49 protein-coding genes and 3 pseudogenes (1 of these 52 only partly in view) are annotated in these 57,318 nt (G+C 61.2%); 21 read left to right on the forward strand and 31 right to left on the reverse strand.

Annotation, left to right across the window (positions count from 1 at the left end; genetic code table 11):
• Positions 1–1,071 precede the first annotated feature (1,071 nt).
• Positions 1,072–3,255 carry an NADP-dependent isocitrate dehydrogenase gene (locus tag FME68_RS12025; RefSeq protein ID WP_158397697.1) on the reverse strand — a complete coding sequence of 728 codons (2,184 nt, stop codon included), beginning with the start codon at positions 3,253–3,255 and terminating at the stop codon, positions 1,072–1,074.
• A gap of 182 nt (positions 3,256–3,437) precedes the next feature.
• On the opposite strand from FME68_RS12025, the gene FME68_RS12030 reads away from it, so the two are divergent.
• The 6 genes from FME68_RS12030 (at position 3,438) to FME68_RS12055 (ending at position 8,828) form a co-directional block, all read left to right on the forward strand.
• On the forward strand, positions 3,438–4,673 hold the full coding sequence (locus FME68_RS12030; RefSeq protein WP_158397726.1) for an MFS transporter: 1,236 nt from the start codon (positions 3,438–3,440) through the stop codon (positions 4,671–4,673).
• A gap of 10 nt (positions 4,674–4,683) precedes the next feature.
• Positions 4,684–5,583 carry an exodeoxyribonuclease III gene (locus FME68_RS12035; protein WP_158397698.1) on the forward strand — a complete coding sequence of 300 codons (900 nt, stop codon included), beginning with the start codon at positions 4,684–4,686 and terminating at the stop codon, positions 5,581–5,583.
• A 65-nt stretch (positions 5,584–5,648) separates the two neighbouring features.
• On the forward strand, positions 5,649–5,840 hold the full coding sequence (locus FME68_RS12040; RefSeq protein WP_049157254.1) for a hypothetical protein: 192 nt from the start codon (positions 5,649–5,651) through the stop codon (positions 5,838–5,840).
• Between the two features lie 48 nt (positions 5,841–5,888).
• Positions 5,889–6,923: a tryptophan--tRNA ligase gene (gene trpS, locus FME68_RS12045; protein WP_158397699.1), complete on the forward strand. Its 1,035-nt coding sequence runs from the start codon at positions 5,889–5,891 to the stop codon at positions 6,921–6,923.
• Positions 6,924–6,997: 74 nt separating this feature from the next.
• Positions 6,998–8,080 carry a YhjD/YihY/BrkB family envelope integrity protein gene (locus FME68_RS12050; RefSeq protein WP_049157256.1) on the forward strand — a complete coding sequence of 361 codons (1,083 nt, stop codon included), beginning with the start codon at positions 6,998–7,000 and terminating at the stop codon, positions 8,078–8,080.
• 7 nt (positions 8,081–8,087) lie between these two features.
• Positions 8,088–8,828, forward strand: a complete 741-nt coding sequence (locus FME68_RS12055) for an RDD family protein (protein WP_158397700.1) — start codon at positions 8,088–8,090, stop codon at positions 8,826–8,828.
• Here FME68_RS12055 and FME68_RS12060 read toward each other — a convergent pair.
• A complete protein-coding gene (locus FME68_RS12060) occupies positions 8,803–10,023 on the reverse strand; it encodes a D-alanyl-D-alanine carboxypeptidase family protein (RefSeq protein WP_158397701.1) in 1,221 nt (406 codons plus the stop codon). The two genes, FME68_RS12055 and FME68_RS12060, sit on opposite strands and share 26 nt — an antisense overlap.
• A gap of 39 nt (positions 10,024–10,062) precedes the next feature.
• Between FME68_RS12060 and FME68_RS12065 the strand changes: the two genes are divergently transcribed.
• Positions 10,063–10,929, forward strand: a complete 867-nt coding sequence (locus FME68_RS12065; RefSeq protein WP_195914119.1) for an amidohydrolase family protein — start codon at positions 10,063–10,065, stop codon at positions 10,927–10,929.
• A 3-nt stretch (positions 10,930–10,932) separates the two neighbouring features.
• On the opposite strand, the gene FME68_RS12070 is transcribed toward FME68_RS12065, so the two are convergent.
• Genes FME68_RS12070 through FME68_RS12080 form a run of 3 tightly spaced genes read right to left on the reverse strand, consistent with a single transcriptional unit; the run spans position 10,933 to position 13,330 of the window.
• Positions 10,933–12,171, reverse strand: coding sequence for a SatS C-terminal domain-containing protein (locus FME68_RS12070; RefSeq protein ID WP_049157259.1), 1,239 nt, complete (start codon positions 12,169–12,171; stop codon positions 10,933–10,935).
• 11 nt (positions 12,172–12,182) lie between these two features.
• Positions 12,183–13,046: a C40 family peptidase gene (locus tag FME68_RS12075; RefSeq protein WP_158397703.1), complete on the reverse strand. Its 864-nt coding sequence runs from the start codon at positions 13,044–13,046 to the stop codon at positions 12,183–12,185.
• Positions 13,046–13,330 (reverse strand): hypothetical protein, encoded by a 285-nt coding sequence (locus tag FME68_RS12080; RefSeq protein WP_070680438.1) that lies wholly within the window; start codon positions 13,328–13,330, stop codon positions 13,046–13,048. The genes FME68_RS12075 and FME68_RS12080 overlap by 1 nt, the downstream gene beginning before the upstream one ends.
• A 61-nt stretch (positions 13,331–13,391) precedes the next feature.
• Between FME68_RS12080 and upp the strand changes: the two genes are divergently transcribed.
• The 3 genes from upp to FME68_RS12095 all read left to right on the forward strand — a co-directional run bounded on the left by upp (position 13,392) and on the right by FME68_RS12095 (position 16,824).
• A complete protein-coding gene (gene upp / locus FME68_RS12085) occupies positions 13,392–14,027 on the forward strand; it encodes a uracil phosphoribosyltransferase (RefSeq protein WP_046648363.1) in 636 nt (211 codons plus the stop codon).
• 118 nt (positions 14,028–14,145) lie between these two features.
• Positions 14,146–15,327 carry a M20 family metallopeptidase gene (locus FME68_RS12090; RefSeq protein WP_070754603.1) on the forward strand — a complete coding sequence of 394 codons (1,182 nt, stop codon included), beginning with the start codon at positions 14,146–14,148 and terminating at the stop codon, positions 15,325–15,327.
• Between the two features lie 72 nt (positions 15,328–15,399).
• Positions 15,400–16,824, forward strand: coding sequence for an NAD(P)H-quinone dehydrogenase (locus tag FME68_RS12095; protein WP_328287847.1), 1,425 nt, complete (start codon positions 15,400–15,402; stop codon positions 16,822–16,824).
• 48 nt (positions 16,825–16,872) lie between these two features.
• Here FME68_RS12095 and FME68_RS12100 read toward each other — a convergent pair whose 3' ends face one another.
• Together FME68_RS12100 and FME68_RS12105 are read right to left on the reverse strand one after the other, a co-directional pair.
• Positions 16,873–17,610, reverse strand: a complete 738-nt coding sequence (locus FME68_RS12100; RefSeq protein ID WP_158397704.1) for an Ltp family lipoprotein — start codon at positions 17,608–17,610, stop codon at positions 16,873–16,875.
• Between the two features lie 124 nt (positions 17,611–17,734).
• Positions 17,735–19,041: pseudogene (locus FME68_RS12105) on the reverse strand (short-chain fatty acyl-CoA regulator family protein).
• Between the two features lie 169 nt (positions 19,042–19,210).
• Between FME68_RS12105 and prpD the strand changes: the two are divergent.
• The 4 genes from prpD (at position 19,211) to FME68_RS12125 (ending at position 26,474) form a co-directional block, all read left to right on the forward strand.
• A complete protein-coding gene (prpD, locus tag FME68_RS12110) occupies positions 19,211–20,722 on the forward strand; it encodes a 2-methylcitrate dehydratase PrpD (RefSeq protein WP_158397705.1) in 1,512 nt (503 codons plus the stop codon).
• On the forward strand, positions 20,723–21,655 hold the full coding sequence (prpB, locus tag FME68_RS12115; RefSeq protein WP_158397706.1) for a methylisocitrate lyase: 933 nt from the start codon (positions 20,723–20,725) through the stop codon (positions 21,653–21,655).
• A 51-nt stretch (positions 21,656–21,706) separates the two neighbouring features.
• Entirely contained in the window at positions 21,707–22,855 is a 1,149-nt protein-coding gene (locus FME68_RS12120) for a bifunctional 2-methylcitrate synthase/citrate synthase (protein ID WP_158397707.1), read from the forward strand.
• Positions 22,856–23,042: 187 nt separating this feature from the next.
• A complete protein-coding gene (locus FME68_RS12125; RefSeq protein WP_328287848.1) occupies positions 23,043–26,474 on the forward strand; it encodes a pyruvate carboxylase in 3,432 nt (1,143 codons plus the stop codon).
• A gap of 501 nt (positions 26,475–26,975) precedes the next feature.
• Here the strand turns inward: FME68_RS12125 and FME68_RS12130 are convergent.
• The 3 genes from FME68_RS12130 to FME68_RS12140 all read right to left on the reverse strand — a co-directional run bounded on the left by FME68_RS12130 (position 26,976) and on the right by FME68_RS12140 (position 30,569).
• Positions 26,976–27,533 (reverse strand): GNAT family N-acetyltransferase, encoded by a 558-nt coding sequence (locus FME68_RS12130; RefSeq protein ID WP_158397708.1) that lies wholly within the window; start codon positions 27,531–27,533, stop codon positions 26,976–26,978.
• Positions 27,534–27,794: 261 nt separating this feature from the next.
• Positions 27,795–29,567 (reverse strand): ATP-binding protein, encoded by a 1,773-nt coding sequence (locus FME68_RS12135; RefSeq protein WP_328287849.1) that lies wholly within the window; start codon positions 29,565–29,567, stop codon positions 27,795–27,797.
• Positions 29,568–29,708: 141 nt separating this feature from the next.
• Positions 29,709–30,569, reverse strand: a complete 861-nt coding sequence (locus FME68_RS12140) for a sulfurtransferase (RefSeq protein WP_046648352.1) — start codon at positions 30,567–30,569, stop codon at positions 29,709–29,711.
• Between the two features lie 289 nt (positions 30,570–30,858).
• On the opposite strand from FME68_RS12140, the gene FME68_RS12145 reads away from it, so the two are divergent.
• Positions 30,859–31,917: a Cj0069 family protein gene (locus FME68_RS12145; RefSeq protein WP_049154356.1), complete on the forward strand. Its 1,059-nt coding sequence runs from the start codon at positions 30,859–30,861 to the stop codon at positions 31,915–31,917.
• Between the two features lie 208 nt (positions 31,918–32,125).
• Complete coding sequence (locus tag FME68_RS12150; protein ID WP_158397711.1) at positions 32,126–33,427, forward strand: DUF4282 domain-containing protein; 1,302 nt, start codon at positions 32,126–32,128, stop codon at positions 33,425–33,427.
• A gap of 250 nt (positions 33,428–33,677) precedes the next feature.
• Here FME68_RS12150 and FME68_RS12155 read toward each other — a convergent pair whose 3' ends face one another.
• From FME68_RS12155 to FME68_RS12215, 13 genes and pseudogenes are all read right to left on the reverse strand, one after another.
• A complete protein-coding gene (locus FME68_RS12155) occupies positions 33,678–34,094 on the reverse strand; it encodes a DUF3151 domain-containing protein (RefSeq protein ID WP_070511468.1) in 417 nt (138 codons plus the stop codon).
• Between the two features lie 130 nt (positions 34,095–34,224).
• Complete coding sequence (locus tag FME68_RS12160) at positions 34,225–35,499, reverse strand: MFS transporter (RefSeq protein WP_070702110.1); 1,275 nt, start codon at positions 35,497–35,499, stop codon at positions 34,225–34,227.
• A 314-nt stretch (positions 35,500–35,813) separates the two neighbouring features.
• Positions 35,814–36,404 carry a Maf family protein gene (locus tag FME68_RS12165; protein WP_158397712.1) on the reverse strand — a complete coding sequence of 197 codons (591 nt, stop codon included), beginning with the start codon at positions 36,402–36,404 and terminating at the stop codon, positions 35,814–35,816.
• A gap of 4 nt (positions 36,405–36,408) precedes the next feature.
• Positions 36,409–36,603, reverse strand: coding sequence for an acyl-CoA carboxylase subunit epsilon (locus tag FME68_RS12170; RefSeq protein ID WP_046647024.1), 195 nt, complete (start codon positions 36,601–36,603; stop codon positions 36,409–36,411).
• A 9-nt stretch (positions 36,604–36,612) separates the two neighbouring features.
• Positions 36,613–37,943, reverse strand: a pseudogene (locus FME68_RS12175) (carboxyl transferase domain-containing protein).
• 59 nt (positions 37,944–38,002) lie between these two features.
• Complete coding sequence (locus FME68_RS12180) at positions 38,003–39,616, reverse strand: acyl-CoA carboxylase subunit beta (protein ID WP_046647022.1); 1,614 nt, start codon at positions 39,614–39,616, stop codon at positions 38,003–38,005.
• Positions 39,617–39,850: 234 nt separating this feature from the next.
• Entirely contained in the window at positions 39,851–40,114 is a 264-nt protein-coding gene (locus tag FME68_RS12185) for a hypothetical protein (protein WP_046647021.1), read from the reverse strand.
• Positions 40,115–40,275: 161 nt separating this feature from the next.
• Positions 40,276–41,778 carry a maltose alpha-D-glucosyltransferase gene (gene treS / locus FME68_RS12190; protein ID WP_158397713.1) on the reverse strand — a complete coding sequence of 501 codons (1,503 nt, stop codon included), beginning with the start codon at positions 41,776–41,778 and terminating at the stop codon, positions 40,276–40,278.
• Positions 41,775–41,960, reverse strand: a complete 186-nt coding sequence (locus FME68_RS12195) for a hypothetical protein (RefSeq protein WP_049156366.1) — start codon at positions 41,958–41,960, stop codon at positions 41,775–41,777. The genes treS and FME68_RS12195 overlap by 4 nt, the downstream gene beginning before the upstream one ends.
• Complete coding sequence (locus tag FME68_RS12200; RefSeq protein ID WP_049156365.1) at positions 41,960–42,781, reverse strand: carbohydrate ABC transporter permease; 822 nt, start codon at positions 42,779–42,781, stop codon at positions 41,960–41,962. The genes FME68_RS12195 and FME68_RS12200 overlap by 1 nt, the downstream gene beginning before the upstream one ends.
• Positions 42,778–43,755 (reverse strand): carbohydrate ABC transporter permease, encoded by a 978-nt coding sequence (locus FME68_RS12205; protein ID WP_070509492.1) that lies wholly within the window; start codon positions 43,753–43,755, stop codon positions 42,778–42,780. Before FME68_RS12205 ends, FME68_RS12200 begins: the two co-directional genes overlap by 4 nt.
• Before the next feature lie 165 nt (positions 43,756–43,920).
• A complete protein-coding gene (locus tag FME68_RS12210; RefSeq protein ID WP_071410192.1) occupies positions 43,921–45,210 on the reverse strand; it encodes an ABC transporter substrate-binding protein in 1,290 nt (429 codons plus the stop codon).
• Between the two features lie 119 nt (positions 45,211–45,329).
• Positions 45,330–46,318, reverse strand: a pseudogene (locus FME68_RS12215) (ABC transporter ATP-binding protein).
• A gap of 71 nt (positions 46,319–46,389) precedes the next feature.
• Here FME68_RS12215 and FME68_RS12220 point away from each other — a divergent pair.
• Positions 46,390–47,295 (forward strand): biotin--[acetyl-CoA-carboxylase] ligase, encoded by a 906-nt coding sequence (locus FME68_RS12220; protein WP_158397714.1) that lies wholly within the window; start codon positions 46,390–46,392, stop codon positions 47,293–47,295.
• Between the two features lie 42 nt (positions 47,296–47,337).
• Here the strand turns inward: FME68_RS12220 and rbsD are convergent, their stop codons facing one another.
• The 6 genes from rbsD to FME68_RS12250 are packed head-to-tail and all read right to left on the reverse strand — an operon-like array spanning position 47,338 to position 53,003.
• A complete protein-coding gene (gene rbsD, locus FME68_RS12225; protein ID WP_158397715.1) occupies positions 47,338–47,712 on the reverse strand; it encodes a D-ribose pyranase in 375 nt (124 codons plus the stop codon).
• A complete protein-coding gene (locus tag FME68_RS12230; protein WP_049156354.1) occupies positions 47,705–48,613 on the reverse strand; it encodes a ribokinase in 909 nt (302 codons plus the stop codon). Before FME68_RS12230 ends, rbsD begins: the two co-directional genes overlap by 8 nt.
• Positions 48,610–49,524, reverse strand: a complete 915-nt coding sequence (locus FME68_RS12235; protein WP_046647013.1) for a D-ribose ABC transporter substrate-binding protein — start codon at positions 49,522–49,524, stop codon at positions 48,610–48,612. Before FME68_RS12235 ends, FME68_RS12230 begins: the two co-directional genes overlap by 4 nt.
• Before the next feature lie 10 nt (positions 49,525–49,534).
• Positions 49,535–50,476, reverse strand: coding sequence for an ABC transporter permease (locus FME68_RS12240; protein ID WP_046647012.1), 942 nt, complete (start codon positions 50,474–50,476; stop codon positions 49,535–49,537).
• A 2-nt stretch (positions 50,477–50,478) separates the two neighbouring features.
• Positions 50,479–52,017: a sugar ABC transporter ATP-binding protein gene (locus FME68_RS12245; RefSeq protein ID WP_158397716.1), complete on the reverse strand. Its 1,539-nt coding sequence runs from the start codon at positions 52,015–52,017 to the stop codon at positions 50,479–50,481.
• Complete coding sequence (locus FME68_RS12250; protein ID WP_158397717.1) at positions 52,014–53,003, reverse strand: LacI family DNA-binding transcriptional regulator; 990 nt, start codon at positions 53,001–53,003, stop codon at positions 52,014–52,016. Before FME68_RS12250 ends, FME68_RS12245 begins: the two co-directional genes overlap by 4 nt.
• Before the next feature lie 458 nt (positions 53,004–53,461).
• Here FME68_RS12250 and FME68_RS12255 point away from each other — a divergent pair, with 458 nt between their 5' ends.
• Positions 53,462–53,905 (forward strand): hypothetical protein, encoded by a 444-nt coding sequence (locus FME68_RS12255; protein WP_158397718.1) that lies wholly within the window; start codon positions 53,462–53,464, stop codon positions 53,903–53,905.
• On the opposite strand, the gene budA is transcribed toward FME68_RS12255, so the two are convergent.
• The gene (gene budA, locus FME68_RS12260; RefSeq protein WP_158397719.1) at positions 53,902–54,621 is read right to left on the reverse strand and encodes an acetolactate decarboxylase; all 720 of its coding nucleotides are present in this window, start codon (positions 54,619–54,621) and stop codon (positions 53,902–53,904) included. The genes FME68_RS12255 and budA overlap by 4 nt on opposite strands.
• Between budA and FME68_RS12265 the strand changes: the two genes are divergently transcribed.
• The 3 genes from FME68_RS12265 (at position 54,607) to FME68_RS12275 (ending at position 56,969) form a co-directional block, all read left to right on the forward strand.
• Positions 54,607–55,869 carry a 5-(carboxyamino)imidazole ribonucleotide synthase gene (locus FME68_RS12265; protein WP_158397720.1) on the forward strand — a complete coding sequence of 421 codons (1,263 nt, stop codon included), beginning with the start codon at positions 54,607–54,609 and terminating at the stop codon, positions 55,867–55,869. The two genes, budA and FME68_RS12265, sit on opposite strands and share 15 nt — an antisense overlap.
• A 42-nt stretch (positions 55,870–55,911) precedes the next feature.
• Entirely contained in the window at positions 55,912–56,412 is a 501-nt protein-coding gene (purE, locus tag FME68_RS12270) for a 5-(carboxyamino)imidazole ribonucleotide mutase (RefSeq protein ID WP_158397721.1), read from the forward strand.
• A gap of 86 nt (positions 56,413–56,498) precedes the next feature.
• Positions 56,499–56,969, forward strand: a complete 471-nt coding sequence (locus tag FME68_RS12275; protein WP_046647236.1) for a YdcF family protein — start codon at positions 56,499–56,501, stop codon at positions 56,967–56,969.
• On the opposite strand, the gene FME68_RS12280 is transcribed toward FME68_RS12275, so the two are convergent.
• A protein-coding gene (locus FME68_RS12280) for a hypothetical protein (RefSeq protein WP_071406895.1) crosses the window boundary here: on the reverse strand, positions 56,950–57,318 show its 3' portion. Its footprint extends 93 nt past the window's final position; the window shows 369 of its 462 coding nt (coding positions 94–462); its start codon lies off the right edge, out of view; the stop codon is at positions 56,950–56,952. The genes FME68_RS12275 and FME68_RS12280 overlap by 20 nt on opposite strands.

Here is a 57,318-nt window from a genome sequence, read left to right on the forward strand (position 1 = left end):
CGCAGCTTTCAACTCGTCGTTGGCGGCGAAACCATCCACGCCGCAGTACCACTACCCCCGGAAATCCAAACCCTCGTCAACACCATCACCACCCCAACCCTTCGGCACTAATTTGAGCCAAGTCAGGCTTTGATGAGGTTAGGGGTTTGCATAAGCCGTTGTCGGACTTCAATTGATGGTCGGCTACAGAGATCTGCCAATAGGGATAGCGAGGCTAATCTCATATTGATAGCCTGAGCACATGAGCATTATGAAGATCTGCCCCCCCTGCACGACAACATAAGACTACCGCGGTAGTCATTGCTGGCGTAATGCTGGCAGGCTTTGTGAAGATTCCAACTGCGCATGCGCAAAACTACAACAACCCGTTTCCCACTGAACCCTCCGACTCTTACATCCAAGACTGTGCGAACAATCCGGCTACGTGCAAATTGCCAGAAGGAGTGGCAACTGGTGCATCTCCCGAGAAGCAGGAGGCATGGAACAGATGCTTAGTGGCGATGACCGTTGCTGGTGTTCCTGCGGGCCGGGCGGTGCAAGGAATGCTTAAGGCAATTGCGACCGGAGTTGTAGCGGGTGGCCTAAACGGTTACGCCAGTTGCGACTGGGATGCAATTCTCGCTAAGTAGAGGTGTTGAGAGCATGAAATCATTTTTGGCTGGTTGGATTTTGTCGATAGGCGCGGTACTTATGGTGGGGTATTCCTCTACTGACTTGATGTGGGTAGTCCGGACGGCCCTACTTACGACGATTCTCTGGGTATCAGCCCATTTCATTTCTAAGAAGCGCCAGATTCAAAAAGTGGATGGCATCGACCGTAGCTGATGCTCCCATGGTTGTACGGGACGCTAGTCACCTGATTTAGGCAGCGGAGAAATTGCCCAATGGCATCGGAGGAGGAGGGGGTGTTACACCGCCGGTAGAGCGTGAGGTGGGACCATGTCTCGCGTCACGCAGCGGCGTCGAAGGTGACTTGGTGGTTAAGGACGTCTTCGTAGGAAAACGACGGCGCCGCGCGCTCCACTACGGAGGGGATACGCGCGGCGGTCGGAAACATGACGGGAGAAAGAGTTACTTCTTCAGGCCATCAATGATGTCGTTGAAGGCAGCAACCGGGCGCATGGTCTGGTTGAGCTTCTCCTCGTTCGGGGCGTAGTAGCCGCCGAGGTCGACGGGGGAGCCCTGGACGTCGAGAAGCGCCTGCTCAATCTCGCCTGCCTTGGCCTCGAGGGCCTCAGCAACCGGCTTGAAGGCCTCGGCCAGCTCGGCGTCGTCAGTCTGCGCAGCCAGCTCCTTGGCCCAGTTGAGGGTCAGGAAGAAGTGGGAGCCGCGGTTGTCGTTCTCGCCCACCTTGCGGGACGGGGACTTGCCCTCATCCAGCAGGGTCTCGGTGGCCTTGTCCAGCGCAGCGGCCAGCACACCAGCCTTGGCGTTGCCGTTGGTGTTGTGCTCGTGGCGGAAAGACTCAGCCAGGGCCAGGAACTCACCGAGGGAGTCCCAGCGCAGGTGGTTCTCCTCCTGAACCTGCTGGACGTGCTTCGGAGCGGAGCCGCCGGCACCGGTCTCGAACAGGCCGCCGCCAGCCATGAGCGGAACCACGGACAGCATCTTTGCGGAAGTGCCCAGCTCGAGGATGGGGAAGAGGTCGGTGTTGTAGTCACGCAGGACGTTACCGGTCACGGAGATGGTGTCCTCGCCCTTGCGGATGCGCTCGACGGAGATCTTGGTCGCGGTGACCGGATCCTCGATGGAGATGTCGAGGCCCTCGGTGTCGTGATCCTGCAGGTACTTCTTGACCAGCTCGATGAGGTTGGCGTCGTGGCCGCGCTCCGGGTCGAGCCAGAAGATAGCCTTCATGCCGGACAGGCGAGCACGGTTGACGGCCAGCTTGACCCAGTCCTGGATCGGGGCGTCCTTGGTCTGGCAGGCGCGCCAGATATCGCCAGCTTCCACGTCGTGGGAGATGAGAGCCTCACCCTTGGAGTTGCGAACCTCAACGGTGCCCGCAGCCGGGATCTTGAAGGTCTTGTTGTGGGAGCCGTACTCCTCAGCCTTCTGTGCCATGAGGCCGACGTTCGGGACGGTACCCATGGTGGTCGGGTCGTAAGCGCCGTTGGCCTTGCAGTCCTCGATCACGGCCTGGTAGACGCCGGCGTAGGAGGAATCCGGGATGACGGCGAGAGTGTCCTGCTCCTCGTCGTTCTTGTTCCACATGTGGCCGGAGGTGCGGATCATGGCCGGCATGGAGGCGTCAATGATGACGTCGGACGGAACGTGCAGGTTCGTAATGCCCTTGTGGGAGTTGACCATGGCGAGGTCCGGACCCGCGGCCAGCGCGGCGTCGAAAGCGGCCTTGATCTCAGCGCCGTTCTCCAGCTTGTCCAGGCCCTCGTAGATAGCGCCCAGGCCGTTCTCGCCGTTGAGGCCAGCGGCCTCGAGCTCCTCGCCGTACTTCTCAAAGACGTCAGCGAAGAAAGCACGGACGACGTGGCCGAAGATGATCGGGTCAGAAACCTTCATCATGGTGGCCTTGAGGTGAGCGGAGAAGAGCACGCCCTCCTCCTTGGCGCGGGCAACCTGTGCCTTGAGGAACTCGTCGAGTGCCTTGGCGGACATGAAGGTGCCGTCGATGACCTCACCCTTGAGGACCGGCAGCTTCTCCAGCAGGGTCTGCTCGCCCTCGGCGGTCTTCAGAACGATGGAGAGGGTGTCCTCCTCCGGCATGATGACGGACTTCTCGTTGTGGCGGAAGTCGTTAGCGTCCATGGTGGCCACGTTGGTCTTGGAATCAGCGGACCACGCGCCCATCTTGTGCGGGTTCTTCTTAGCGAAGTTCTTGACCGCAATCGGGGCGCGGCGGTCGGAGTTGCCCTCACGCAGAACCGGGTTGACGGCGGAGCCCTTGACGGCGTCGTACTTCTCCTGAGCCTCTTCGTATTCCGGAAGGTCGTAGCCGGCGGCCTGCAGCTCAGCGATGGCCTTCTTCAGCTGCACCAGGGAAGCGGAGATGTTCGGCAGCTTAATGATGTTAGCTTCCGGGGTCTTGGCCAGCTCGCCGAGCTCAGCCAGGGCGTCGGAGACCTTCTTGTCACCAAGGCGCTCCGGGAACTGGGCCAGGATGCGGCCGGCCAGGGAAATGTCGCGGGTTTCTACCTCGATGCCCGCGGTGGAAGCGAAGGCCTCCACGACCGGCTTGAAGGAGTAGGTCGCCAGCAGCGGCGCCTCGTCGGTACGGGTCCAGATAATCTTTGCCATGGTTCTCCTAAAGAAGTTGAAAACTGTTCAACCTCACAGGATACCTGTCTTATTTTCTCGCGGTGCCGGTCCCCCTGTGACTCGCGCCACCAGCGGGGGAAGTCTGTGTACTTGGCACAACCTTTCCGGCTGGACTTACGAGCTCGGGAGGGGAAGTACTAAGGTCTGCCCACGTGAAACCGATGAATACCCGTATCCAACGCCGCCCCGTCCCACGCCAGACGGAAATCTCCGCGACGCGCCGCACCATCGTCATGATTGCCATGGCGCTGGGTGCTTTCGCCATCGGTACCACGGAGTTCACCTCCATGGGCCTGCTGCCGCTCATCGCGGATGATTTCGGCATTACGGAAGACACGGCGTCGGTAGTCATCTCCGTCTACGCGCTCGGTGTCGTCGTGGGCGCCCCAGTCATCGCCGCACTTACAGGCAAGCTCCCACGCCGCCGCCTCATCATCCTGCTCATCGCCTTCTTGCTCGTGGGTAACCTGCTGACAGCCCTGGCCCCGAACTACGGCGTCCTGCTGGTGGCGCGCTTCATCGCGGGTCTGCCGCATGGTGCATACTTTTCCGTAGCTAATCTGGCTGCGGCCTCGATGGCGCCACCGGGCAAGCAAGGTTTTGCCATGTCGATGGTGGGCATGGGCCTCTCCGTTGCCACCGTGATCGGTGTACCAGCAGCCCAAGCGTTGGGTCAGGGATTGGGCTGGCATGCGGCGTACTTTGTGGTCGTGGCCATTGCGGGGCTCACGATGGTCCTGCTCTTTTTCCTCTTCCCGCACATGACGCGCATGCCGGAAACGGATATGTTCACCGAGCTCGGCGCGCTGAAAAACAGCCAGGTCCTGCTCACCGTATTCCTCGGCACTGTTGGTTTCGGTGGCATGTTTGCCGTCTACACCTACATCACGTGGACCATGACGGAGGTCGCCGGCATGGACCCGAGCCACACGTGGATTGTGCTCATGGCCTATGGCATCGGTATGACTGTTGGCAATGTCGCCGGTGGTGCGCTGGCGGACCGAAACCTGGAATTCGGCATCATCTTTGCTCTCGTCTGCATGGTCGGAGTGTCAGTGACCTTCTACTTCGTGGCTCACAACGCATGGGCGGGCACGATCGCCTTTGGTGTCTTGGCCTTCTTTGGCTCCATCCTTGTGCCCTCCCTGCAGCTGCGCCTGGTCAACGTGGCGGGGGATGCGCAGACCCTCGCGGCGGCGTTGAATCAGTCCGCCCTCAACATCGCCAATGCGGCGGGCGCGGCCATCGGCGGTGCGGTCGTGGGCGCTGGGTATTCCTATAATTCCACCGCGCTGGCAGGTGCAGGCCTGGCGGTGGCCGGCTGCATCACCTGGGTCGTCACCATGTGGGACAAGCGCCGCCGGGGCCCTTCCGTGAAGATTATTGAACAGAGTTAGACTGACCGGCATGAGTTTCACCATCGCCTCCGTCAACGTCAACGGCATCCGCGCGGCCTGCAAACAGCGCAATGAGAACAACCCGGGGATGAACGCGTGGTTGGAAACCACGCCGGCCGACGTCGTCCTCATGCAGGAGGTGCGAGCCAACCCCGAGCAGACCCAGAAGGCCCTGGCCCCGGCTCTGGAGGCCGGATGGAACCTGGTGCAGGCCGAATCCGCCGCCAAGGGCCGCGCGGGCGTGGGCATCTTATCGAAGCATGCGCTTGGCGACGTCTCCGTGGGCTTCGGCTCCTTCGCCGAATCCGGCCGCTTCATTGCCGCCACCGTGGAAGGCGTGCGCGTGGCCTCTTTGTATCTGCCCTCCGGCGACGTGGATTCGCCGAAGCAGGATGAGAAGTACCTCTTCTTGGATGAATTCTCTGAAGTTCTAGATGAGATGGCTGCGGCCTACCCGGAGGCCGTTATCGGCGGCGACTGGAATATTTGCCACCGCGCCCAGGACTTGAAGAACAACAAGCCCAACGAGAAGAAGTCCGGCCACCTGCCGGAGGAGCGCGCTTTCATGGATCGCGTCTTTGGCTCCTTCCCGGATGCGCAGCCGCAGGAGAAGAAGGGGCTCGGGGATTGGCTCGGCGTGGTGGATTATGAGACCAAGACCGCCTGGGAGGCGGCCGCGGACCCGCAGTGGTTTGACGTCGCCAGGCGCCTGCACCCGGAGGCTGAGGGGCCCTATACCTGGTGGACCTACCGCGGCCAGGCTTTCAATAACGACGCTGGGTGGCGCATCGATTATCAAGCGGCCACGAAGTCTATGCTGGACCGCGCGCAGCGCACATGGGTGGAGAAGGCGCCGACGGTGGAGGAGCGCTGGTCCGATCACTCTCCTCTTCTGGTGGAGTACAAGTAGCCGAATTCAAGTAGTGGTACGATAATCCCGTCTTAACGTCCTTTTCTATTTCGCAGGAGATGCTCATGACCCGCGCAATCATCTACTTTGTCCTCGGCGCTATTCTGCTTGCCCTGGGTATCTGGTGGTGGACCATCGTCGGACCGTCCTTTGCCTTCCTTGGCCCGATCGTCCTCCAGGGTGTTGGCGGCGCGTTCATGGTGGCCGGTTTCGCCGTCATGATGGACGTTATTAGCCCGACCTCCCGCAAGATTTAATCGACGCACCGCCTCCCCGCGGGAGGCGGCAGAGTAGAGTAGTCAACCATGATTGACTCCACTTCTGCATCGACCTCCGCTTCTCGAGTCCTCTCTGGTATTCAGCCCACGGCGGACTCCTACCACCTCGGTAACTACCTCGGTGCGCTCAAGCAGTGGATTGACCTGCAAGACTCGCACGAGGCCTTTTACTTCATCCCGGACCTGCACGCCATCACGGTGGAGCAGAACCCGGAGGAGCTGCGCCACCGCACCGTGGCGGGCGCCGCGCAGCTCATCGCATTGGGCATCGATCCGGCGAAATCGACCCTCTTCGTGCAATCCCACGTCCCCGCGCACGCGGAGCTGACGTGGGTTTTGCAGTGCCTGACGGGCTTCGGTGAGGCCTCCCGCATGACCCAGTTCAAGGACAAGTCCCTCAAGCAAGGCCAGGACCGCACGTCCGTGGGCCTGTTTACCTACCCCGTTTTGATGGCCGCGGATATCCTCCTGTATTCCCCGCACTATGTGCCGGTGGGGGAGGACCAGCGCCAGCACCTCGAGCTCACTCGCAACCTGGCGGAGCGCTTCAACAACAAATACGGCGAGGTCTTCCGCGTGCCAGAGGCCTTCATTCCGGAGGGCTCAGCCAAGATTTATGACCTGCAGGAGCCGACGTCCAAGATGTCGAAGTCGGGGGCAAACCCGAAGGGCATCGTGAACCTGCTCGATGCTCCTAAGACCTCCGCTAAGCGCATTAAGTCCGCGGTGACCGATGACCTCGGCGTGGTGGCCTTCGACCGCGAGAAGCAGCCCGGCGTGTCCAACCTGCTGGCTATCCAGTCTGCGCTGACCGGTGAGAGCATCCCGAACCTCGTGGACAAGTACGCGGGCCAGGGCTATGGCCACCTGAAGGTGGACACAGCAGAAGCGCTGGAGGCCTTCACCACTCCGCTGAAGGCACGCTACGACGAGCTCATGGAAGACCGCGGCGAGCTCGAGCGCATCTTGGCCCAGGGTGCCGAGCGCGCTACAGAGATCGCCTCCCCGCTCGTGGACAAGGTCTACGAGGCGGTGGGCTTCCTCCCCGCGCGCCGTGGCTGAGTTGGTTAGCATGATGAAGACTGTGTAGAGGACTCTGTAACTTATTTCTGTAATTCATAAAAAGGGGAAAGCCTGTGGCGCCAACGACTCAACCCGATGAGAAGAAGACCGATGACTACGGCATCGAGCGTGCTAATGCCGATGAGCCGGGCGCGGTAGATAAAGTCCGCGAGAAGTCCGGTTTTATCGACCACATCATGAAGATGCTGGACCGCTACGGCAGCCAGGGCGGAAACCAGTTCGCGGCCGGAATTACGTATTTCTCGGTTCTGGCTATCTTCCCCATCTTCATGCTCACGGTGGCAGCCATCGCCACCGTGTTGGCCAATCGCCCCGATCTCATGCAGCAACTGGAGGAGCAGATCGCGAACTCCGTGTCTGGCGATCTGGGGGATTCGATTACGCAGATTCTGCATACCGCGATTGAACAGCGCGGCGCGATGTACGGCATCGGTGGCCTGACTACCCTGTGGTCCGGGCTGGGCTGGATGAACAACCTGCGCATTGGCATTTCGGCGATGTGGATGCAGGATCCGACTGACGCCCCGGGCAACTTTGTGACCAAGAAGCTCAGCGATCTGCTGGGGCTCATCGGCCTGCTCGTGGCCATGGTTATCGCCTTCGGCGTGACGGCGGCGGGTTCTTCCGGACTGACCCAAAAGATTTTCGAGTGGGTCGGTATTGAGTCTTTCCCTGGCATGGGCGCAGTGCTGGTTGTGGCCGGTATCGTCATCGGCCTTATCGCCAACTTCCTCGTCTTCTGGTGGATGGTGGCCTTCCTGCCGCGCACGAAGGTTCCCACCAAGTCGGGACTGATGGGCGCGGCCATTGGTGCGGTGCTCTTTGAGGTAATCAAGCAGCTGTCCACCGTCATCATGTCCTCCGCGGCGGGCAACCCGGCAGGCGCCGTGTTCGGCCCCGTAATCGTCCTCATGGTGGTCATGTACTTGGTCTGGCGCGTCGTCCTGTACGTCTCCGCATGGACGGCCACCACCGAGGAATCCCTCGAGCTGCTCGTGCCGCCCGTCCCAGACCAGGCTGTCATCCGCGTCCGCAACGAGATCCGCCAGGGCCCGAACCCGGGCGTGACCCTGGGCGCCGGTGCCGCCCTGGGCGCAGCCGCAGCTGGTGCCTGGGCCCTGCTGCGCCGAAAGTAGGGTGGGGATGCTACCAGCGTCTTTTGCCCCGAACCTTTACGAGCACTTCACCCTCGATTCGCGCGCGACCTCACGAGAACTGGGCGTGCAGTTGGCGGCTGCCGACGCTCACCTCGAAGGCCTCGGCTACCTCCCCGAAGCCCCAGAGCGCGAGGAGCTTGCCGTTGCCTCCCGCATTCTGTGCGAGCCTTCCTCCCGCGCCAGCTATGACCAAAAGGTCGAGTCCGGCGCCCAGCTCACGTGGGCGCAGCTGGAGGAGTACGCGAATACCGGCCGGTGGGGTGAGAGCACGCACGCCCCAACGTCAACTCCGCCCCGCGATGATGCGCGGCGCGCCTCTCCCGGAAACCGCGTGCTCATGGCCGTCATTGACTACTTCCTCGCGGCCCTCGTGGTGTCTTTCATCGTCGGCTTTGGCTTTACCAACCCGGATGATAATTCGGTGTGGATCGTCAGCATCTCCAGCATCTTCACGGTGGCTTACTACATCTGTTTCGAGGTCCTCGCCGGGGCAACACCTGCGAAGATGATTGCCGGGTATACCGTGCGCGATGTGACAACCCACGAGAAGCTCACCTGGCAGCAGAGCATCAGGCGCAATTGGTGGCGCGTGGCCTCCCTCGTGCCGCTCATTGGGCCGCTGATCGCCTTCTTTGGTGCCCTCTACGTGGTGACCACGATTGGCTCGAAGAACAACCTACGCGGCCAGCACGACATCATGGCTAACGCCGAAGTAGTGAAAAAGTAGCAACTACTACCACGAGGAGCGCGACGAGCCCCGCCACCATCCAGCCAATCCAGCCCTGCGAGCCTTCGAAGGACGAAGACTCCGCAGCCGCCTCCGCGGTGGCGGGCGCAGCCGGGGTGGTGGGAGCCGGGCTCGTAACCGCAGACTCCGCAGGCTCTTCCTTTCCGGCTGCGAAGTCATCTAGGTGCCCGACGCCATCGCCGGCGCGGACGTCGGAGGCTTCGTCGAGAAGCATCTGCGCCTGCTCCCAGGCACGGAACCCATGCTCGACGGTCGTATCGAGAAGCACCGCCTGCAGGCGACGCCCATCGCGGTCGATAGCGCCGACGAAAGTGTGGTGGGCGTCCTCGGTATAGCCCGTCTTGCCGCCGATACCATCCGGGTCGTTGAGGAAGAGCCCATTGTCGTTCCACAGCTCATAGCCGGGCATGTCACCCCAGCCGGGAAACTCCACGTGCTCAGTATCGACGATGCGCGCGAAGGTGTCGTTGGCAAAAGCCGCGCGGTAGATCAACGAGATATCCGCCGCGGACGTCGACATACCCGCCGCGTCCAGCCCGGAGTAGCTCGCCGCCACCGTCGAGCGCGTGCCAATCTCCTTCGCCTTTGCGTTGACCTTCGCGAGCGCCTTCTCATCCCCGCCAACAGCCTGCGCGAGAGCGTGCGCGGCGTCGTTGCCGGAAGCCATGAGCAAACCCTGCAAAAGCTGCTCCACGGTATAGACACCATCTGGGCCGAGGCCGACGGCAGAGCCCTCGATGGAGGCGTCGTCAAGCGTGGCGGTGATGCGCTGGTCCAGGGGGAGTTCCTCGATGACCACGAGTGCTAACAGCGCCTTGATGATGGAGGCGGGGCGGTAGCGCCCATTGGGGTCCTTCATGGCGATGATTTCGCCGGTGTCCAGGTCACTGACCATCCACGCCGACGCCACCACGTCCTTATTGACCCGAAAACCGCGCGGAGCGGTCACGCCGCAGGCAGCACCCTCAACAGCGGGCAGGGGAGTGGGCGCGACTTGGCCGGGGGAGAGACGCTCGGACGTGGTCGTTGGCTCCTCAGGAACGAGGGAGTGCGGGCAAGAGTCGGTATCCGGCGCGGTGGTGCGCGTGGGCGACGTTGACTCTTCCTCCTCTGCAAACGCCGGCGGCGTCGCGGCTAAGGCGAGGGCAGTCAGGATCGCGGGGACATGTTTCATAGCGTGCTTAATCCTAGACCCCGTCCTAGGATGATCCTCATGCATGACGCACCTCTGATTAGCCCCGAAAATAAAGACTCCGGCGCCGAGATTTTCGTCGGCCTGCCCAAGGTGACGCTCTTCGCGCCGTTGCCCACGGATGCTTCCACCCCAGAGGAGCTCCGCGCGGCCACGCACGCTGTTGTGCAGGCGCTTGCCGACGACCACGTGGTCTACGCCGAGCTCCGCCTGCGCCCCAGCGTCTTCCCCTTCGACGCGGCCGAGGCCCTCGCCGCCGCGCAGGAAGGACTGGACGTTCCTGGAATCGATGCCCGGCTCATCGCTGAGGGCGATGCCAGCGAGGCCGCGGTGGGCGTGGCGCTGACCGAGCTGTCCGCGGCTGAGAAACTCCGCGCGGATTTCATCCCGTGGGAGCGCGATGTCGATTCTTATGAGGATGCCGTGGCTGCAGTGCAGGCGGGTGCCACGCGCTTGGTGCACGCTACTGATCTCGTCGATGACTTCAGCGCGGATCTCGACGGCGTTCGCCCAGGCAGGGCCTCTGCATGGGTGCGGGATCGCCGCATCGCGCTGACCTTCGCGCCGCTGGAGGAGCTGCCCGCAGAGGAGTTGGCGGATCACCCTTTGCCGCTGCTGCAGCAGCTCGGCTTTACCTGCACGGTGGCGGGGGAGAAGCTCAGCGACGTCTTCTTGGCTCTGAGCGAGACCTTTGGCTACGGGCTGGAGGAGTTCTTCGACCTCACCATCAAGGCGATTGAGAACTCTTTTGCCAGCGAAGAGGACCGCCAGCGCCTCATCGAGCAGGAGATTCTGCCCGCCTATGAGGAACTGGCGGATCCGGAATTCGCGGAGGACGCTTCCGAGACAGAAGAAGAAACGGAAGAAGAGACTGAGTCCTCCGACTAGAAACTAAAAGCGGGAGAAGCGCTTCGTCAGCATCTCCTCTAGGCCCTTCCAGGACTCCGCGTGCTCGGTGTAGGGCTTGGAGGGAACGTAGCCTGCGTGCTCGGTGGAGCCGAGCATGTAGCCCAGGTAGTCCTGGAATCGCGGGTTCTGCAGCATGTAGGAGTTGATGGAGTCATCCCCGGACCAGTCGGCGGCGTCGGCGCAGACCTCGTAGCAGCGACCCATCTGATCCGTATCGACCGCCTCCGGGCCCTTTTCAATGTCACGCACGATGCCGTTGAAGTTGTACTGGTTATCCGGGTGGACCGTGACTTCCAGCTCACCAGCGTTCGCCGCGGCAACGACCTCTTCCCAGGTGGAGACCTTGGCCAAGTCGTGGTCGTCATTTTCCATGATCCAGCGCACGAGCACCTTGGAGCTGGGGAAGGTGAAGATCTCGCCCCACTTGCCCAGGAACACTGGCTTGCCGTCGAGGTAGGTGCGCAGGGTGTAGACAGTCCTTTGGTCGGCGGTGATCTTTACCGGGTCGATGCCTGCGGCTGCCCACGGGGAGCTGTCATAAGGATCTGCCGATTGTGCGGCGGCCTTGCGCTCTTCTTCGGCCTTTTTGCGTGCTTCCTCCGCCGCTTCGGTGGCGGAGGAAATGCGGGTGGCGGCGCTCGTGGTTGCATCCTGGGTGAAATCAGAAGAAGGAACGACCTTGACCACCTTGTCGAGGTCTTCGATCACTGCGCGCCAGTTGCTGTGGATAACGCGGCCCACGCCGGACCACTCGCTCATGCCCTGGTCGCCGGCGTAGTGATCGGCACCGCGGGCAGGGTTGCGCAGGATGGAGTGCGAAGCGAAAAAGATGACGGTGTGCTCGGCGCCGCTGACCTCTGCCAGCGAGTGCGCAATCTCCAAACAACGCGCGACCGTGGAGACGTTCTCGTGGCTCGGGCGGCCGGCGAGGTACTTCGGCATGCCGACGAGGTCGTACACGTGCTTCTTTTCAGGAACCACGCGGTCCGCCGCTTGGGAGTTGAACACTTCCCACTTGGGGTGATCGAGCAAGTCATGCTTCGTACCAGACTCGAGGAAGCACAGCATCTCGGCTTCCGTTTTAAAGAGCAGGACAGACTCGTCATCACCAAGAAAGGCCTGCCACTCGGAGCCGTTCTGGCGCCACTTTGGCGCCCATAGGGTATAAAAATCGCCCTCGGAAAGGGAGAGTTGGATAGGGACAATAGCGCGGGTGTTCATGGGGAAACAGTCTACCCTGTGGGCCTCCAGAAGCCTTTGAAAGCCATCCCCATGTTGTTGGTGCGCAATGGATTGGTTTGCACGGGGCTTCCGGCCTCCACCATCTGCCCGTCGCCGGAGTACATCGCCACGTGCCCATCCCACACGATGAGGTCACCGGGCTGCAGCTCCTCCGCGCTGACCTGTCGGCCCACGGTCTGGCTTTCAGCGGTGCGCGGCAGTTCCACGCCGGCCTGTCTCCAGGCCCATTGGGTGAGCCCTGAGCAGTCGAAACTACCGTTGCCGGTTCCGCCCCAGCCATAAGGAGTCCCCACTTGGGATAGTGCTGCTTGTGCTGCGGCCTGTCCCTGCGTGCTTGCCCCGTTCTCCGCCGCCGGGGCGACGAGCGCGTGGCGCGCCGTGTTTTCTTCTTGGGGGCCACGCACCGAAGGCTGGACCGCGCGCTGGCCGATGGGGACGAGGGGAGCCGCCGCCTGCAGAAGTTCGCCGGCTAAGTGCTTCAAGCGCTGCAGTGCCTTGCCGACGTACTCCATAGCGAGAGCCTGCAAAGCTGAGCGTGCCGCGGCCTGTGCCGCCGGGTTCGGAATGAGCAACCCCAGAGCTATAGGTAAACCGCGCTGGAGTAGCTCGAAGCCCAGTCCGATGAGTTCCCTGACGGCCGCTGAAATCAGCCCGCGCGCGGAAGCCAGAGCGGAGCGGGCCGTGGAGAGATCCTCAGTGGCTTGGCGGGCGGTGTCCAACAGCGCTCGCGGATCACCGTGCGCTATCTCCGCGAGGGGTCCCGCGGCAGTGAGATCGGGCACAGTGGGCAGGGAGACGTCGGGAAGCTGCGCCGGCTGCATCCGCGCAATCTGAGCTATCGCTGATTCCAACATCACAGACCTCCACACGCGCTCGCGAGGGCACTATCGGTCTCCTCGGCTTCCCGCGCCATGCGGAAGCTGGACTCTGCCACCGCTCCGGCATCGGCCCTGACCTGGGCAAGGCGTGCTGTGAGATTCTCCATGGCGGCGTTGAACGCACTGCTAAAGCCGTCCACGACCGGCTCTATCGGTAGCTCGGGAGAAGGAGCGGGAGAGGCCTGAGAGACAGTGGCAAGTTCGTGGGCTAAGCGGCGAGTGTGTTCAGTATCAATGGTGAAAGTATCGAAGCTAGTCATGCCTTATTAGACTTCACCGCCCGCTGATCGGTTCCCGACCAATTCTTATACAGTGAAGGACATGGATATCCACGTAGTAGACCACCCCCTCGCCACATCCCGGCTGACCCTCATGCGCGATGCCCGCAGCGACAACGCCGCCTTCCGCGCTGCCTTGCGAGATCTGGGCACCATGCTTGTTTATGAGGCGGCGCGCGACCTGCCCGTTGAGCACTTTGAGTGCGTCACACCCGTCGCCACGGCCGACGGTACTCGCCTGCAGGATCCGCCGATCATCGTGCCCATTATCCGCGCTGGCCTGGGCATGATTGATCCAGCACTGTCCATGATCCCGGATGCCCAGGTGGGCTTCATTGGCATGGCGCGCGATGAAGAAACCCACGAGCCGGTGCCTTACCTGGAAGCCCTGCCGGAGGATCTCAGCGGTCGGAGTGTCTTCGTGGTTGATCCGATGCTCGCCACGGGTGGTTCCCTCCTGCACTCCCTGAAGCTCCTGGCAGATCGCGGCGCTACCGACATCACGGCAATCTGCATGGTCTCCGCGCAGCCGGGCGTTGATGCACTGGCCAACTCGGGGCTGCCAGTCCGCTTGGTCACCGCAGCGATTGATCCCTCCCTCAACGAGGACGCCTACATCGTCCCGGGCCTTGGCGATGCCGGCGATCGCCTCTACGGTCCCCGCAATATCGACCTGTAGTGAAACCATCGGGCGGGGCAGACCGCTCAGTATATCTGGCGCGTGACCTGCCCGACTAACTGAACCGCATGGTCTAGTTGTAGACTCTTCCCAATAGGAAACCACGGAGGAGGAAGCAGTGATCTCGGACTACGTCAGTGAGTGGTTCAGCAACCACCGCGCGGAGGTCATCGCGTGGCGCCGCCATATCCACCGCCACCCGGAGACCTCCAATAACGAGGTGGAAACCACCCGCTTCCTGTCCCGCACCCTGCGCGAGTACGGCTTGGAGCCGCAGCTTTTCCCCGAAACCGGCCTCATGGTGGACATCGGTCCCGATACGGAACTCGGGCGCCTGGCCTTCCGCGCCGACATCGACGCGCTTCCTGTCACCGAGGTCACCGGCCTCGAATACACCTCCGAGGTGCCCGGCGTCATGCATGCGTGTGGGCACGACATGCACACCACCATTGCGCTGGCCACGGCCTGCGCCTTGGCGGACCTTAACCGCGAGCATCCGCTGGATTTCGGTGTTCGTGTTATCTTCCAGCCCGCTGAAGAGGTGTGGGTGGGCGGTGCCACCGACGTTATCGAGTGGGGCGCGCTCGAAGGTGTGAACTCCATCTTCGCCGTCCACGTGGAACCGAAGCTGCGCGTCGGACGCATCGGCGTCCGCGCCGGGGCGATCACCTCGGCCACCGATGTCGTGGAAATCAACGTCTCCGGCCCGGGCGGGCACACGTCACGCCCGCACTTGTCGGCAGACGTCGTCTATGCCCTGGGCAAGCTGCTGACGGACCTGCCGGGCTTGCTCTCGCGCCGCGTCGATCCGCGCACCGGCACCGTTTTGGTGTTTGGCCAGGTGAATTCGGGTTATGCCCCGAACGCGATTCCCGAGACCGGCTCTGTGTCCGGCACGATGCGCACGGCGGACATTGGCATTTGGCGCGACATGCAGCAGCTCTTCTCTGAGTTGGTGGAGCAGGTGCTAGCGCCCTTGGGGGTCGAGCACGAGTTGGTCTATCACCGTGGGGTTCCGCCCGTGCTTAACGACGACGTCTCCACCGCCCTTCTCGCCAGCGCTGCCCAGGCCATCGACCCGCAAGCCGTGGTCCAGGCGCCGCAGTCCTCGGGCGGCGAGGATTTCTCCTGGTACCTAGAGAAGGTCCCCGGCTCCATGGCCCGTTTGGGCTGCTGGTCTGGTGAAGGAGAGCAGCATGATCTCCACATGGGGGATTTGGCGCCTGATGAGCGGGCTATCGGCGTGGGAGTCAAACTCTTTGGTTCCGTAGCAGAACAGTTCGCCAACGTGGAGGATTAAGCGCCTAAGCACTACACTGTGACAAGGATTTCCCAGAGTTCTTATAGGCAGAATTTTAAAAAAGGAGCGACAGTGTCACAGGAAGCCCCCCGCATCGTAATTATCGGCGGTGGCCCCGCAGGCTACGAGGCTGCGACCGCCGGCGCCAAGTACGGCGCGCACATTACGTTGGTTGAGGAACAGGGCCCGGGTGGCTCCTCCGTTCTCTTGGACTGCGTGCCCTCGAAGTCTTTCATCGCTGGCGCCAACATTCGCACCGACTTCCGCCGCGCGGATGATATGGGCCTGAACCACCAGCTCGGCTCGCTGCAGCTGAGCCTGGAGGCCCTCAACGGCCGTGTGCAGGCGCTGGCTGCAAACCAGTCCCGCGACGTGCGCGCGGGCCTAGAGAAGATCGGCGTCAAGGTCATCGATGGGCGTGCAGCCTTCTCCGAGGATCAGCACGGTGTGAAGGGGGCAGCGCACAAGATCGATGTCACCCACAACGATGGCACCACTGAGACCCTCGACGCGGACCTCGTCCTCGTTGCTACCGGTGCCACCCCGCGCATCCTGCCGGGCGCGCAGCCGGACGGCGAGCGCATCCTCACCTGGCAGCAGGTGTATGACCTCAAGGAGGAGCCGGAGCACCTCATCGTGGTGGGCTCCGGTGTGACCGGTGCGGAGTTCGTTTCTGCTTTCGCGGAGATGGGAGTGCGCGTGACCATGGTGGCGTCCCGCGACCGCATTCTGCCGCACGATGACGCTGACGCTGCCGACGTCCTCGAGACCGTCCTGGCTGAGCGCGGCGTGGAGCTGGAGAAGAACTGCCGCGTGGAGACGGTCTCCCGTACAGAAGACGGCAACGTCGTGGTCAAGACCCAGGATGGCCGTGAGATCCACGGATCCCACGTCATCATGTCGATTGGTTCCATTCCGAATACCAAGAACCTGGGCCTTGAGCACGTTGGTGTGGCCACCACGCCGTCCGGCCACATTGAGGTTGACCGCGTCTCCCGCACCAACGTCGCCGGCATCTATGCCGCCGGTGATTGCTCCGATCTGTTCCCGCTGGCTTCCGTTGCGGCAATGCAGGGCCGCATCGCCATGTACCACTCCCTGGGTGAGGGTGTGTCCCCGCTGCGCTTGAAGACCGTGGCAACCGCCGTGTTTACCCGCCCAGAGATCGCTGCCGTGGGCTTCACTCAGGCAGAGATTGAGGCCGGTGAGGTCGCTGCCCGCACCGTCATGATGCCGCTGAACACCAACCCACGTGCCAAGATGCGCTCCCTGCAGCATGGCTTCGTTAAGCTCTTCTGCCGCGCTACCTCCGGCCGTGTCATCGGCGGCGTTATCGTCGCGCCGACCGCCTCCGAGCTCATCCTGCCCATCGCCGTGGCGGTGACCAACCAGCTCACGGTGAACCAGCTGGCGGATTCCTTCGCGGTCTACCCGTCCCTGTCGGGCACCATCACGGAGGCGGCCCGCCGCCTTGTCGCCCACGACGACCTTGAATAGCGACCGCGAGTAAATCAGACCCGGCTCTGGTTTAGCTTCGGCTCGGATTTATAAGCCCAGTGTGCTCACGGCATGCTGGGCTTCTTCCATGGTGAACTTCTCGCCGTACTCGCTGGTGAGCTGATCGAGCAGCGCCGGGCCGGACATCGGCATCATCTCCTGGTAGTTTTCCGCTGCCTCGACGGCTTCGGCCATCCAATCAGCATTCACCGTGTCGACGGCGTACTGAGCCTGTTCCGGCGTGAACTTCTCTCCGTACTCGGACGTCAGCTGGTCATAGAGCTTGGCCTTAGAAAAAGCGGCGAAGTCCACGTAGTGTTCGGCGGACTCGAGAGCCTCGGCATTCCAATCCACATCGAGCTGATCCATGGCGTACTGCGCCGCCTCCGGGGAGAATTGCGAGCCGTATTCGCTCGTGAGCTGGTCATAGAGCTTAGCCTCAGAGAAGGCAGAAAAGTCCACATAGCGCTTCGCCGCGCGCAGAGCATTCTTGTGCTCTGTGGGCACGGCGTTGTCATCGCTGCCGGTATCGCCTGCGGCGGATTCCACGTCAGCTGCGGCGTTGTTGATATCGACGGCCGTGATACTCGTGCTTGGCTCCGATGCTGCGGTGTTGGTCGGGTCATCGCCGTCAGAACCCGCATTGAGGGCGGCGCTGCCGAGCACCAATACCGCGATTGCACCCGCGCCCCACTTGAGGCAGCCGCCTTTCTTCTTTTTCTTCGGTGCTGCCTGCTCTGGGGTTGGCTCCGGGGAGAACTGGGGAGCTGCATAAGGGTTGGACATGAGAGAGAACCTCCTGCGTAGGTGAGTGAAGAGAACTCGGCGTGGTGCCGAACAAGGTTCATCATGGCAGGCGCTGCGGACATGGCCGTGGCGGGTTCGAATGCGTAAGCGAAAGGTATGAAAACTACGAGGTGGCGTATGCCGTCACCGGCGTGGCATTGAGGTCGAGGCTGACGGGCCGGCCTGCCTGCGGGAAGGCGCGCTGCGGGCACGCCGGGCGCGGGCACGCGGCGCAGCCGGGGCCGATGGGGGTCGCCTCGGAAGGGGAGAGGTTGAGCGCGTCCGCGTAGACCACGCGATCCGCTTGTGCGATATCGCAGCCTAAACCCACGACGAATTCCTTGCGCGGCGTGCCCCAAGCCTGAGCTTGTCCTTGGACGAAGCGCGCGATCCATAAGTAGGTGTGGTCATCGGGCATCGAGGCCACCTGGCGCGTGATGCGGTTGGGCGTTTCAAACGCGCGGTGCACCACCCACAATGGGCAGGAGCCGCCGCTGCGGGCGAAGTGGAAAGCGGTGGAGGACTGGCGCTTGGAGATATTGCCCGCGCGGTCGGTGCGGATGAAGGAGAAGGGAACACCTTGGTGGCCGGGTCGCTGTAACGTCGCCAAGCGCTGCGCGGTGGTTTCGAACCAGTGCCAAAGGCCGTCGCGATGACGTCGATGTCATAGCGCGTTTCCTCTGCGGTGGCGAGGAACTGGGTATAAGGCATGGTCACGGCGGCGGCAAAATACTGCGCGAGGCCCAGCGTGCCAATAGTCTGTGCTTCCTCGCCCGGTAATTCGGCGACGAGTTCCGCGCAGTGCTCCGGGTAGGCCAGCAGGCAGTACTGAAGGGCCATCTCAAAAACCAGCTGGGATTCCGTAAGGCCCGCGCGCAGGTGCAGCTCCCGGTTGTGGAAGGTGCGTCGGCGCGGAGACGAGGAGGAAAATCGCGTCGTAACACCGAACTCATCCTGCAGGACGGAAGCCAAGCGACCGCGGCGCAGAACTCGGTCCCCGAGCGAATCGGAAAGCTCCTCGGCGGCGATGTCGAGACTGTGGACGTAGTTGTGCGCGTCGTAAAAGAAGTCGCGGACCGCTTCGAAGGGGCCGGGTTCGGCGGGGGTGTGCGCGGCGGCGTCGACAAGCCGGGGCAGAAGTTCGGGGAAGCGCCCGCTGAGGTCGGTGAGGGTGGCTTCGGAGGCCTCGGGGAAGAGCTGGCGCAGCTCGGCGAGCGCACGCAGGTCACGGTCCCCAGCGAAGTAGGTGGCATCAACACCGAAGCGCTGGGTCAGCTGCATGAGGACGGTGACGGTGAGCGGGCGCTGGTCATTTTCCAACTGATTGAGATAGCTGGTGGATAGCCCCAGCTGCTTCGCCATGGCGGCTTGCGTGAGGTGGCGTTCCTTGCGTAATGCGTGGATTCTCGCCCCCGCGTAGTGCTTGGTCACCGTCTGTTTCCTCCTAAAAAGCCTTCCTGCCTGGGGATTCCACAAGTTTTGCAAGTAACGCAAATCCCTGCAACAGATAGTCACAGTTTACACATGTGGCAGGGCGCACGGGCTGGGGTTAGTGTGATGCCTATCGCAATTGTTGTTCTTGTCTAGGAGGAGAACCCCTTTGATTAACCACGAAGTACGTACCCACAAGTCCGCCGAGAACTTCCCCATCGAAGAGCACCTCGCCTACAAGATCGCCAAGGTAGCCGCCGATCCCGTCGAGGTTCCGGCCGAGACCACCGAGATGATCATCAACCGCATCATCGATAACGCCTCCGTGGCCGTCGCTTCCGCCACCCGCCGCCCGGTTACCTCCGCCCGCGTTATTGCGCAGGCCCACCCGGTGCAGGAAGGCGGCGCCACCATCTTCGGCGTGGACGGCGCATACTCCGCCGAGTGGGCAGCCCTAGCCAACGGCACTGCCGTGCGCGAGCTGGACTACCACGACACTTTCCTCGCCGCCGATTACTCCCACCCGGGCGATAACATCCCGCCGATTCTGGCCGTGGCACAGCACAAGGGCCTGACCGGCAAGGACCTCATCCGCGGCCTGGCTACCGGCTATGAAATCCAGGTCAACCTGGTCAAGGGCATCTGTCTCCACGAGTGGAAGATCGACCACGTGGCGCACCTCGGCCCCTCCGTCGCCGCGGGCCTCGGCACCATGCTGAACCTCGACGTCGAGACCATCTACCAGGCCATCGGCCAGGCGCTGCACACCACCACCGCTACCCGCCAGTCCCGCAAAGGTCTCATTTCCTCTTGGAAGGCTTATGCACCGGCCTTTGCCGGCAAGATGGGCATCGAGGCAGTGGATCGCTCCATGCGCGGCGAGGGCGCCCCGGCCCCGATTTGGGAAGGTGAGGACGGCTTCATTGCGTGGATGCTGCACTCCCCGGAGCGCACCTACACCGTCCCGCTGCCGGCGGAGGGTGAGGAAAAGCGCGCCATCCTGGACACCTACACCAAGGAGCACTCCGCGGAGTACCAGGCGCAGGCCCCGATCGACATGGCCTTTGCACTTAAGAAGACGCTCGCGGAGAAGGGACTGAAGACCGAGGACATCGAGTCCATCGTCCTGCACACCTCGCACCACACCCACTACGTCATCGGTACCGGCGCCAACGACCCGCAGAAGATGGACCCGAACGCCTCCCGCGAGACCCTGGATCACTCCATCATGTACATCTTCGCCGTGGCCCTCCAAGACGGCGAGTGGGACTACGAGACCTCCTACTCCGATGAGCGCAAGCACCGCCAGGACACCATCGACCTGTGGCACAAGATCTCCACCGTCGAGGACCCCGAGTGGACCCGCCGCTACCACTCCAACGACCTGGATGAGAAGGCCTTCGGCGGCAAGGCTGTCCTTACCTTCAAGGACGGCACTGTGATTGAGGACGAGCGCGCGGTGGCCGACGCCCACCCGCTCGGCGCCCGCCCCTTCGGCCGCGAGGAATACATCAACAAGTTCAAGAAGCTCGCCGCCGGCAAGGTCTCGGAGGAGGAGCAGGAGCGTTTCCTCGCTGCCGCGCAGAACCTGGAGAACCTCACCGACCTGAACGAACTCAACGTTCGCCTCACCGACGAGGCTATCGCCACCGCACCCGAGACTCCGAAGGGACTGTTCTAAATGGCTGGCCTATTTGGCTCCACTATCAGCAACGCAGACAAGCGCAAGAGCTTCCGCGAGGCGCTAAATGCACCGGAAATCACCACGCTGCCGGGCGCCTTCAACCCGCTGACCGCGCGCCTTATCCAGGATCTCGGTGGCTTCGGCGGCGTCTACGTCTCCGGCGCGGTGCTGGCTAATGACTTGGGTCTCCCGGACATTGGACTGACCACGTTGACCGAGGTAGCGCAGCGCGCCGGGCACATCGCCCGCGCCACGGACTTGCCGGTGCTTGTCGACGCCGACACGGGCTTCGGCGAACCTATGTCCGCCGCCCGCACGGTTGCCGCGCTGGAGGACGCTGGCCTGGCCGGCTGCCACCTGGAGGACCAGGTCAATCCGAAGCGCTGCGGCCACCTCGATGGCAAGGAAGTGGTGCCGACGGATCTCATGGTTCGCCGCATCACCGCCGCGGTCAACGAGCGCCGCGATGAGAACTTCATCATCTGTGCCCGTACCGACGCAGCCGGCATCCACGGCATCGATGAGGCCATCGAGCGCGCCAAGGCCTACGCCGACGCCGGCGCTGACCTCATCTTCACCGAGGCCCTGTACTCGCCGGAGGACTTCGAAAAGTTCCGCGCCGCCGTGGACACCCCGCTGCTGGCCAACATGACGGAGTTCGGTAAGACCGAGCTGCTGTCGGCTAAGCGCATTGAAGACTTGGGCTATAACGCCGTCATCTGGCCGGTATCCACCCTGCGCGTGGCCATGGGTGCTACCGAAGAATTCCTCCGCGACATGCAGGAAACCGGCCTGCAATCCGAGGAATGGCTCGACCGCATGCAGCACCGCTCCCGCCTGTATGAGCTGGTGCGCTACGACGAGTACAACGCCTTCGACCAGAGCGTGTTCACCTACTCCAAGGACAGCTACAAGCCCACCTTTGACTAAACCCCACGGCCTAGAACTCAATCTAGACCCCTATAAAAGGAGAAAAACACCATGTCTGAAACCCCAGAGATCCGCAAGGGCCTGTACGGCGTTGTCGTCGACGAGACCGCCGTGTCCAAGGTTGTCCCGGAGACCAACTCCCTGACCTACCGTGGCTACCCGGTGCAGGAGCTGGCCCGCTACTGCTCCTTCGAGGAGGTTGCTTACCTGCTGTGGAACGGCGAGCTGCCGACCCAGGATGAGCTGGTCCGCTTCTCCGCTCGTGAGAAGGCGCTGCGCCACCTGGACCGCCACCTCATCGACCTGATCACCTCCATGCCGAAGTCCTGCCACCCGATGGACGTTCTGCGTACCGCGGTCTCCTTCATCGGTTCCCAGGACCCGGAGGAGTACACCAAGGATTCCGAGCACATTCGCCGCACCGCCCTGGAGCTCATGGCGAAGCTGCCGACCATCGTCGCGCTCGACATCCGCCGTCGCCGCGGTGAGGGCTACATCGAGCCTTCCCGCAAGAAGGGCTTTGCGGAAAACTTCCTGTGGATGGTCTTCGGTGAGGAGGAAGGCTCGCCGGCCCTCTCGCGCTCCGATATCGAGGCCTTTGATAAGTCCCTCATCCTCTACGCGGAGCACTCTTTCAATGCTTCCACCTTCGCGGCCCGCGTGGTGACCTCGACGATGTCCGATACCTACTCCGCTGTTACCGCCGCCATCGGCGCCCTCAAGGGCCCGCTGCACGGTGGCGCTAACGAGGCCGTGATGAAGAACTTCCTCGAGGTCGGTGACCCGGCCAAGGTGGAGGAGTGGACCCTGAACAAGCTCAAGAACAAGGAGCTCGTCATGGGCTTCGGCCACCGCGTCTACAAGAACGGTGACTCCCGTGTGCCGACCATGGAGGCCGCCTTCCGCGAGCTGGCCAAGGACCACGGCCAGGAGCAGTGGGTGGAGATGTACGAGAACATGGCAAAGACCATGTACGAGAACACCTCCATTAAGATTCAGCCGAACCTGGACTTCCCGGCTGGTCCCGCGTACCACATCCTGGGCTTCGACATCGAGTTCTTCACCCCGATCTTCGTGATGGCCCGCATCACCGGCTGGACCGCGCACATCGTGGAGCAGAACGAGAACAACTCCCTCATCCGCCCGCTGTCTGCCTACAACGGCAAGGAGCAGCGCTCCGTTCCGCCGAAGCAGATCTAAGAGAAGCGGAACTAATCAGAGCAAAACCAGCGCACGAAACTTTCTTCTTGTGCGCTGGTTTCTTCTTTGTCCGACTTATGTGCAGCGTGTGGATTTCTGTTGACCTATATGTCGATTCTCACCCGCGTTGTCGCCTCGGACACTATCCTTGTCTTCGTATTGTTCCTATCTGAAAGGATCACTCCTAGTGTCTGATACCGCCCACAAGTCCTTCTCTAAGATCTTGGTGGCCAACCGCGGTGAGATTGCCGTGCGTGCCTTCCGCGCCGCCTTTGAGGTCGGTTCCAAGACCGTTGCAATTTACCCCAAGGAAGACCGCAACTCCTTCCACCGCGCCTTCGCGGACGAGGCCGTGCGCATTGGTACTGAGGGGCAGCCGGTTAAGGCTTATCTCGATATCGACGAGGTTATTCGCGCCGCCAAGAAGTCCGGTGCGGACGCCATTTACCCGGGTTATGGCTTCCTTTCGGAGCGTGCCGACCTGGCCCGCGCGTGCCGTGACAACGGCATTAAATTCATCGGCCCCACCGCGGAGACCTTGGACCTGACCGGTGACAAGGCCGCCGCAGTGGCCGCAGCCGAGGAAGCAGGGCTGCCGACTCTGAAGGACTCGAAGCCCTCGACGGACGTCGACGAACTGGCGGAATACGCCAAGGACTTTGAGTTCCCCGTCTTCGTGAAGGCTGTGGCCGGCGGCGGTGGCCGCGGCATGCGCTTCATCGAGAACGAGGCGGAGCTGAAGACCAAGTGCGCGGAGGCATCGCGCGAGGCAGAGGCCGCCTTCGGTGACGGCCACGTCTACCTTGAGACCGCGGTCATTCGCCCGCAGCACATCGAGGTGCAGATTCTGGCTGACTCCCAGGGCAACGTCATGCACCTGTACGAGCGCGATTGCTCCGTGCAGCGCCGCCACCAGAAGGTCGTCGAGATCGCCCCGGCGCCGACGCTGGACCCGGAGCTGCGTGACCGCATCTGCGCCGACGCCGTGAAGTTCTGCGAGCACATCAACTACGAAGGCGCCGGTACCGTCGAGTTCCTCGTCGATGAGAAGGGCAACCACGTCTTCATTGAGATGAACCCGCGCGTGCAGGTCGAGCACACCGTGACCGAGGAGGTCACGGGCGTGGACATCGTGAAGTCCCAGATGCAGATTGCCGCGGGCCTCTCCCTGGAGGAGCTGGGCCTCAAGCAGGAGGATATCCACATCACCGGCGCGGCGCTGCAGTGCCGTATCACCACTGAGGACCCCTCCAACGGCTTCCGCCCGGATACCGGCACGCTGACCCAGTACCGCTCGCCGGGCGGCGCGGGCGTGCGTCTTGACGGTGCAACGGCCGTCGGTGCGGAGATCTCGCCGAACTTCGACTCCCTGCTGGTGAAGATGACCTGCCGCGGTGTCAACTTTGAACAAGCCGTGGCCCGTGCGCAGCGCGCGCTCAACGAGTTCACCGTGGCCGGCGTGGCCACCAACATCGGTTTCTTGCGCGCTCTGCTGCGCGAGCCGGACTTCGTCAACACCCGCGTGGACACCAGCTTCATTCCGGAGCACCCGGATCTGCTCAAGGCCCCGCCGGCCGTGGACGAATCTGGCCGCATCATCGACTACATCGCTGACGTGACCGTCAACAAGCCGAATGGCGAGCGCCCGACCACCCTGCGCCCCTTCGATAAGCTGCCGGATCTGGACTTTAACTCCGAGCTGCCGCGCGGTTCCCGTGACGACTTGCTGGAGCTGGGCCCGAAGAAGTGGGCAGAAAAGATCCGCAAGCAGGACGCTCTGGCGGTCACCGATACCACTTTCCGCGATGCCCACCAGTCCCTGCTGGCCACCCGCGTGCGTGGTACCGCTCTGGTCACCGCGGCTGAAGCCGTAGCCCGCATGACCCCAGAGCTCTACTCCGTGGAGGCATGGGGCGGTGCCACCTACGACGTGGCCATGCGCTTCCTCAAGGAGGACCCGTGGGTCCGCCTGGACCTGCTGCGCGAGGCTATGCCAAACCAGAACATCCAGATGCTGCTGCGCGGCCGCAATACCGTGGGTTATTCGCCGTACTCCAACGATGTGTGCACCGGCTTCGTGCAGGAGGCTGCCAAGTCCGGCGTGGATGTCTTCCGCATCTTTGATGCGCTGAACGACGTCACCCAGATGCGCCCGGCTATCGACGCCGTCCTGGAGACCAACACCACCGTGGCCGAGGTTGCCATGGCCTACTCCGGCGACATGTGCTCCCCGGATGAGAAGCTCTACACGCTGGATTACTACCTCAAGCTGGCCGAAGAGATTGTCAACACCGGCGCCCACGTCCTGGCCATTAAGGACATGGCGGGCCTGCTGCGTCCGGAGTCCGCATCCAAGCTGGTCATGGCGCTGCGCAAGGAGTTCGACCTGCCGGTTCACGTGCACACGCACGATACCGCAGGCGGCCAGCTGGCCACCTACTACGCGGCAGCGCTCTCCGGCGCGGACATCGTCGACGGCGCCTCCGCACCGCTGGCGGGAACTACTTCTCAGCCTTCGCTGTCCGCCATCATCGCGGCGTTCTCCAACTCCTCGCGTGATACTGGTATCTCCCTCAAGGCAGTCTCTGACCTGGAGCCCTACTGGGAGGCAGTGCGCCAGCTCTACCAGCCGTTCGAGAAGGGCATTCCTGGTCCGACCGGCCGCGTCTACCGCCACGAGATTCCCGGTGGTCAGCTGTCCAACCTGCGCGCGCAGGCTACTGCGCTGGGCTTGGAGGACCGCTTCGAAATCATCGAGGACACCTACGCGGCAGTGAATGAGATGCTCGGCCGTCCGACCAAGGTGACCCCGTCCTCCAAGGTGGTCGGTGACCTTGCTCTGCACCTCGTGGGCGCTGGCGTGGACCCGGCTGACTTCGAGGCCAACCCCACCAAGTACGACATCCCGGATTCCGTCATTGCCTTCCTGCGCGGTGAGCTTGGTACGCCTCCGGGTGGCTGGCCGCCGCTGCGCGACAAGGTCCTGGAAGGCCGCGCGCCTGGCGACGTCGCCGTCAAGCCCGTCCCCGAAGAGGAGAAGAAGCACCTGAGTTCGGATGATTCCACCGAGCGCCGTGCCTCCCTCAACCGCTTGCTCTTCCCGAAGCAGTTCGAGGAGTTCAACGAGTTCCGCCGCACCTACGGCAATACCGAGGCGCTGACGGATACCGTCTTCTTCTACGGTCTGGAAGAGGGCAAGGACTACATTGTTCACCACTTCCCAGAGGGGTCCAACGACCGCGCGGATCTTAAGCCCATCACCTTGCGTCTTGACGCGATGGGTGAGCCGGACGAGAAGGGCATCCGTAACGTGGTGCTCAACGTCAACGGCCAGATCCGCCCGCTCAAGGTGCGCGACAACAACGTGGAGTCCACCGTTGCCACCGTGGAGAAGGCCGACCCATCCAACGATGGCCACGTGGCCGCGCCGTTTGCCGGCGTGGTGAACCCGACGGCCAAGCCGGGTGACGAGGTCAAGGCCGGCGACCAGATCGCCGTCATCGAGGCCATGAAGATGGAAGCCTCCATCTCCGCCACCAAGGATGGCACCATCGAGCGCGTCGCCATCGGCGCCGCCACCAAGGTTGAGGGCGGCGACCTCATCGCCGTTATCAACTAAAAGTTGACTTAGGTCATGGATGGGTGAGCAGCGTCATTCTTGGCGCTGCTCACCGGTGGTTTTCGGCGGTGGGGTGGGATTTTTCCGCACTGCATTGGCCTAAGTCAGGAGGGTGTCTCGCAAAAGGCATCTGGTAGAAGGCATCTTTGGGTCTAAAAACGCCATCTGCCCTGAGTAAAAGGCGTTTTTAGCCGTGAAAACGCCTTTTGACTGATGCCTTTTGCCAGGCGCCTTTTGTCAGATGCCTCCAGCATCTCGATGGAGGCATGCAGACGTTGCGCGTTGTTAGGGGAGCGAAGAAGCTAGTCGCGTTTCGCGAAGATACGTGCAGCGTTCTACGGAAACGGTCGTTGTGACCCGACCTAGGTTATAGGCGGGTGAGCAACCTCGCTCTTGGCGCTGCCGTCGGCGCGCCGACGAAGGTGTCGAGTATAGTCGACACTTTTAGAAGAAACCGAGGAAGTGTCGAGTATAGTCGACACCCTTTGTCGGCTTGCGGTACTAGAAGCGCTTGAGCATCACGTGGGCATCCGGGCGGCCCGGGACGTCGATGTCGACGAAGCCCTCGGATTCATATAGCTTGCGGGCACCGCTGTTCTCCGGCTCAATCCACAGCGATACCGCAGGAGCCTCTTGGGCTTCGGCCAGGTCGCAGGTGTTGCGCAGGAGGCGTCGTCCAGCGCCGAGGCCCCTGTAGCGGGACTCCACAGCAATGAAGAGCTCGGGGATTTCCTCCGGATCTAGGTCGGTGGCCCACTGGGACTCATCAAAAGGATCTGCCTCGGGGTTGCCGGTGTAGGCAGCGCCCTTCGCTTCAGTGGTGTAATAGCGCAGCCACGCACCACCGACGGGAACGCGGTGGCTGGAGACTGCGATGACGCCGCCGTCGACGTGCGGGGACCATTCATCGACGTACATTCCCACGTCAGGTGTGTGGAAATCCCCGATATGGGCGTCCTCGTCACCGAGGACATCGGCGAGGAAAAGGAGACGGGAGAGGTAGGTACGGTCGTGCTCCTTGGCCAACCGTACGCCGAACTCGGAATCGTTAACGCTCATGCCTTTCGAGGCTACTTGATCTCTGAATTTAGCTACTCACAGAGTGGCTCGAGGGGGCGTGGGTGGCGCTATCCTGATGCGCCACTGCTGCATCCCCCCGGAGCGACAAGTCAGCACCCCGGTAAGTAGTACTCAGCAGGTCAGTGACCCAGAGCAGAGCTCCACCGGGGTATCACGTCATAGAGTAATTAACTGTGCTAATCGAGGCAAGGTTTCTAGCAGTTTTGTACTGCTCTCTGTCGGCAGGGAAGCGTTAGCGAACTACTTGATCTCCAGAATCGGCTCGCCCTTGTTGATCTGCGTGCCGGTGGATACCTTGAGGTCGGTCACGGTGCCGGACTTGTGGGCCTTGACGGGGTTCTCCATCTTCATGGCCTCGAGGACGACGACGACCTCGCCCTCTTCCACTTCCTGGCCTTCCTCGACGGCGACCTTGATGACGCTGCCCTGCATCGGTGCGGTCACGGTGTCACCGGACACGCTTGCCGACGCCCCCTTGCCACGACGCTTCTTCGACTTCTTGCGCTTGCTACCACCGCCCAAGAGCAGGTTGCCTGGCAAGGCCACCTCGATGCGGCGGCCGCCCACCTCGACGACGAACTTCTGGGCCGCCTCCTGCTCTTCGTCCTCGGCTGCTTCGGCGGGGTCGACGTATGCGGGGAGCTCGTTAACCCACTCTTCCTCGATCCACTTGGTGTAGACCGTGAAGTTGCCGTCCTCGGCGGTGAAGGCGGGATCGGTGAGGATGGCCTGGTGGAAGGGGATAACGGTGGGCAGGCCCTCGATGCGGTATTCGGCCAGGGCGCGGCGTGCGCGCGCGATGGCGGTGGCACGATCCGGACCCCAGACGATGAGCTTGGCCAGCATAGAGTCGAACTGGCCGCCGATAACGGAACCTTGGCGCACACCGGAATCCATGCGCACACCCGGACCGGAAGGCTCGGAGTAGGTGACGACGGTTCCAGGAGCCGGCATGAAGCCCGCGGCGGCGTCCTCGCCGTTGATGCGGAACTCGATGGCGTGGCCGCGCGGGGCGGGATCCTCGGAGATGGAGAGCTCACGCCCCTCAGCAATGCGGAACTGCTCACGCACCAGGTCGAAGCCGGTGGTCTCCTCGGTAACGGGGTGCTCCACCTGGAGGCGGGTGTTGACCTCGAGGAAGGAGATGAGTCCGTCAGAACCGACGAGGTATTCCACGGTGCCGGCACCGTAGTAGCCGGCCTCGCGGCAGATGCGCTTGGCCGACTCGTGGATGGAGGCGCGCTGCTCATCGGTAAGGAAGGGGGCAGGGGCCTCCTCGACGAGCTTCTGGAAGCGGCGCTGCAGGGAGCAGTCACGGGTGCCCATGACGACGACGTTGCCGTGCTGGTCGGCGAGGACCTGGGCCTCGACGTGGCGGGCCTTATCCAGGTAGCGCTCGACGAAGCACTCTCCGCGGCCGAAAGCGGTAACGGCCTCGCGGGTGGCGGATTCGAAGAGGTCCTTGATCTCCTCGCGGGTGTGCGCGACCTTCATGCCGCGGCCACCGCCGCCGAAGGCGGCCTTGATGGCAACGGGGAGGCCGTGCTCATCGGCGAAGGCTTCGACTTCTTCTGCACTGGCGACGGGATCCTTGGTGCCCGGTGCCATAGGAGCATCAGCGCGCTCGGCGATGTGGCGGGCGGTGACCTTGTCACCCAGCTCCGCGATGGATTCCGGGGATGGGCCGATCCAGATCAGGCCGGCGTCGATGACGGCCTGAGCAAATTCGGCGTTCTCGGAGAGGAAGCCGTAGCCGGGGTGGATGGCGTCGGCGCCGGATTTGGAGGCGGCGTCGAGAATCTTGCTGAAGTCGAGGTATGACTCGGCGGAAGTCTGGCCGCCGAGTGCAAAGGCTTCGTCGGCAAGCGTGACGAATGGGGCATCGGCATCGGGCTCGGCGTAGACCGCTACGGATGCAATGTTGGCGTCGCGAGCCGCGCGGATAACGCGGACCGCAATCTCACCGCGGTTGGCCACGAGGACCTTGGTGATGTTCTTGGTTTCAACTGCCACGGCAGGAACCCTCCTCCATGATTTGTGATAGGACTGCGTACTATTCTTGCACACCAAAACATGAGGATACCTTCACATCTTGGTTTCGTGTCAAAAAATAAACCCGCACCAGCGCGGATGCGGGCTTATTTCGGCGTGTTGCTAGCGCTCAACGGGCATGCGAACCATGTTGCCCCATTCTGCCCACGAGCCGTCGTAGACACGGGGTGCCTCGAATCCGAGCAGGTACTTGAGGACGAACCAGGTGTGCGCAGCCTGGGCTCCGACGTGGGAGTAAAGGACGGTCTCCGTTGCTGGCTCGAGCTCACCGTAGTTGACCTTCAACTCGCTCAGCGCGCGGAAGCAGCCGTTCGGGTAAATTGCGCGGTCCCACTCGAGGTTGATGGCGCCGGGAATGTGGCCGTGGGTCATTGTGGTGCCGTAGGCGGACTCGCCGGCTCCAGCCTTGTGGGCGGCCTCGCCACAGAACTCCTCTGGGCTGCGGGTGTCAACCACCGTGGCGGAGGAGTCACGCAGCTCGTCGACGAAAATGCGCGAGGATTCCTCGCGGGAAACCTCCGGGTAGGAGGAAGCAGAAGGCTCGGGGACCATGAAGGAGGTGTCGCGTTCTTCGGACATCCAGGCGTCCCGTCCACCGTCGAGAAGCCGCACGTCCTCGTGGCCGTAGAGCTCGAAGACCCACAGCGCGAAAGCAGCCCACCAGTTGGATTTGTCGCCGTAGAGGACGACGGTGTCGTCGCGCTCAATACCCTTGGAGCGGAGGAGTGCGGTGAAATCCTCTGCGCTGATAATGTCCCTCGCTGTGCTGTCGAGCAGCTCAGTTTGGACGTTGATGCGGATCGCGGTGGGGATGTGGCCGATGTCGTAGAGGAGTGAGTCCTCATCAACCTCGATGACGTGGAGGCCGTTGATGCCCAGTCGCGCGGACAGCCACGGTGCGGACACGAGGCGCTCAGGGTGCGCGTATTCCTGGAAAGGGGGATTCGGGTCGAATTCGGCCACGGTCCACCTGCCTTTCTCGTTGAGGGGGAACGTTCGGTTCAACTCTAGCGTGCTGGGCGGACATGTGGTCACGGGGGAGGCGTATTTGTGGTGTTGGATACATTTCTTCTGCAGTTAGCGCTGCTGCACGTTCACTGGTTATAACAAGTGTGCAGGTCAGCGGCCAAAAAGTGCGGTACGCTTGCTTTTTGTACCTTTTCGGGGGTGCTTTTCTAGGTGAGCGCGAGGGGCCAACCTGGGTTATTTTAAGAAGTGACACTCACTAACCCCCTAGTGGAAGGGAATCACTGTGCACAAAGCAATCGTTGTCTTCGAGGTTGAGGGCGGATCCGATAAGCAGATCAACGGACACCGTAAGGACACCATGCCGATCGTCGACTGCATCAAGGATGCAGGTTGGCACGCCGAGGTCGTGTTCTACCGCCCTGAGTGGTCCGAGAAGCTCTTCGAGTATGTATCGGAGAACTTCGATGCCTACATCTCCCGTGTGAATCCGGGCAACATCCCGGGCGGTGAGAAGGGCTACTTCGATCTGCTCACCAAGCTGTCCGAGGCCGGACTGGTCGGCATGTCCACCCCGTACGAGATGATGGCCTATGGTGCCAAGGACGCCCTGGTCAAGCTCAATGACACGGACCTGGTTCCGGCTGACACCGCCGCTTACTACGACGTCGAGTCCTTCCACAAGACCTTCCCGACCTCGCTGTCCTACGGCGAGCGCGTGCTCAAGCAGAACCGTGGCTCCACCGGCTCCGGCATCTGGCGCGTGCGCCTTGCCGACGAGAAACTGGCCGAGTCCGTCGAGCCGGGCACCGCACTGCCGCTCGACACCAAGATCAAGTGCACCGAGGCTGTGGACAACCACACTGAGGAGCGTGAGCTCGGCGAGTTCATGGACTTCTGCGACCAGTACATCGTGGGTGACAACGGCATGCTCGTGGACATGCGGTTCATGCCGCGCATTGTTGAGGGCGAGATCCGTATTCTTCTCGTGGGCCCGGACCCGGTCTTCGTGGTGCACAAGAAGCCGGCTGAGGGCGGCGACGCCTTCTCCGCCACCCTGTTTTCCGGTGCCAAGTACACCTACCAGAAGCCGGAGGAGTGGCAGGAGCTGGTCGACATGTTCGCGGAGGTCCGCCCGGTCATCGCAGAGAAGCTGGGCGGTGACAACATCCCGCTGATCTGGACCGCGGACTTCATGCTGGCTGACGGCGAAAACGGCGAAGACACCTACGTCCTCGGTGAGATCAACTGCTCCTGCGTGGGCTTCACCTCTGAGCTGGACATGGGCATTCAGGAGAAGGTGGCCGCTGAAGCCATCAAGCGCGTGGAGGCCAAGCACGCCTAAGCGTATTGCTGTGCATTAGCCTTTGAGCACAAGCTTGTGATTGTTCCCCCGCCTGCGGCGGGGGAACTGTCGTTTTCTGGGGCGTGTTCCCCAAGCCGCGCTGCCGGTGAGCGAGATCTCAGGTACGTTCGGAGGGGTAAAAATTACGCCAGTGTAGTGCTGTAGCGCGCTGCGAATTTCGATGATTCTCCGAAAGGTCTAACGAAAAATGACGAACCCCAACCAGTTTGGTGAGAACGGCGATAACAGCGATAACCACGTCAACGGTTCCAACGGTGAGAACGCCGGGAACAACGGTTACGGCAGCTTCGGCGGTTACGATAACTCCCAGTCAGGCAACGATGACGCTGCGTCCGCGTGGGGTAGCCAGGCATCGAACTCCGGTTTCGGCTGGGGTGGCCAGGCAGGATACGGCGACTACTCCGAGGGCTCCGCCGACTCGTCTGGATTCGGTTATTCCGCTCCCCAGGGTGCGCAGCCGGATGCTGAGAATCGCGGCTTTGACGCGTCCGGTTCGGGCTTTAATGCGTCCTCCGATTCCGCCGCGGACTCGGCCTATGATTCAACGAAGAACAGCACGGAGTCGGGCACCGAGCACACTTCCAGCTCCTCTGTCCCTGCTTCCGAAACCTTCGGCGGGCAGGATTCCCAAGCCTCTCACGGTACCTTTGGCGCTTCCTACGGCTCGTACAATGCCGACAGCGACGCGGGTGCGGCGCAGAACTCCAGCGCCGAGCACAACGCTGGCACCGATCACAATGCTGGCGCTCACAATGCTGGCGCTGATCACGCTGCGGACTCCGTGAACTCGAACCAAAGCTATGGCGGCCAGAACTACGGTAATCAGGGCTACGACAACCAGGGTTATGGCAGCCAGGGATTTTCTAACCAGGGCTATGGCTACGGCACCCCGTCGGAGTCGCACCAAGACCATGGCTTTGGTCAGCAGTCGGGAGAGGGCTTTGGAACCACGGCTTCCCACTCAACCTCCGGCTTTGGTGGCTACCCCCAACAGAACCAAGGATTTGGGGCACAAGGCCAGCAAGGTTTCGGCGCCCAAGAACAGCAGGCTTTCGGCACGCAGGATCAGCAGGGCTTTGGTCAGCAGAACAACTCGCCCTTTGCCGCCTCCCCGCAGCAGGACTACCCACAGCAGAATTCACAGGGCGGCAGCCCCTCCAAGGGCGCTGGCTTCTTCAAGGCGTTGTTTGACTTCTCCTTCAATGACTTCGTCACCCTGAAGTTCTCCTCCTTCATCTACCTGCTGCTCGTCATCGTGGCAGGGGCAGCATGGGCGGGAATGATCCTCTTCTCCTTCTTTGCTTTCGCTGACAGCTTTCTCATCGGATTCTTGACGTTCCTTGGCGCTGTCATCGGTGGCGGAATCGCGTTCCTTTTCTACGTCATTCAGTTCCGCTTGATCTTGGAGTTCTTCGTGGCGAACATCCGCACCGCGCAGAACACCGGAGACCTTGTCTCTCAGGCGGATAGCGATAGCGATAAGGAATAGGTAGTCTCACGAGCTGCGCTTTTCGCAGACACGCTAATCCCGCGGCCTCAAATGTGAGGTCCGCGGGATTTTTACATGGAGGAGGGGCTGCCTGTCTGAGAATTCCGGTAGCCACCACAGTTGGTTTCAGTCATATGGTTCAGGTCAGATGGTTCATGTGCCCCCAAACAAACCATCTGTGGCCTCCTAGATGGTTTACTTGCCCCCAACTAAACCTTTTGAGTAGAACCAGGTGACTAGAACCATGTGCTTAATCCAGTAGCGTAGCGACGCACTCGGGGTCGGCATCGGAGAGCATCTGGCGGATGCGGTCATATTCTGCGTCCTCACCGATGGCCTTCGCAGCATGGCCCAGTGCGGCAATCGCGCGCAGTACGCCTTGGTTGGGCTCATGGGAGAAGGGGACTGGGCCCCAGCCCTTCCACCCATTGCCGCGCAGGCGGTCGAGGCTGCGGTGGTAGCCGGTGCGCGCATAGGCGTAGGCGGTGATGAATGCGGTGGGCTCAGCGCCCTTGTTCTTGTCTAGTTCTTGCTCCGCCAGCAGCGCCCAGAGCAGCGGGGAATCTGGGTGGGCGACAATTCCCGCGGTGAGATCAGCGGTGCTGTCAGCACCCGGATCGGCGGGCAGATTGATGGGTGGGGGAGCGAGCATGTCTTTCATTTCCATGCCGCCCCACTCTAGCCATGTGGCAGTGAGGCCACCAGAGGGGGCGAGCTTGGATACGACTAGTCGAGGCTAAGGCTGAGGTCCGACTGGCGCCGCGAAGGCTTTGAAGCGTTCGTATACGTCATAAGGGTTACTCGAGAACTGGGAGGGAATTGAACTCGGCTGCTTTAGGTAGTGCGCGTAAGACTGAACCCGCCACTATCAAGCAAGAGATAACCGAGCACATAACACATAGTGCCATGCTTGCCTGAAAACCAATTGCAGAAAGAAGAACGCCTGCGCTGGCGGAGGCGATAATTGGTAGTAATCCCATCATCAGGCGTGCTCCCGCCGAGCACTTACCTATCTTTTCAGGGGGTGCAGATAACGCAAGTAGTCCACCAGAGTACGAGTTACATGCGATCGAGGGAATGACGATGAAAAATGCTGCGATTGCGATCAGCAGCCAATAATGGGAAAACACGAGAAGAAATATGTACCACATTAATTCCCAGAGCATGGTTGCTCGGATTATGTTTCTTCCAGGTAATCGCTTGATGAGGTGGTCCTGAAAAAATCCTCCAACAATCATGCCTAGGGTAAACATGGTTGAAGTTAAGCCGATTATCCAGCCATCAACTTTAAGATAGGCCAACCATAGATCTATGGACGCGATGAGGAAAAAATTGGCAAAATTCGAGCATAAATCGATGCTGAAAATTGCCCGGAGCACCGGATATTTCCAAATCCAAGCCAAAGAATATTTGCTATCGGACCAGAACTCTGTAAATGAATACTTCTGGTCACTGATTGTTTCACCTAGGTTTGCATTGATGCTCCTTGAAGCATATACGGGACCAAGCCCTGACAGGGCTTGCGTTATAAAAGGAATAACCGGCGCCAGTCCGTAAAGGAGGCCTCCCAAGGGTAATCCCACCATCCAGATAATGTTGTCTCGAGTTTGGTTACGGCCTTGTGCTTGGACAAGTAGATTCTCTGGGATGATGAATCTCAGAATGGCATTGGTTAGCCCTCCGAAGGTGCCTGTAATCATCCCAGCAAATAAGCTGAAGAAGAATAAGGAGATGAAGGTGAATTTACCCAGGCAGAGGAGGAGGGAAAAGGAAGACCAGATAGCAATCTGACTCAGGCCGTAAAGGAGAAGCAGATTCTTCTTATCGAAGCGATCAATGATCATTCCGGCTGGGATGGTCATGATCAAGGAGCCAGCTGAGCTTGCTGCTCCGATGAGACCTGCTTGGCTTAGACTTCCAGTGAGGTGGAAGCTCGCAAGTGAAACAGGGATGGCAATGAGGGATGAACCCAAAGCGCTTGTTGTGTCGGCGAAGAACCACCGTAAGTAATCGGGATGACTCTTGCGTACAATAGTCCAAAAATTTCCACCAGTAGTATTGTGATCTTGCATCGGTTCTCTCTATGTTTTGACAACCGCGACTGGAAACTCATGCGCGCAGCATGAACCCAGCGTCGGATTTTCGAGGTAGACAATTCTCTCGGCGGTGAAATATTGACCCGTCGAAAGCAGCGGTGTGTCAAATAGAAATTACTGATGCAGCAATGAGGACATGGTGTACTCCAAATTCCTTACTTAAGCTCTGTGCGAGTTCCTGAAGCGATTTAAAACCTGTAGATTGCAGGATCTAATTCCGCCTTCTCTCGCATGCAGTGAAATGTGAATCACATAATATCGGTGATTAAAAATCCAGTCAATAGGTTTGATTAAACCCAGAAGCCGGAAACGTTGAGCCCAAAGGAATACAGCGCGCGGCGCAGCACCGGCAGCGAAAGCCCGATGACGGAGGAAGGATCGCCCTCAATGCGGTCGATGAACCAGCCGCCGAGGGCTTCCAAGGTAAAGGCGCCGGCGCATTCCAGCGGCTCGCCGGTGCGGGCGTAGGCCTCGATATCGGCGTCCGAGGCCTGGGCAAAGTGCACCGTCGTGCGCGAGGCTTCAACGAAGCGCTCCTCGCCGTAGAGCACGCAGTGACCGGTGATGAGCTCCGCAGCGCGGCCGGCCTGCGCGTGCCAGCGCTCCACGGTGGCCTCGGGGGTGTGGGGTTTGCCTTGGAGGGAGCCGTCGAGAAGCAGCATAGAATCCCCACCCACCACGACGTCCTCGGGATAGTCGGCAGCAATGGCCTCCGCCTTCGCGGCAGCCAAGGCGCAGACGATCTCGGCGGGATCAGCACCCGCCAGGCGCTCCTCGATGGCCCGCTCGTCCACGTGGGCCGGGGCGATGACGGGTTCCACGCCCGCACCCCGCAGGATGGACAGGCGGGAGGGGGACTGGGAAGCCAGTACCAGGCGCATGCGCTTAGTAGTAGCGGACGTTGCGGAAGGCGGACGGGTTGAATACGTCACCCGGCTGTCCCCACAGGTCGCGCTCAGAGCGGGTATCGGCGGCCTTGGCGCGCGCCTCAGAGTCGAGCTGGCTGAGCACCGTGGACAGGGCCGCCACCTCAGCGTCGGTGGGGTTGCCGCGCAGAACGGTAAACAGGGAAGCGGTCATTGGACACCTCTACAAAACGATATTGCCGTGCTTCTTCGGCAGGGTCGGAATAATCTTGCGATCCAGCAGACGCAGGCCCTCAATGAGGGAGCCACGCGTGCTGCCGGGGTAATAACGGAATCGACGAGACCGCGCTCAGCGGCCTGGTACGGGGTCAGGTAGGCGGCGGCCTCCTCCTCGCTCAGCTCCAGCTCGGAGGCCAGTGCGGGGGCATCGGCCACGGCGATCTCGGCCGTCGGCCATGCATAGGACAGATCCGCGCCGAGCTCCTTGGAGCCGAAGGCGATGTATCCGGTACCGTGCGCGCGGCGGACGATGACGCTGATCTTGCCCACGCTCGCCGCGGAGTAGGCGTGCACCAGCTTGGCCAGCGCCGCCTTCTCCACGTCCAGTGCCGGAGTATCGACGAACTCGATGATGGGAGTATTGAAGGCATCGCACAGTCGGATGAAACGCGCGGCCTTAGCGGCGGCTGCGGCATCGAGGGTGTCGCGGTTAGCGATGATGCCCACCGTGCGTCCCTCGACGCGACCGAAGCCGGTGAAGACACCGCGCACCTGGGCGCCGAGCTCAAAGACATCCTCACAGGTGGTGGTGACCACGTCGGCGAGATCGACGGCGCCGTCATCGCCCACGAGGGTATCGAGGACATGGTCGGCGTCGGTGATGTTCTCCTCCACCGAACCCGACACGATGGTGGCCTCGGTGCGGGGAGCTGCGGCACGGTTATTCGAGGGCAGGTAGGAGAGCACGCGCTTGGCGACGCTCACCTCGTGCTCCCCGTCCGCCTGCAGGTCACCGTCCGGAGCGATGACGACATCGGACAACGCAGCCACGAGCGAGGCCTCCTTCGAGTCCGCGTAGACCGCCGTGATCTGCGGGATGAGGCCAGAGGCGGTGGTGGCGCGGGCAAGGATGCGGGCCTGCATGGCGGAGGAGACGATGCCTTCCTGGGCGCGGGGCTTGTCGCTGGCGACGAGCGCGACGATGGGCACACCGGTCTTAATGGCGAGGTCGTAGAGCTTGGTGACCTTTTCGCCGTAGACCTCGCCCATGGTGCCGTCGAACAGCGAGGCGTCCTGCGCATAAGCGCAGACCTTGCGGCCGTCCACGGTGCCGAAACCGGTGACGACACCGTCGGTGTAGGGACGAACGTGCTCGCGGCCGAACTCGGTGGAGCGGTGGCGAGCAAGCGCGTCGGTCTCTACGAAGGATCCGGCATCGAAGAGCGCCTCGATGGCGCTGCGAGCCGCAGGGACCTCTCCCTGCGGCGCACGGGACTCGGTGAGCTTGGCGCTGAGGTCCTCGATCTTGCCAGCGGTCGTCTTCAAGTCAGTCATGGGACACTAGTGTAATACAGTGCGTCTTCTGTACTAATCTGTGCCGATCCGAGTGCGCGTTAGAGCGGGATGTTGCCGTGCTTACGCGCCGGGCGCGCGACGTTCTTGTCGGCGAAGAAGCGCAAGTTTTTGGCGATTGCACTGCGGGTTTCGGAGGGGAGAATGACGGCGTCGATAAGCCCGCGCTCCGCTGCCTTATACGGGTTGAGCATGTGGTCTTCATACTCGCGCTCGAAGGACTTGGTCAGCTCAGCCACGTCGAGGCCCTTTTCGTGGGCTGCCTTGATCTCCTTGCGGTAGATGAAGCCGACGGCGCCGGCCGCGCCCATGACGGCGATCTGGGCGGTGGGCCACGCCAGGTTGACGTCCGCGCCGAGGCCCTTGGAACCCATCACGCAGTAGGCGCCACCGTAGGCCTTGCGCAGGGTGACGGTGATCTTCGGAACCGTGGCTTCAGCGTAGGCGTAGAGAAGCTTGGCGCCGCGGCGCAGGATGCCATCGTGTTCCTGATCGGCGCCGGGGAGGAAGCCGGGAACGTCGACCAGCATGATGATCGGGATGTTAAAGGCATCGCAGGTGCGCACGAAGCGGGCGGCCTTCTCGGAGGAATCAATGTCGAGGCAGCCGGCGAAAACCTGCGGTTGGTTAGCCACAAAACCCACGGTCTGGCCCTCGATGCGGCCGAAGGCGGTCACCACGTTATCGGCGCGATCAGCCTGGATCTCCAGGTAATCGCCGTCATCGGTGAGGGTTTCGATGACTTCCTTGACGTCATAGGGCTGGTTCGGGGAGTCCGGGATGATTTCATCCAGTAGGAGGTCATTGGCAGTCTCTTCGCCCAGCTCCTCGTAGGGCTCAGCCGGGGTCAGCTGGCGGTTATTGGAAGGCAGGTAGGTCAGCAGGTCGTGGACCCAATCCAGTGCTTCCTCGTCGCTAGAAGCGGTGTAGTGCGAGGTGCCCGACTTGTGCATGTGGACTCCGGCGCCGCCGAGTTCCTCTTGGGAGATCTCCTCGCCGGTGACGGTCTTGATGACGTCGGGCCCGGTGACGAACATCTTGGACTTCTCATCCACCATCACGACGAAGTCGGTCAGCGCAGGGGAGTAAGCGTTGCCGCCGGCGCAGGCGCCCATGATGACGGAGATCTGCGGGACGACGCCGGAGGCCTTGACGTTTTGGTAGAAGGTCTTGGCAATCCAGTCCAGGGAGACGGCACCGTCCTGGATGCGGGCGCCGGCGCCTTCGTACAGGCCGATGAGTGGACGGCCGGTGGTGATGGACAGCTCCATGATCTTGATCATCTTCTCGCCGTAGACCTCGCCGAGGGCTCCGCCGAAGACGGTTCCGTCCTGGGAGAAGATGCAGACCTCGCGGCCGTCGATGGTGCCCCAGCCGGTGACGATGCCGTCAGTGACCGGGCGCTTCTTGCCCATACCGAAGTCCGTGGTGCGGTGCACGGCGAGCATGTCAGTCTCGACGAAGGAACCTTCATCGAGGAGGTAGTCCAAGCGATCCCGGGCGGTGAGGCGGCCCTGGGCGCGGACTTTTTCGTGGGCCTGTTCGCCCATGGGCTGCGCCGCTGCTTCGCGACGCCTCTTCAGTTCAGCGATCTTGCCTGCGGTGGTGTCGGCGCTCAGGGAGTCAAGCTCCGACAAATGTGAGGAAATAGTCATGTTTCGACAGTGTAGAGAAGTTTTGTATAGGAATGTATAGCGGCACGCGGGTGATTTCTCTCACAGTTCACGTTTGTGCAGGTGAATGGCGGTGTAAAAGGTGAGGGAATCCTCGCAATCGGCGCGTCGGGTGCATGTGGGTCAGTGTAGTGGGTGTGTAGTGAGGGGTGTCGAAGGGTGACTCAATGAAAAAGCCTCGCCCTGTAAAAGGGGCGAGGCTTAGGTTGTGTGGTTTTATTCGGGGGTGTCTGCCAGCCAGCCGAGGCTGTAGAGGAAGAGTTCGGCATCTACGAGATCCTCTTCCTTGGGGAAGGTTCCCGTAAGCGTGGCGTAGGACTCTTCGATGTCCGTGTGGGTGGCTGGGATGAGACCGTGCTTGAGCAGATCTTCAGCGATGTGCGACACCAGTGGCGCCGGGTGCACCGTGTCAAGGTTGATTCCGGTGGCACTCTTGAATTCGTTAGTGATGGCGGAAAGGAATCCGGTCAGGGTATTCATTTGGCTCACCTCTCTATTTCTTGTCGTAATGATGCGGCTGTCCGCATCATGGGGTTGAACCAACTATATAGGTAAAATTCTCCAAAAGCTAGCTTTCGTTCACGGCGAGTTAACTTTTAGTTAACCTGGCGGGAAATGTGACGTGAGTTACGAAGTGTCCTTTAGGCCTCTACAGGCAGCCAAGCGTAGCCATAGGGGCCCAGCTCCACAGGGCCTAAGTCGACGGTCTGATCCGTGAAGTTGTGCAGGCACAACAACTCACCGCGCTGGAATCCCAGCACGCCCGCATAGCCGGTCTCTACGGCCTCAAAGGGCGCGGTACCGAGCTCCGGATGCGCTTTACGCTGCTGGATCAGGCCGCGGAGGCGGTGGAGGAGCGAGTCATCGTCGGCAAGCTGCTCCTCTACCGAAACCCCTACGCCGCCGACGATGGGCCGGCGCGGGTGAGCGGACGTAGTGAAACCTGCGCCCTCGCCCGGTTCCCACTGCATGGGCGTGCGCACAGCATCGCGGTCAGGCAGCTCGGGGGCATCGTTCATCCCAATCTCATCGCCGTAGTACAGGAAGGGGGCGCCCGGCAGGGTCATGAGTAGTGAATAAAAAAGCTCAATCTTGCGGTAATCATTGCCCAACAGCGGGGCGAGGCGCCGCGCGATGCCTACGTGGGCGCGCATCTGATCATCGGGCAGGTAGTGCTCGTACATGATCGCGCGCTGGTCCGCGTTGACCATCTCTAGGGTCAGCTCGTCGTGGTTGCGCAGGAAGGTTCCCCACTGGCAGCCTTCGGGCAGTTCCGGAAGCTCCGCCATGATGTCGTAGACCGGTGTGGCATCACCCAGCGCCAGCGCCTGGTAAAGCCGCGGCATCACTGGGAAGTTGAAGACCATGTGGAAGCGGTTGCCCGTGCCGTAGAACTCCATGGTTTCCGCCGGTGGCTGGTTGGCCTCCGCGATCATGATGGCCTCGGGGTAGTTCTCGTTGATAAAGGCGCGGACTTTCTCCACAAATTCGACCGTCTCCGGCAGAGACTCGCCGCCCAGTCCATCGCGTTCGTAGAGGTAGGCGATGGCATCGAGGCGGAAGCCGTCCACACCCTTATCCAGCCAGAAGGAAAGAATCTTGAACACTTCTTCGTGGACCTTCGGGTTGTCGTAGTTCAGGTCCGGCTGGTGCGAGTAGAAGCGGTGGAAATAGTACTGCTTGCGCTCTGGGTCCCAGGCCCAATTCGAGGTCTCCGTATCGGTGAAGATGATGCGGATCTCCGGGTAGCGCAGCGGATCGTCGCCCCACACGTAGTAGTCGCCGTAAGGACCCTCCGGGTCGGTGCGCGAGGCTTGGAACCACGGGTGATCGGTAGAGGTGTGGTTGAACGCGAGATCCGTCATGAGGCGCATGCCGCGCGCGTGGAGCTCGGCGACGAGCTCGTCGAAGTCCTCCATCGTGCCGTAGTCAGGGTGGATGGAGTAGTAATCGGCGATGTCATAGCCGTCATCGCGCAGCGGGGAAGCATAGAACGGGGAAAGCCACAGGCAGTCAACGCCAAGCCACTTGAGGTAGTCAAGCTTCTCAATAATCCCGCGCAGCGTGCCCACGCCTTCGCCGGTGGTGTCCTTGTACGAGCCCACGAGGGCCTGGTAGAAAATGGCGTTGTCGTGCCAGCTCATCGGAGATCCTTCCGTTTAGCCCGCCACAGCAGATACTCCGCCAGGCACAGCGCGCCCGCGAGGAGCCCCGGCCAGATGGCGGGGGAGGGGTGAAAAAGATTGAGAACTGCCTGCACCAGCGCCAGGAAGGCGAAGAAGCCAACGAATCCCAGCGCGGTGTCCCACAGCAGTGCGCGGCGCATTAGGCCTTAACACCTCCGGCGGTGAGGCCGGCGACGATGCGGTGCTGGAAGATGAGCACCATGATGATCAGCGGAACAGTCACCAGCGCGCCCGCAGCCATGGTGGCGGCGTAGGGGTACTCGAAGGCTGAGGGGCCGGAGAAGCGCGCGATGGCCACGGTCACCGGCTCGGTAGCGGTGGTGGAGAGCTGCTTAGCCAGCATGAACTCGTTCCACGTCGTGATGAAGGCGATGATAGCCGTGGTAAATAGCGCCGGCGCAGCCAAGGGCAGGAGCACCAGGCGGAAGGCCTGACCGCGGGAGGCACCGTCCACGCGAGCGGCCTCCTCCAATTCCCAGGGCAGCTGGCGGAAGAAGCTCAGCAGCGTGTAGACCGTCAGGGGCAGCGCGAAGGAGATATTCGGGATGATCATCGCGCGGTAGGTACCGATCCATTCGAGGTTGCCGAAAAGCTGGAACAGCGGGGTCACCAGCGCGATGGCCGGGAACATCGAGGCGGCCAGAATGATGCCGGTGACAACGCCCTTACCTGGGAAGTCATAGCGCGCCAAGGCATAGGCGGTAAACACGCCGATGAGGACCGCCACCGCGGTCGTGGCCAGGGAGATGAGCAAAGAGTTCCCCAGGGCGTTGAGAAAGTCATTGCCCTTGTCCGTGGCTAATGCATCCCGGAAATTATCGAGGGTCACATGCGTGGGCCACGGGGTGGTGTCGAAGGTATGGGACTTGTGCCGCAGGGCGGTGACGACCATCCAATAGAAGGGCGCTAGCCCCCAGAACATGATGAAGAGGATGCCTAGGTAATGGCCGATCTTTTTCATGACTTCTTCTCCTTCTTCTGGCGGGCAGTACCGGAGACATCAGCGCCGAGGAAGCGCACCAGGATGAACGCGACGGTGAAGATAAGCAGGAAGATGAGCGTGGACAGTGCGGAGGCCGAGTTGAAGTGGCCCTGGCGCATGTCCTCCACGACGAGCTGGGAAATGGTCGCTGTCGGGGAGTTGGAGGAGGCCGAGATCATGATGACCGGCAGGTCGTACATGCGCAGTGCATCCAGCGTGCGGAAGAGGATCGCCACCATGAGTGCCGGGCGTACCAGCGGCAGGGTGATGGTGAAGAAGGTTTGGATGCGCGAAGCGCCGTCCACGCGGGCGGCGTCGTAGACATCGCGCGGAATCATCTGCAAACCAGCCAAAATGAGCAACGCCATGAAGGGGGCGGTCTTCCACACATCGGCGATAATCACCGCGAGGCGGGCATAAAACGGGTCTGTGGTCCACGCGATGCGCGTGCCGACGAGCGCGTTGACGATGCCATCCGGCGCGAACATGAACTGCCACAGCTTCGCGGTGACTGCGGTGGGAATGGCCCAGGGGACCAGCACCGCCGCGCGCACGAGGCCGCGACCGCGGTACTCGCCGTTCATCACCAGCGCCATGAACATGCCCAGGATGGTCTCCAGGGCAACCGTGACCACGGTGAAAAAGAGAGTGATCTTCACAGCCGGCCAGAAATCGGTGGCGATGACACCATCAGGGCACGCGGTGGCCTGGCCAGTGGCTGACATGCAGCGATTGGTAATCCAGTACAGGTAGTTCTCAAGGCCGGCGAAGGAGCCTTCCTCGAACACTCCCGTGGTGGGGTTAAGCCGTTTGTTGCCCTGGAAGGACAACATCACAGCGCGCACAATGGGGTAGCCGATGACCACAGCCAGCGCTATCAGCGCCGGTGCGATGAGCGCGGCCACACGCAGGTACTGTCTGCGGGGCTGCACGGTAGGCGGTGCTCCAGCCATGCGGTGCCTGCCTTTCTAATTCATAGGGGGAGAAGGGGGTTAACGGGGGTTGGGGAAATCATAGCGGGTAGCCCGGACTTCCTCTGGGCGAAAAGAGCCCGGATCGCAGAAGGAGGCGCGGGCAAGTCACGTGGACTTACTCGCGCCCCCATGCACGCTGGGAAATTAACCCTGCGAAGCGGCTTCGATGGCTGCCTTCATATCCTTCGTGGCGTCATCGACGGACTTGCCTGCGGTGAGCGCCGCGTAGGCGTTATCCTGAACCGCCTTGGAGATGGCGGTGTAGAACGGGGAGACCGGACGCGGTGCGGCGTTCTCCAGGGATTCCTTCAGAGCCGGCAGGTACGGGAACTCTTCGACGAGGGAGTCATCGTCGTAGATGGAAGCCAGCACAGGCGGGAAGGAAGCCTCGGCGAAGGACTTCTGGTTCTCCTCGTTGATGATGAACTTCATGAAGTCCAGGGCCGTAGCCTTGTGCTCGGAGTTGATGTTGATGCCGTTGTTGTAGCCGCCGAGGGTGGAGACACCGACGCCGTCCTTGCCCACCAGCGGCTGGACCTCAAACTTCACGCCAGCCTCTTCGGCGTTGGTGTACATGTACGGCCAGTTGATGGCAAAAGCGGTCTTGCCCTCAGTGAAAGCGAGGTTGGTCTCTTCCTCCGTTGTGGCGGTGGAGTCCTTGGAGATGGTGCCGTCCTCGTAGGCGTCGACAAGCGCCTGCAGGCCTTCCTTCGCCTCGTCCGAGTCAACGGCGACGTTGCCCTGGTCGTCCAGGATGGAGCCGCCCCAGCCCTCGATGAAGCCGGCGGTGTTGACGGTGAGGCCCTCGTACTGCTTGAGCTGAGTGGTCAGGCAGGAAGCATCATCCTTGATGGCCTCGCAGGCAGAAGCGATGTCGTCGAACTTCTCCGGAGCCTTGTCCGCCAACTCGGTGTTGCGGAAGAGCAGCTGGCCGTTGGTGTTCTGTGGCAGCGCGTAGAGGGTGTCGTTGTAGGTGGCGGATTCTACGGTGGGCTCCAGCAGTCCGGAGGTATCCACCTCGAGGTCACCGGTCAACGGTGCCAGCCACTGGTTAGCGGCGAAGTCCGCGGTCCAGACCACGTCCAGCGCCATGACATCGTAGTCAGAGTTGCCCGCCTGCAGGGACTGCACGAGGGTCTCGCGCTGTGCGTCGGCCTCGCCGGCGAGCTCCTTGAGCTCGACCTTCTCATCTGGGTGCTCGGCGTTCCATGCCTCGATGATGGGCGTGATCTTGTCGGTATCGTTCTTGCCCATGGCAAAGGTGATGGGGCCGCGGCCGTCACCATCGGTCGAGGAGGCATCGGAGCCAGCGCTTGATGACGATCCCTCGTCGCTCGACGAGCAACCCGCCAAGGTCAGAGCAAGGGCAGCGGTGGTAACGACTACGCCGCGGCGGACAGAGCGCAGCGAGCTAGGGAGAAACGGCTTCTTCATGGAGTATTCACCTTTCGGAAAACTTCTGGTGACTTCAAAATAGGGGATCACCCCCACAGTGCACGTGCTTTTGACGTTTAATTCACTCAAAATGGGGGTAAAACTACCCCTGATTCTTCTTAAACCTCGATGCGCTGTCCGGTTTCCGGATCAAAGCGGTGCGCCTCCCGGGGGTTGAAGGTGAGGACGACGTTGTCCCCGCGCTGTGGAACGTTATCGCTCGCGCGGGCAACGAAGCGCTGCTCACCCACCATGACGTAGACGAAGGACTCGGAGCCCAGCTCCTCCACGAACTCCACCGTGCCTTGGAAGCCCACCGGTCCCTTGTTGATGAACATCTTCTCTGGGCGAACGCCTACGCGGCCGCCGTTGTAGTCGAAGATGTTCATCGCGGGGGAGCCAATGAAGCCGGCGACGAATTCGTTAGAGGGGGAGTCGTACAGCTCGCGCGGCGGTGCAACCTGCTGCAGGACACCGTCCTTGAGCACGGCGACGCGGTCTCCCATGGTCATGGCCTCCACTTGGTCGTGGGTGACGTAGACGGTGGTGGTGCCGAGGCGCTGCTGGAGGCTGGCCAGCTCCGCACGGGTTTGCACGCGCAGCTTGGCATCCAGGTTAGATAGCGGCTCATCCATGAGGAATGCCTTGGGCTCGCGCACGATGGCGCGGCCCATGGCGACGCGCTGGCGCTGGCCACCGGATAGATCCTTCGGCTTACGCTCCAGGTACTCCGTTAACCCTAGAGTCTTCGCGGCTTCCTCTACCTTGGCTTTGATTTCAGCCTTGGGCATCTTGGCCAGCTTGAGGGCGAAGCCCATGTTCTGGGCCACGGTGAGGTGCGGGTAGAGGGCGTAGTTCTGGAAGACCATGGCGATATCGCGCTCGCCGGCTCGAGCCCCGTGACGTCTTTGCCATCGATGAGGATGCGGCCGCTGGAGACCGGTTCAAGTCCTGCGAGGGCGCGCAGGGTAGTGGACTTACCGCAGCCGGACGGGCCGACGAGGACTAGAAACTCGCCATCCGCGATCTCGAGATTGAGGTCTTTGACCGTGGGGTTCTCGGCGCGGGGATAGGTGATGCCGACGTTCTCAAAAGTGACCTTTGCCATGCACATACACTAGCACTCGCTGCGGACACAGTGCGCGTGGTCGAGTACTAACGGCGGGTAGGGTTGGCAGTATGACAGCTCTAAATCTTGACCGCATCCGCGAAGCTCTCGACGGTGATTTTTCCGTCATCGATTACACCGAGTCCACTGGCTCGACCAACACCGATCTCATGGAGGCGGAGAAGGTTGCCGATGGCACCGTGCTGCTCGCCAACGAGCAGGTATCCGGCAAAGGCCGCTTGGGCCGTCAGTGGGTGAGCCCGGCTGGATCCCAGCTCATTTTCTCCGTGCTCATCCTTCCGGATTCGCTCGATCACTTGGGCACCCTGCCACTAGCCGCAGGTTTGGCCGTGACTGATACCGTGGAGGGAGCGGTACTCAAGTGGCCGAACGACGTGCAGATCGACGGCAAGAAGCTCTGCGGCATCCTCGCGGAGGCCGGTCCGGTGGGTGAGGCCTTCAAGTCTGCTCCGAAGACGGAGGTCTCCAAGACAGAAGTCAACAAGGCAGAGATCAATAAGGCTGAAATAAACAAAGCGGAGATCAACAAGGCTGAAATCAACAAGGCTGAAGTGAATAAGGCCGAAATCGCCCCGAAGACCGAGGCCGCTAATCCGCCCTCAGCCCGCGTGGTCGTGGGCATGGGCATCAACGTGACGTTGACGAGGGAGGAACTGCCCATCGAGGCAGCAACCTCCCTCGCGCTCGAGGGGCTTGATACCGACCGCACCGAGCTCGCCATCACCGTGCTGAAGAACCTGCGCCACCGCATCACCCAATGGGAGCAGCAGGATCCGCGGCTCATGGCTGATTACCGCAAGGTTTGTTCTTCGATTGGTCAGGAAGTCCGCCTCGAAGCGCCGACGGGCGATGTGACCGGCATTGTTGAGGGCGTGGCGGACGACGGCCGCATCAACGTCGGCGGTGAGTACTACTCCGCGGGTGATGTCATCCACCTGCGCCCAGCTGGTCAGTAGCGAGTTGGGAGTGCGTGCTTTTTGGAAGGATCGAAAGGTGTTTTAAAAGGGCACGCCGGAACGGAAGATGACGTTGGAAAACGGCGTTGTTGACCCAGTGCGCACCACGAAAGAGGCGTCGGCGACTTGACGTTTGAGCTCCTCGTGCGCGACTTCCGTAAGTGGGATGCTGGGAAGCAGCGTCCGAACCTCTGGCGGAGTGGAATCCGCAATCGTGGCTGCCTCTACTACTACTTCGGCGAGTAACGCGGAAAGCGTATCGCCGAAGGAAGGGATGCCAAAGGTTAACGTCAAATCAATAACTGTCACATCCTGCGGTATGGGAAGCCCGCAATCCGCGATAACGAAAGTATCGGTGTGCCCAAGGCGCGCAACGGCGCTGCCGAGTGCAGGGTTGAGGATTCCAGATTTACGCATTGTCCACCTCCGGTAAGCGTGAAGAAGTAGTTGGGTAAGAAGGCTGTGCTCCATTGCCGGTTGTAGCGAAAGCTCCGACGCGGGCAGCGAATGAGGCCGCATCGATGAGTGAGTCGCCCTGCAAGAGTCGGGAGCACAACGCGCCGGCGAAGGCGTCGCCAGCACCGGTGGTATCTATGGTGGTCACGCGTGGGGTAGGTATATCCGTGCCGCCTTCTGGGGTGGCTACGTACGCTCCACGCGCGCCAAGGGTTAAGACTACGGAGCGGAAGCCAGCCTCAATAAGTCGGTGAGCAAGCTCGTGAGGGGTGCCATCGGAGGGAAGACCGAGCTGCTCCAAAATGAGACCAGCCTCGTGCTCATTGGCAAGAAGCGGATTGGCTTGCAGCAGGCTTTCACGGTCGACTTGGACAACAGGGGCGAGGTTAACCACGACGCGTCCATTGCTGTGTTCTACTGCGGCTTGAAAACCGGAAGCAGGGATTTCACCTTGTAGGAGAACAATGTCGGCATCGGCGATGGTGGAGGCGCGAGCGGCGACAAAATCTGAGTCGACTTGAGCGTTAGCGCCGGGGGAAATGACGATGGTGTTCTCGCCGTCGGCGGAAACAGTGATGACAGCGAGGCCAGTATTGGTGTCTACCTGCTCTACTGCACTGAGATCGATACCCGAAGTCCGCATGTAATGCATAGCGGGTTCCGCATAGGGATCAGACCCTACGGCACCAACGAAAGCGACATGCGCACCAAGTTGGGCCGCGGCCACTGCCTGGTTTGCGCCCTTGCCCCCGGCTAGGATTTCACCGCCAGAACCCAGCAGGGTCTCTCCGGGCTGAGGGTGGCGCTCGGCGTGGACGATGAGATCGGCATTGATAGAACCGACGACAGTTAACTTGCTCATTGGAATTCCTCTACGTTGTCGCGGGTAACGGTGATGACTTCTACGGGGACAGATTTCTGTGCCTTTTCACCATGCAGGAGTTGTGCGGCTTGCTCGATGGCGCGGGCACCGAGCTCGGCTGGTTGCTGAGCGATAGTAGCTTCCAGCTTGCCGTCCTTGACAGCCTTAAGTCCGTCGAAAGTACCGTCAAAGGCCACGATCTTGACCTCGGAACCAGCGCGCGATCCCAGGGCTTCGACGGCGCCAAGGGCCATTTCATCGTTCTCCGCAAAGATGGCCTTGATGTTCGGGTTGGCTTGCAAAAGGTTGGTGGCTACATTGAGCCCCTCTGTACGATCAAAATTTGCCGACTGTTTAGCAACGACCTTGATGCCCGGGTACTTGGCAATCTGTGACTCGAAGCCCTTGCCACGTTCGCGCGAGGCCGACGTACCTGCGGTGCCCTGCAGGATGAGGATGTCACCTTCCTCGCCGATGGATTTGGCCAGTTGATCTGCTGCTTGGGCACCGCCGGCGACATTGTCGGAGGCAACCATGGAATCCAAATCTACGCCGTTAACGTCGCGGTCTACACCGACCACAGGGACACCATTGTTCTTGATTCCGCGTACTGCCGGAGCTACAGCATCGGAGTCTGTGGGGTTAACAACCACCACTTTCGCGCCCATCGACGTAGCGTTGCCGAGTTGATTGACTTGCTGAGCAGGATCATCCGAGGCGTCTTGGATATCGAGGGGGACTCCGAGTTCTTTGGCCTTGTCCTGTGCGCCATGGCGTAGCTCAACGAAGAAGGGGTTTGTCTGGGTTGATAGCGCAAGAGTTATGCGCTGACGGTCTTCCTCAGAGCGGTTGCATGAGACCAAACCCAATGCGAGAACGGCAACGAGAACTGCAGAAATGATCTTTTTCATCAGGCGCTCCTTAGTTAGCCGTCTTATTGCGGAAGACGTCGAAGCCCACGGCCAACGCGATGACTAAACCGATGACGATTTGCTGCCAGAAGGAGGAAACATTGAGGAGGTTGAGGCCGTTTCGGATGACAGCCAGCAAAATAGCGCCAACCAGAGTCCCCGTTGCTTTGCCTTGTCCACCAGACAGCGAGGCACCACCGATGACGACTGCGGCGATGGCATCCAGCTCGTAACCGGTGCCTGCTTGCGGTTGCGCAGATTCGAGTCGGCCCGCCATAACCATGCCTGCCCACGCTGCGAAGAACCCAGAAAGCGCGAAAACTGCGATCTGGATGCGCTTGACTGGGAGACCGGAGAGGCGAGCTGCTTCGAGATTTCCTCCGATCGCGTACATGGAACGGCCGAGCACAGTGCGCTCGAGGATGAACCAACAGAGGAGCCCAGCAATCACCATCATGATGATGGGCACTGGGAGGCCGGCTACGTCGCTGCCAAAGAAGTTGACCGAAGGCGCGGTCTCAATGGGAGAGCCTTGCGAGATGACGAGGGTTAGGCCACGCGCAATAGACATCATTGCCAGTGTTGCAATGAAGGAGGGAATCTTTCCCCACGCAGTGGCCATTCCACAGATAGCGCCCGCCAAGGCACCCACACCGAGACCAATGAGGAGAGTCAGCCAGCCCGGAAGCCCAGCAGTGGAGAACATATAGGCCGACACCATTGCGCCAAGTGCGGCTACAGAACCGACAGAAAGGTCGATTCCCGCGGTAACAATGACGAAGGTCATGCCGAAAGCCAGAATGGCCACGGTAGCTGCCTGGATGCCTACATTAAGTAGATTCGTTACGGTTAAAAAATACGGGGTGGCGATGAAAAGCGCTATGCACAGCGCGATGAGGCCGACGAGAGCGCCATTGTTCAGAGCCCAGTTGGTTACACGATTCTTGGTCATAATTAATCCTTGGGGTCGTGGCTAGCGGAGTTAGTAGCGGCAGCGGAGGTTGCTGAAGTTACGTTGGCTACGGCGAGGGTCATGACCTCGTCTTGAGTGGAGTCTTTTGGCAGTTGCCCGGCAAGTCGGCCCCCCGACATGACGAGGATCCGGTCAGACATTCCAAGTACCTCTGGTAGATCAGAGGAAGCCATGAGGACCGCGCCGCCGGCAGCCGTAACCTCGTTAATGATGTTGTAGATTTCGACCTTGGCGCCTACGTCGACGCCGCGGGTTGGCTCATCGAGTAAGAGAACTTTTGAGTTGGCGAGGACCCACCGGCCGAAGACTGCCTTTTGCTGGTTTCCGCCGGAGAGATTGCGGATAGCCTGGTCAAGCCCGGACATACGTATACGAAGTTTTTCTGCCACTTCTCCCGCACGCCGATGTTGGCCAGAACGGTCCGCAATCCCAGCTCTAGCGGTGGGGTAGAGCGTCGCGAAACCGAGATTATCTGCTACCGAAGCATCCAGAACTAGCGCCTGTGCTTTCCGGTCCTCGGGGATATGTCCCACTCCGGCGCGAATTGCGGCGCCGATGTCGCCGCCTCGAAGTTCTTGGCCATTCACACGAATGGATCCTGAATCGTAGGTGTCTGCGCCAGCGATGGCACGAATGATCTCCGTGCGGCCAGCGCCGACAAGTCCGGCGAGACCGACAACTTCGCCGGAGTGGACCTCGAAGGAGATGTCCTGAAACGAACCTTGTGTAGTCAGGCCTGCAACTTCAAGCAAGACCTCGCCGCGCTCGGGCGGAGTGTCGCGCGGGTACTGGTTTTCGATACTGCGACCGACCATCAGCCGGACCAGTTCATCCTCATCTGTATCGGAAGGGACCTCGGCGATGAAGGCACCATCGCGCAGTACGCAAATGGTCTCCGCGATCCGTGCCAGTTCATCCAGGTGGTGGCTGATAAACACCATCGCCACGCCTTTTGCTTTGAGACCTTCGAGAACTGTAAAGAGCGCATCGACTTCTTTGCCGGTCAACGCGGCTGTGGGTTCATCCAAGATAAGGATGCGCGCATTCATGGAAAGGGCTTTGGCGATCTCAACCAGCTGCTGCTTGGCGACGCCCAACTCACCCACCGGAGTATCCAAGTCAACATCAAGTCCGATGAGGTGTAGGGCTGCTTGCGCTTGAGCCTTGAGATGCTTGCGGTTGACAAGTCCGTAGCGTTGCGGAGTGCGACCGAGCACAATGTTTTCAGCTACCGACATAGTCGGCACCAAGTTGAGTTCTTGGTGAATAGTGGCGATACCGAGGGCCTCGGAGGCCTTAGTATCGGGGATTCTAACTTCTTTGCCATCTACTAGTATGCGGCCAGAGTCCGGTTCGTGTACGCCCGCAATCATTTTGATGAGCGTGGACTTACCGGCGCCGTTTTCGCCCAAAAGGGCTTGAACTTGGCCTCGCCGAACGTTGAGGTCGACCCCTTTAATGACATCAACGGGGCCGAAGGACTTGGTTACGCCTTCAAGTTTTAGGACGGTTTCACTCATGTGAATTCTCCAGGGAATCGGTAGGCGGTGGACATTCGTGGGATATAGCGGGTATCGATGACCGTCGATTCGGGCTGCCGCTTGTTATCAATTGCGTCAACCAAGCGAGCGGTAGCTTCTTCTCCCATGCGCGTAACGTTCTGGTCTATGACAGAGATTGGCGCTGGTTGGAAACGTAAAAAGATGAAGTCATCGAAGCCAACTAGTGCGATTTCTTCACCAATTCTTTTGCCAGCGTTATGGCAAGCTTCTAGTGCGCCTGCGGTCATCATGGAATCGCCTGCGACTATGGCTGTGACGCCTTCTTGAAGAAGCGCGATGGCGCCCTTGTATCCAGATCGGTGGCGGAAGCTGCCGTGATGGATGTGGATATCCATTCCGGTTGTTGCATCCTTGAATGCGTTGAGGCGCTCGCGTCCGGTGGACGTTTCTTGGGGGCCAGAGAGATACCCAATTGACGTGTGTCCCTTGCTCTTGAGCTGGGCCACGGCCGCATGTATCCCGGTAATTGGGTTTGAGACCACGGCTGGGAGGTTTTTAAGAGAACGATCGATGAGTATCAGTGGGCGAGATTCCGCCGCGCGCTGCAGTGCATCTTCTGCGCCTTCGAGCGGGACACTGATGATTCCGTCTACCTGCCGTTGGGAGAGGGTGTCGAGAGCTTTGATGAGGCGCTCTGGGTCTTCTCCGCAACTGGTAATTATGGTCGAGAGTTTGCGCTTGTTCGCTTCTTCTTCCACTGCAGCGGCCATGGCAGCAAAATAGGCATTGTCCAAGTTAGGGATGATGAGTCCTATAGCGTCGGACCGAGAGTTTCTCAAGGCTCGTGCCTGAGCGTTGGGCAAATAATTGAGCTGTTGCGCAATGCTCATTACCTTTGCCCGTGTTTTCTCGGAGATAGCAGGATTTCCGGCAAGGGAACGCGAGGCGGTGGAAACTGAAACCCCGGCCGCAGCGGCAATATCTTTTAATGTGGCTCCAGGCATGAAATCCTCCTTCCTGTGACCTCTAGTGCAATCGATTGCACAGGTGTTTCTCAACCTACTGCCGGCCTTTCCCGCTGTCAAGGGTTTTGTGTCGTGCGCTAGTCGTCGTGCGCTAGTCGTGAGGTCTAGAAATTTCCGTGCACTGGCCCTTTCTGGGAGGAGAGGTAACTCCGGTGGAACGCGCTAGATTGCCGCATATCCCGCATGGCGCTTTTCACAAGGCGTCTGTCAGAAGGCATTAGTCAACGGGCGTCTTTACTCCCAAAGACGCCTTTTGCAGGCCGACAGATGGTGTTTTCAGGGGCAAAGATGCCTTTCGACTGATGCCTTTTAGGAAATGCCATGTGCGATGCCGCGCCGGGCCGCCGGACTGCCGAGGCTAGGAGGCTGTCACCCCTCACGCTCGGGTAGCGGGGGAAGACCGTGGAACGAGTAGGAAGGTAGGTACCATGTGCCCCATGAACCTCATGCAGATGGGCCGCGGCGAGGTTGTGCGCGCGGACATGACCGCCCCGTTTCGGACGCTGCTCTTTCCCTTTTTAGAGCTCGTCGTCGTCACGGGTGTGTGCTGGATTGCTATCGGCTGGTGTGACTATAACGGCATTGACTTGGCGATTCGCAATGGTTTAGTAGCTATATGGGCCCTGCTTGCTGCCTGGCGCTTCATCGTGCCCCTTGTCAAGGCCCGCCGCAAGCGCTTCATCGTGACCAACCTGCGTGTCATCGCCCGCGAGGGCAAGCGCGTCGATTCCATCCCGCTCACCGATATTCGTGGTGCGCGTCGCCGTCGTGGTGGGATTTCGCTGGCACTCCACGGCTATGAGAAGCCGATGTATTTTCCGTCCATCCCTAAAGCCAAGTACGTCGAGGACATCCTCAACGAGCAACCGGTCTGGGGTTAGTCCTTAATCTCCGTCGTGTGCAGCTGCTGGTCTAGGTCATCGGGGGCCAGGTTGGCGGAGCGGAACTCGTGGGTCAGTGGCAGGCGCAGGTCGAGGTCCGTTCCGGGGCAGAGCTCAATGGTGGCCTCATCGACCGTGTAGTCCAGCACGTGCCCGCCGGAGGTGCGCTCGGCGTCGATAAAGTGCACGTGGCATCCGGGGACTGAAATACCCTTCTCAAACACCGGGGTGCGGAAGCCACCGATGACGCCTTCAACGTCGTTAAAGCGCAGCTCCTTATCGCCGCCTACTGCCTGCGCCATCGGCGGATAAGGCTTGCTCTGCTTGACCACCGTGCGGGTAACCACGTTGCTGAAGCGTCCGGTGATACGCACCGCGTACATGTAGTTGGCGGAAGGCTCCACCTCATCGATGAAGGCCGATAGCTCCTCGCGCTTTAATCCCTTGGGCGCGGCCACCTTAATACGGGGGACAAAGTTCGTGGCTACCGCGAAGGGGGTTCCCTGGTCCAAGTCAGCCACCGTCGCGGTTCCATCACCGCGCAGCTGGTAGCACACGCCGTCGAGGATAATCATCTCTCCGTCCAGCGCATCGAAGGTGCCGATGCCGAAATTGCCCTTGCCCAAGAGCTCGCCGATGGTCATTTCGCCGTCGTAAATGCCATCCAACAGCGCGGTCATGAGGGAGTTCTGAAAGATGGTATGCCGGACGATCATGGCCCCAAGGCTAGTATTGAAAGAGTGAGTGAACAACACAAACCCCTCGTTACTGTTTATGGAGACGGCCAGCTTGCACGCATGATGCAGCCGGCCGCCGCGGAGCTCGACATCCACCTGCGCGTGCTGGCCTCCGCGCCGGATAAGTCCGCCGCACAGGTGATCCCAGACGTCGTTCTCGGTGACTATCACGATCTCGACGTGCTCACCGCCGCTTCGGAAGGCGCGGACGCAATTACTTTTGAGCACGAGCACGTCCCCACGGAGCACGTCCAGGCGCTCATCGCCGACGGTCTCAACGTTCAGCCCCAGCCTTCCGCCCTCCTCTACGCGCAGGACAAGCTGCTCATGCGCCAGAAACTGGCCGAGCTGGGCGCCCCAGTGCCGCGCTTTGCCGCCATCGAATCGGTGGAGGATGCGCGGGATTTCGCCGCGCTTGTCGACGATCACGTGTGCCTCAAAGCCCGCCGCGGCGGCTACGACGGCCACGGCGTGTGGTTCCCTTCCGCGGAGGAGCTGGAGCCGCTGGTAGAAGAACTTCTCGCAGCAGGCACCCCGCTGATGGCTGAGGAAAAAGTAGCCCTCACCCGCGAGCTGTCCGTGCTCGTCGCCCGCCGCCCCTCCGGCGAAGTGAAGGCTTGGCCGGTCACCGAGTCCGTGCAACGAGATGGTATCTGTGCAGAAGCGTTCGCACCCGCCCCGAACCTGTCCCCGGAGTTGGCAGAGCGCGCCATGCAGGTAGGCATCAAGGTAGCTACCGAGCTCGGCGTGACTGGCGTGCTTGCAGTGGAGCTCTTCGCCTTTGCGACGAAGCAAGACGCCGGCGCCATCATTGCGTCCGCCTCGGGTGCCCCGGGAGTATGCGTGGCGGAAGACATCGCCGTCAACGAGCTGGCGATGCGCCCACACAACACCGGCCACTGGACCCAGGATGGTTGCGTGACCTCGCAATTCGAGCAGCACCTGCGCGCCGTGTTGGACCTGCCGCTCGGCGCCACCGCGCCGTTGACGCCGATTACAGTCATGGCCAATGTGCTGGGTGCTGAGGAGGATCCGCAGATGCCCATGCCGCAGCGCGTCCGCGAAGTCATGGAGCGCTACCCAGAGGCGAAGGTCCACCTTTATGGCAAGGACCACCAGCCGGGCCGCAAGATTGGCCACGTCAATGTCGTCGGCGATGACGTCGAGGAGACCCGCCGCATCGCTCACGATGCTGCCCACTTCCTCGTCCACGCGCAGTGGGCTTAAGCCCGCAGCGAGCTTAAGCCTTAGTAAAGAAGGAGATTTTTCATGGAACCTCTCGTCGGCCTGATCATGGGATCCGATTCCGACTGGCCCACCGTCAAGCCCGCCGCCGAGGTGCTCGCTGAGTTCGGCGTGCCTTTCGAGGTGGGCGTCGTCAGCGCGCACCGCACCCCAGAAAAGATGCTGGCTTATGCCAAGTCTGCCCACGAGCGCGGGCTCAAGGCCATCATCGCCTGTGCCGGTGGTGCGGCCCACCTGCCGGGCATGGTTGCCGCGGCCACGCCGCTTCCGGTGATTGGCATCCCGCGCGCGCTGAAGGATCTCGATGGTCTCGACTCACTGTTGTCCATCGTGCAGATGCCGGGCGGCGTTCCGGTGGCCACCGTATCCATCGGTGGTGCCAAGAACGCCGGCTTGCTCGCCGTGCGCATCCTCTCCGCGGGCTACCCAGCCCTCGTGGAGAAGATGGCGGCCTACCAGGAGAACATGGCCGCCGAGGTAGAGAAGAAGGACGAGAACCTGCGTTCCCAGCTCTTCGGCGAATAAAGCGGGAAGTCGACCGGGGAGATTGATCTTAAGAGCCGACTACGCACATACTCATGCTGACCAGTATGCACGCTAAGCTAGCGGGCATGCAGTTTCCGCTTCTGGTGTTGGGCGCGCGCGTGGAGGGCGGCGAGCCGGGCTCGCTGCTGCGCAGCCGCTTGGACCGCGCGGTGGTGATGGCGCGCGTGCTGCCGGAGGAGCCGATCATCGTATCCGGTTACGGGGAAGCGGAGCCGATGGCGCGCTACCTCATCGAGCGGGGCGTTAATCCGGAGCGGATTCTCCTCGAACCACTCGCTACGAGCACCAACGAGAACCTTGAGCGCGCACATGCGCTGTGCCCGGACTATAGCTATTTTCGCGTTGTGACCAATGACTTCCACGTGCTGCGCACCCGCATGTGGGCCTGGCACCTGGGGATTCGGGTCCGCATGCACGGCATTGGCACCCCGCGGAAAGACCGCCCGTGGAATTACGTGCGCGAGGTAGTGGCGACTCCGCATTCGCTGCTGCGTATCGTGTGGCGGCGGGTGGTCGCTAGGCGCCGAAGAAAATGAGCACGAGGGCAATGAGCCAAATGACAAACCAGTGGCGCTTCTGTGGCGCGGTCGGGTTGGCTTTCTGCTGCAGCGTTTTGATGAAGTACCACGCGCCGGGCAAAGCGAAGCCGAGGCCGAAGGCTATGTCGCCATCGGTAATCGCGGTGAAGCCTACCAAGAATGAGAACAGGCTGAGCAGGCCCTTGAAGACGGAAAAGCGGTGAACCTTGCCGCCCGTTGAGTGCTGCTCGAGGGAATAGTCCTGCAGCGGGGCCGGGGCGTATGCGCGCTCAGACTCGGCAAAAGGCTCAGCAAAAGGATCCGCGAAAGGCGTCACAGGCGGAGTCGCAGAAGGCGCCGCATACGC

It is taken from the genome of Corynebacterium hiratae (assembly GCF_009708045.1).
Taxonomy (GTDB): domain Bacteria; phylum Actinomycetota; class Actinomycetes; order Mycobacteriales; family Mycobacteriaceae; genus Corynebacterium; species Corynebacterium hiratae.

What these genes read in the sequence shown, in the direction of transcription:
- FME68_RS12025 (WP_158397697.1), bottom strand. Translation starts at nt 3,255, where the DNA reads ATGGCAAAGATTATCTGGACCCGTACCGACGAGGCGCCGCTGCTGGCG.
- FME68_RS12030 (WP_158397726.1), top strand. Translation starts at nt 3,438, where the DNA reads ATGAATACCCGTATCCAACGCCGCCCCGTCCCACGCCAGACGGAAATC.
- FME68_RS12035 (WP_158397698.1), top strand. Translation starts at nt 4,684, where the DNA reads ATGAGTTTCACCATCGCCTCCGTCAACGTCAACGGCATCCGCGCGGCC.
- FME68_RS12040 (WP_049157254.1), top strand. Translation starts at nt 5,649, where the DNA reads ATGACCCGCGCAATCATCTACTTTGTCCTCGGCGCTATTCTGCTTGCC.
- trpS (WP_158397699.1), top strand. Translation starts at nt 5,889, where the DNA reads ATGATTGACTCCACTTCTGCATCGACCTCCGCTTCTCGAGTCCTCTCT.
- FME68_RS12055 (WP_158397700.1), top strand. Translation starts at nt 8,088, where the DNA reads ATGCTACCAGCGTCTTTTGCCCCGAACCTTTACGAGCACTTCACCCTC.
- FME68_RS12060 (WP_158397701.1), bottom strand. Translation starts at nt 10,023, where the DNA reads ATGAAACATGTCCCCGCGATCCTGACTGCCCTCGCCTTAGCCGCGACG.
- FME68_RS12065 (WP_195914119.1), top strand. Translation starts at nt 10,063, where the DNA reads ATGCATGACGCACCTCTGATTAGCCCCGAAAATAAAGACTCCGGCGCC.
- FME68_RS12070 (WP_049157259.1), bottom strand. Translation starts at nt 12,171, where the DNA reads ATGAACACCCGCGCTATTGTCCCTATCCAACTCTCCCTTTCCGAGGGC.
- FME68_RS12075 (WP_158397703.1), bottom strand. Translation starts at nt 13,046, where the DNA reads ATGTTGGAATCAGCGATAGCTCAGATTGCGCGGATGCAGCCGGCGCAG.
- FME68_RS12080 (WP_070680438.1), bottom strand. Translation starts at nt 13,330, where the DNA reads ATGACTAGCTTCGATACTTTCACCATTGATACTGAACACACTCGCCGC.
- upp (WP_046648363.1), top strand. Translation starts at nt 13,392, where the DNA reads ATGGATATCCACGTAGTAGACCACCCCCTCGCCACATCCCGGCTGACC.
- FME68_RS12100 (WP_158397704.1), bottom strand. Translation starts at nt 17,610, where the DNA reads ATGTCCAACCCTTATGCAGCTCCCCAGTTCTCCCCGGAGCCAACCCCA.
- prpB (WP_158397706.1), top strand. Translation starts at nt 20,723, where the DNA reads ATGGCTGGCCTATTTGGCTCCACTATCAGCAACGCAGACAAGCGCAAG.
- FME68_RS12120 (WP_158397707.1), top strand. Translation starts at nt 21,707, where the DNA reads ATGTCTGAAACCCCAGAGATCCGCAAGGGCCTGTACGGCGTTGTCGTC.
- FME68_RS12130 (WP_158397708.1), bottom strand. Translation starts at nt 27,533, where the DNA reads ATGAGCGTTAACGATTCCGAGTTCGGCGTACGGTTGGCCAAGGAGCAC.
- FME68_RS12150 (WP_158397711.1), top strand. Translation starts at nt 32,126, where the DNA reads ATGACGAACCCCAACCAGTTTGGTGAGAACGGCGATAACAGCGATAAC.
- FME68_RS12155 (WP_070511468.1), bottom strand. Translation starts at nt 34,094, where the DNA reads ATGGAAATGAAAGACATGCTCGCTCCCCCACCCATCAATCTGCCCGCC.
- FME68_RS12160 (WP_070702110.1), bottom strand. Translation starts at nt 35,499, where the DNA reads ATGCAAGATCACAATACTACTGGTGGAAATTTTTGGACTATTGTACGC.
- FME68_RS12165 (WP_158397712.1), bottom strand. Translation starts at nt 36,404, where the DNA reads ATGCGCCTGGTACTGGCTTCCCAGTCCCCCTCCCGCCTGTCCATCCTG.
- FME68_RS12170 (WP_046647024.1), bottom strand. Translation starts at nt 36,603, where the DNA reads ATGACCGCTTCCCTGTTTACCGTTCTGCGCGGCAACCCCACCGACGCT.
- FME68_RS12180 (WP_046647022.1), bottom strand. Translation starts at nt 39,616, where the DNA reads ATGACTATTTCCTCACATTTGTCGGAGCTTGACTCCCTGAGCGCCGAC.
- FME68_RS12185 (WP_046647021.1), bottom strand. Translation starts at nt 40,114, where the DNA reads ATGAATACCCTGACCGGATTCCTTTCCGCCATCACTAACGAATTCAAG.
- treS (WP_158397713.1), bottom strand. Translation starts at nt 41,778, where the DNA reads ATGAGCTGGCACGACAACGCCATTTTCTACCAGGCCCTCGTGGGCTCG.
- FME68_RS12195 (WP_049156366.1), bottom strand. Translation starts at nt 41,960, where the DNA reads ATGCGCCGCGCACTGCTGTGGGACACCGCGCTGGGATTCGTTGGCTTC.
- FME68_RS12200 (WP_049156365.1), bottom strand. Translation starts at nt 42,781, where the DNA reads ATGAAAAAGATCGGCCATTACCTAGGCATCCTCTTCATCATGTTCTGG.
- FME68_RS12205 (WP_070509492.1), bottom strand. Translation starts at nt 43,755, where the DNA reads ATGGCTGGAGCACCGCCTACCGTGCAGCCCCGCAGACAGTACCTGCGT.
- FME68_RS12210 (WP_071410192.1), bottom strand. Translation starts at nt 45,210, where the DNA reads ATGAAGAAGCCGTTTCTCCCTAGCTCGCTGCGCTCTGTCCGCCGCGGC.
- FME68_RS12220 (WP_158397714.1), top strand. Translation starts at nt 46,390, where the DNA reads ATGACAGCTCTAAATCTTGACCGCATCCGCGAAGCTCTCGACGGTGAT.
- rbsD (WP_158397715.1), bottom strand. Translation starts at nt 47,712, where the DNA reads ATGCGTAAATCTGGAATCCTCAACCCTGCACTCGGCAGCGCCGTTGCG.
- FME68_RS12230 (WP_049156354.1), bottom strand. Translation starts at nt 48,613, where the DNA reads ATGAGCAAGTTAACTGTCGTCGGTTCTATCAATGCCGATCTCATCGTC.
- FME68_RS12235 (WP_046647013.1), bottom strand. Translation starts at nt 49,524, where the DNA reads ATGAAAAAGATCATTTCTGCAGTTCTCGTTGCCGTTCTCGCATTGGGT.
- FME68_RS12240 (WP_046647012.1), bottom strand. Translation starts at nt 50,476, where the DNA reads ATGACCAAGAATCGTGTAACCAACTGGGCTCTGAACAATGGCGCTCTC.
- FME68_RS12245 (WP_158397716.1), bottom strand. Translation starts at nt 52,017, where the DNA reads ATGAGTGAAACCGTCCTAAAACTTGAAGGCGTAACCAAGTCCTTCGGC.
- FME68_RS12250 (WP_158397717.1), bottom strand. Translation starts at nt 53,003, where the DNA reads ATGCCTGGAGCCACATTAAAAGATATTGCCGCTGCGGCCGGGGTTTCA.
- FME68_RS12255 (WP_158397718.1), top strand. Translation starts at nt 53,462, where the DNA reads ATGAACCTCATGCAGATGGGCCGCGGCGAGGTTGTGCGCGCGGACATG.
- FME68_RS12265 (WP_158397720.1), top strand. Translation starts at nt 54,607, where the DNA reads ATGCCGGACGATCATGGCCCCAAGGCTAGTATTGAAAGAGTGAGTGAA.
- budA (WP_158397719.1), bottom strand. Translation starts at nt 54,621, where the DNA reads ATGATCGTCCGGCATACCATCTTTCAGAACTCCCTCATGACCGCGCTG.
- purE (WP_158397721.1), top strand. Translation starts at nt 55,912, where the DNA reads ATGGAACCTCTCGTCGGCCTGATCATGGGATCCGATTCCGACTGGCCC.
- FME68_RS12275 (WP_046647236.1), top strand. Translation starts at nt 56,499, where the DNA reads ATGCAGTTTCCGCTTCTGGTGTTGGGCGCGCGCGTGGAGGGCGGCGAG.